General features: G+C 49.1%; 44 protein-coding genes (1 of these 44 only partly in view). 19 read left to right on the top strand and 25 right to left on the bottom strand.

Annotated features, from left to right (window positions below):
• Both GJR95_RS33595 and GJR95_RS33590 read right to left on the bottom strand, forming a co-directional pair.
• On the bottom strand, nt 1-979 hold the beginning of the coding sequence (locus GJR95_RS33595) for a T9SS type A sorting domain-containing protein (protein WP_232540948.1). It extends 1,424 nt beyond the left edge of the window; only the first 979 of its 2,403 coding nucleotides appear in the window; it begins with the start codon at nt 977-979; its stop codon lies off the left edge, out of view.
• A gap of 355 nt (nt 980-1,334) precedes the next feature.
• Nucleotides 1,335-1,829 carry a hypothetical protein gene (locus GJR95_RS33590; RefSeq protein ID WP_077920058.1) on the bottom strand — a complete coding sequence of 165 codons (495 nt, stop codon included), beginning with the start codon at nt 1,827-1,829 and terminating at the stop codon, nt 1,335-1,337.
• Nucleotides 1,830-2,253: 424 nt separating this feature from the next.
• Between GJR95_RS33590 and GJR95_RS33585 the strand changes: the two genes are divergently transcribed.
• The 7 genes from GJR95_RS33585 to GJR95_RS33555 all read left to right on the top strand — a co-directional run bounded on the left by GJR95_RS33585 (nt 2,254) and on the right by GJR95_RS33555 (nt 11,014).
• Complete coding sequence (locus GJR95_RS33585) at nt 2,254-4,857, top strand: CARDB domain-containing protein (protein WP_232540947.1); 2,604 nt, start codon at nt 2,254-2,256, stop codon at nt 4,855-4,857.
• Between the two features lie 107 nt (nt 4,858-4,964).
• Nucleotides 4,965-5,705 (top strand): peptidase, encoded by a 741-nt coding sequence (locus tag GJR95_RS33580; protein ID WP_162390018.1) that lies wholly within the window; start codon nt 4,965-4,967, stop codon nt 5,703-5,705.
• Between the two features lie 87 nt (nt 5,706-5,792).
• Nucleotides 5,793-6,623, top strand: coding sequence for a transglutaminase family protein (locus tag GJR95_RS33575; protein WP_162390017.1), 831 nt, complete (start codon nt 5,793-5,795; stop codon nt 6,621-6,623).
• Nucleotides 6,624-6,748: 125 nt separating this feature from the next.
• A complete protein-coding gene (glmM, locus tag GJR95_RS33570) occupies nt 6,749-8,143 on the top strand; it encodes a phosphoglucosamine mutase (protein ID WP_162390016.1) in 1,395 nt (464 codons plus the stop codon).
• 281 nt (nt 8,144-8,424) lie between these two features.
• A complete protein-coding gene (locus GJR95_RS33565; protein WP_162390015.1) occupies nt 8,425-8,781 on the top strand; it encodes a YtxH domain-containing protein in 357 nt (118 codons plus the stop codon).
• A gap of 224 nt (nt 8,782-9,005) precedes the next feature.
• Entirely contained in the window at nt 9,006-9,371 is a 366-nt protein-coding gene (locus GJR95_RS33560; protein WP_162390014.1) for a hypothetical protein, read from the top strand.
• Between the two features lie 29 nt (nt 9,372-9,400).
• On the top strand, nt 9,401-11,014 hold the full coding sequence (locus tag GJR95_RS33555) for an FAD-binding protein (protein WP_162390013.1): 1,614 nt from the start codon (nt 9,401-9,403) through the stop codon (nt 11,012-11,014).
• A gap of 72 nt (nt 11,015-11,086) precedes the next feature.
• On the opposite strand, the gene GJR95_RS33550 is transcribed toward GJR95_RS33555, so the two are convergent.
• The 5 genes from GJR95_RS33550 to GJR95_RS33530 form a co-directional block, all read right to left on the bottom strand.
• Nucleotides 11,087-11,632, bottom strand: coding sequence for a DUF2911 domain-containing protein (locus tag GJR95_RS33550; protein ID WP_162390012.1), 546 nt, complete (start codon nt 11,630-11,632; stop codon nt 11,087-11,089).
• 137 nt (nt 11,633-11,769) lie between these two features.
• Nucleotides 11,770-12,924 (bottom strand): PepSY-associated TM helix domain-containing protein, encoded by a 1,155-nt coding sequence (locus GJR95_RS33545; protein ID WP_162390011.1) that lies wholly within the window; start codon nt 12,922-12,924, stop codon nt 11,770-11,772.
• Nucleotides 12,925-13,024: 100 nt separating this feature from the next.
• On the bottom strand, nt 13,025-15,382 hold the full coding sequence (locus GJR95_RS33540; RefSeq protein ID WP_162390010.1) for a TonB-dependent receptor: 2,358 nt from the start codon (nt 15,380-15,382) through the stop codon (nt 13,025-13,027).
• 228 nt (nt 15,383-15,610) lie between these two features.
• On the bottom strand, nt 15,611-17,143 hold the full coding sequence (guaA, locus tag GJR95_RS33535; RefSeq protein ID WP_162390009.1) for a glutamine-hydrolyzing GMP synthase: 1,533 nt from the start codon (nt 17,141-17,143) through the stop codon (nt 15,611-15,613).
• Nucleotides 17,144-17,274: 131 nt separating this feature from the next.
• Nucleotides 17,275-18,456 carry an exo-beta-N-acetylmuramidase NamZ family protein gene (locus GJR95_RS33530; RefSeq protein ID WP_162390008.1) on the bottom strand — a complete coding sequence of 394 codons (1,182 nt, stop codon included), beginning with the start codon at nt 18,454-18,456 and terminating at the stop codon, nt 17,275-17,277.
• Between the two features lie 355 nt (nt 18,457-18,811).
• Here GJR95_RS33530 and GJR95_RS33525 point away from each other — a divergent pair, with 355 nt between their 5' ends.
• The 5 genes from GJR95_RS33525 to GJR95_RS33505 all read left to right on the top strand — a co-directional run bounded on the left by GJR95_RS33525 (nt 18,812) and on the right by GJR95_RS33505 (nt 27,800).
• Nucleotides 18,812-20,038: an ABC transporter permease gene (locus tag GJR95_RS33525; RefSeq protein WP_162390007.1), complete on the top strand. Its 1,227-nt coding sequence runs from the start codon at nt 18,812-18,814 to the stop codon at nt 20,036-20,038.
• A gap of 209 nt (nt 20,039-20,247) precedes the next feature.
• Nucleotides 20,248-20,955: an aquaporin Z gene (gene aqpZ, locus GJR95_RS33520; RefSeq protein WP_162390006.1), complete on the top strand. Its 708-nt coding sequence runs from the start codon at nt 20,248-20,250 to the stop codon at nt 20,953-20,955.
• Nucleotides 20,956-21,312: 357 nt separating this feature from the next.
• Nucleotides 21,313-24,657, top strand: coding sequence for a methylmalonyl-CoA mutase family protein (locus tag GJR95_RS33515; protein ID WP_162390005.1), 3,345 nt, complete (start codon nt 21,313-21,315; stop codon nt 24,655-24,657).
• 202 nt (nt 24,658-24,859) lie between these two features.
• The gene (locus GJR95_RS33510) at nt 24,860-26,566 is read left to right on the top strand and encodes a sialate O-acetylesterase (protein WP_162390004.1); all 1,707 of its coding nucleotides are present in this window, start codon (nt 24,860-24,862) and stop codon (nt 26,564-26,566) included.
• Nucleotides 26,567-26,696: 130 nt separating this feature from the next.
• On the top strand, nt 26,697-27,800 hold the full coding sequence (locus GJR95_RS33505) for a glutaminyl-peptide cyclotransferase (protein ID WP_162390003.1): 1,104 nt from the start codon (nt 26,697-26,699) through the stop codon (nt 27,798-27,800).
• Nucleotides 27,801-27,906: 106 nt separating this feature from the next.
• Here the strand turns inward: GJR95_RS33505 and GJR95_RS33500 are convergent, their stop codons facing one another.
• Nucleotides 27,907-30,420 carry a PspC domain-containing protein gene (locus tag GJR95_RS33500; RefSeq protein WP_162390002.1) on the bottom strand — a complete coding sequence of 838 codons (2,514 nt, stop codon included), beginning with the start codon at nt 30,418-30,420 and terminating at the stop codon, nt 27,907-27,909.
• A gap of 21 nt (nt 30,421-30,441) precedes the next feature.
• Nucleotides 30,442-30,852 (bottom strand): PadR family transcriptional regulator, encoded by a 411-nt coding sequence (locus tag GJR95_RS33495; RefSeq protein WP_162390001.1) that lies wholly within the window; start codon nt 30,850-30,852, stop codon nt 30,442-30,444.
• Nucleotides 30,853-31,128: 276 nt separating this feature from the next.
• On the opposite strand from GJR95_RS33495, the gene porU2 reads away from it, so the two are divergent.
• Both porU2 and GJR95_RS33485 read left to right on the top strand, forming a co-directional pair.
• On the top strand, nt 31,129-35,142 hold the full coding sequence (gene porU2, locus GJR95_RS33490) for a putative type IX secretion system sortase PorU2 (protein WP_162390000.1): 4,014 nt from the start codon (nt 31,129-31,131) through the stop codon (nt 35,140-35,142).
• Complete coding sequence (locus GJR95_RS33485; RefSeq protein WP_162389999.1) at nt 35,142-36,224, top strand: acyltransferase family protein; 1,083 nt, start codon at nt 35,142-35,144, stop codon at nt 36,222-36,224. Before porU2 ends, GJR95_RS33485 begins: the two co-directional genes overlap by 1 nt.
• A gap of 9 nt (nt 36,225-36,233) precedes the next feature.
• Here GJR95_RS33485 and GJR95_RS33480 read toward each other — a convergent pair whose 3' ends face one another.
• Nucleotides 36,234-36,896, bottom strand: a complete 663-nt coding sequence (locus GJR95_RS33480) for a thiamine diphosphokinase (protein WP_162389998.1) — start codon at nt 36,894-36,896, stop codon at nt 36,234-36,236.
• Nucleotides 36,897-37,040: 144 nt separating this feature from the next.
• Between GJR95_RS33480 and GJR95_RS33475 the strand changes: the two genes are divergently transcribed.
• Nucleotides 37,041-38,210 carry a glycosyltransferase 87 family protein gene (locus GJR95_RS33475; protein WP_232540946.1) on the top strand — a complete coding sequence of 390 codons (1,170 nt, stop codon included), beginning with the start codon at nt 37,041-37,043 and terminating at the stop codon, nt 38,208-38,210.
• On the opposite strand, the gene kdsB is transcribed toward GJR95_RS33475, so the two are convergent.
• The 11 genes from kdsB to moaC form a co-directional block, all read right to left on the bottom strand.
• Entirely contained in the window at nt 38,193-38,948 is a 756-nt protein-coding gene (kdsB, locus tag GJR95_RS33470) for a 3-deoxy-manno-octulosonate cytidylyltransferase (protein ID WP_162389997.1), read from the bottom strand. The two genes, GJR95_RS33475 and kdsB, sit on opposite strands and share 18 nt — an antisense overlap.
• 86 nt (nt 38,949-39,034) lie before the next feature.
• Nucleotides 39,035-39,742 (bottom strand): phosphatase, encoded by a 708-nt coding sequence (locus GJR95_RS33465; RefSeq protein ID WP_162389996.1) that lies wholly within the window; start codon nt 39,740-39,742, stop codon nt 39,035-39,037.
• Between the two features lie 78 nt (nt 39,743-39,820).
• The gene (gene kdsA, locus GJR95_RS33460) at nt 39,821-40,672 is read right to left on the bottom strand and encodes a 3-deoxy-8-phosphooctulonate synthase (protein WP_162389995.1); all 852 of its coding nucleotides are present in this window, start codon (nt 40,670-40,672) and stop codon (nt 39,821-39,823) included.
• 12 nt (nt 40,673-40,684) lie between these two features.
• Complete coding sequence (gene lspA / locus GJR95_RS33455; protein ID WP_162389994.1) at nt 40,685-41,188, bottom strand: signal peptidase II; 504 nt, start codon at nt 41,186-41,188, stop codon at nt 40,685-40,687.
• A 27-nt stretch (nt 41,189-41,215) separates the two neighbouring features.
• Nucleotides 41,216-42,319 (bottom strand): iron-containing alcohol dehydrogenase family protein, encoded by a 1,104-nt coding sequence (locus GJR95_RS33450; RefSeq protein WP_162389993.1) that lies wholly within the window; start codon nt 42,317-42,319, stop codon nt 41,216-41,218.
• Between the two features lie 29 nt (nt 42,320-42,348).
• On the bottom strand, nt 42,349-43,554 hold the full coding sequence (locus GJR95_RS33445) for a DegT/DnrJ/EryC1/StrS family aminotransferase (protein ID WP_232540945.1): 1,206 nt from the start codon (nt 43,552-43,554) through the stop codon (nt 42,349-42,351).
• 184 nt (nt 43,555-43,738) lie between these two features.
• On the bottom strand, nt 43,739-44,245 hold the full coding sequence (locus tag GJR95_RS33440; RefSeq protein WP_162389992.1) for a nucleoside deaminase: 507 nt from the start codon (nt 44,243-44,245) through the stop codon (nt 43,739-43,741).
• A gap of 3 nt (nt 44,246-44,248) precedes the next feature.
• A complete protein-coding gene (locus GJR95_RS33435; protein WP_162389991.1) occupies nt 44,249-45,034 on the bottom strand; it encodes an aminoglycoside 6-adenylyltransferase in 786 nt (261 codons plus the stop codon).
• A 96-nt stretch (nt 45,035-45,130) separates the two neighbouring features.
• Nucleotides 45,131-45,739, bottom strand: coding sequence for a DUF6992 family protein (locus tag GJR95_RS33430; RefSeq protein ID WP_162389990.1), 609 nt, complete (start codon nt 45,737-45,739; stop codon nt 45,131-45,133).
• A 29-nt stretch (nt 45,740-45,768) separates the two neighbouring features.
• Nucleotides 45,769-46,365: an NTP transferase domain-containing protein gene (locus GJR95_RS33425; RefSeq protein ID WP_232540944.1), complete on the bottom strand. Its 597-nt coding sequence runs from the start codon at nt 46,363-46,365 to the stop codon at nt 45,769-45,771.
• Nucleotides 46,358-46,846 (bottom strand): cyclic pyranopterin monophosphate synthase MoaC, encoded by a 489-nt coding sequence (moaC, locus tag GJR95_RS33420; RefSeq protein ID WP_162389989.1) that lies wholly within the window; start codon nt 46,844-46,846, stop codon nt 46,358-46,360. The genes GJR95_RS33425 and moaC overlap by 8 nt, the downstream gene beginning before the upstream one ends.
• Nucleotides 46,847-47,052: 206 nt before the next feature.
• Between moaC and GJR95_RS33415 the strand changes: the two genes are divergently transcribed.
• From GJR95_RS33415 to GJR95_RS33400, 4 genes are all read left to right on the top strand, one after another.
• Complete coding sequence (locus tag GJR95_RS33415; RefSeq protein WP_162389988.1) at nt 47,053-48,243, top strand: molybdopterin molybdotransferase MoeA; 1,191 nt, start codon at nt 47,053-47,055, stop codon at nt 48,241-48,243.
• A 64-nt stretch (nt 48,244-48,307) separates the two neighbouring features.
• On the top strand, nt 48,308-49,246 hold the full coding sequence (locus tag GJR95_RS33410) for a carbon-nitrogen hydrolase family protein (protein ID WP_162389987.1): 939 nt from the start codon (nt 48,308-48,310) through the stop codon (nt 49,244-49,246).
• Nucleotides 49,247-49,249: 3 nt separating this feature from the next.
• Nucleotides 49,250-50,068 carry an AraC family transcriptional regulator gene (locus GJR95_RS33405; RefSeq protein ID WP_162389986.1) on the top strand — a complete coding sequence of 273 codons (819 nt, stop codon included), beginning with the start codon at nt 49,250-49,252 and terminating at the stop codon, nt 50,066-50,068.
• A gap of 69 nt (nt 50,069-50,137) precedes the next feature.
• Nucleotides 50,138-51,103, top strand: a complete 966-nt coding sequence (locus GJR95_RS33400; protein WP_162389985.1) for a nitrilase family protein — start codon at nt 50,138-50,140, stop codon at nt 51,101-51,103.
• Nucleotides 51,104-51,182: 79 nt separating this feature from the next.
• On the opposite strand, the gene GJR95_RS33395 is transcribed toward GJR95_RS33400, so the two are convergent.
• From GJR95_RS33395 to GJR95_RS33380, 4 genes are all read right to left on the bottom strand, one after another.
• Complete coding sequence (locus tag GJR95_RS33395) at nt 51,183-52,178, bottom strand: glycosyltransferase family 9 protein (protein WP_162389984.1); 996 nt, start codon at nt 52,176-52,178, stop codon at nt 51,183-51,185.
• Between the two features lie 53 nt (nt 52,179-52,231).
• Nucleotides 52,232-53,290: a DUF4249 domain-containing protein gene (locus GJR95_RS33390; protein ID WP_162389983.1), complete on the bottom strand. Its 1,059-nt coding sequence runs from the start codon at nt 53,288-53,290 to the stop codon at nt 52,232-52,234.
• A 2-nt stretch (nt 53,291-53,292) separates the two neighbouring features.
• On the bottom strand, nt 53,293-55,704 hold the full coding sequence (locus tag GJR95_RS33385) for a TonB-dependent receptor (RefSeq protein ID WP_162389982.1): 2,412 nt from the start codon (nt 55,702-55,704) through the stop codon (nt 53,293-53,295).
• 145 nt (nt 55,705-55,849) lie between these two features.
• Complete coding sequence (locus GJR95_RS33380; protein WP_162389981.1) at nt 55,850-57,577, bottom strand: helix-hairpin-helix domain-containing protein; 1,728 nt, start codon at nt 57,575-57,577, stop codon at nt 55,850-55,852.
• Nucleotides 57,578-57,671: the final 94 nt, after the last annotated feature.

Here is a 57,671-nt window from a genome sequence, read left to right as displayed (position 1 = left end):
TGGCTTTGATATCAATTGCCTGAGGGGCGCCAACCACGGCGGTCTGTGATGTGGCACAGCCAGTACCATCGACTGCCGTAACGATGTAGGCTGTCTTGTCTTTCAAATCGAAAAACGATTCCCCGGTCTGTAACGGCCCGCCATTGATCTGAAATTGGTAAGGAGTATTTCCGCCAGTGGCGGCCACAAATACCCCCCCGTCGGATCCCCCCGAACATTTCGCATTGACAACTTTTACCGTCAAAACTACAGGCGTAGGCTCTTTAATCTGTGCGGTAGTTTGGGCGGTACATCCAAGCACATCTTTTACCGATACCTGGTAAGTTCCGGCTTTTAAGTTTGAGAAAATGTTTTCTACCTGAGATCCCTGCCCGTTCAGCTGAAACTGCCTCGGCCCTGTACCACCAGAGGCCGTAATAAAAATCTGGCCCGTACTGGCACCCGTACAATTGGCAGGTGTAACAGCACTGGAAATCGTTAACCCTGGAACAATTGCCAGTTGGGCCGCCGAACTTGACACATTCCCACATTGGTTCGATAAAGTAACAGCATAAGCCCCCGCCTGAGCCATTGTAATGCTGGCCAGCGACAATTGAGGACTATTCGTGCCAGGAATCGGCACACCGTTTCGAGACCACGAATACGCAATACCAGAACCGTTTGCAGTAACCGAAAACGACACCACAGCGCCTTCACAGGCCGACGTAGATGCCGGGTTGCTGGTAAGAACGATTGGCTGGCTGACCACAACCTGGCTAGTTGCCGAAGCAGTGGTTGTACCCTGTGGTCCACTTACCGAGCAGGTGGCAGTGTAGCTTGTTGTTTGAGCAGGACTCACCGTAATGCTTGCTCCTGTCTGATTAGTCGACCACCGAACAGTACCGGCAACCGGACAACCCGTCAGCGCCAGAGCAACACTTCCGCCTGAACATACTGCCGGAGAAGCTGGCGTAAGGGTTAGGGTGATAGGATCCGCCAAGGGGCTTTCGACACCTGAACTAGTTTCATTGACGGCTACATAAGAAGTGGATTTATCTTTAGCCTTGGTTGGTTGGAGGAAAGCAATTAGCAGCAGGAAACCAGAAACAGGTACTAGCCAACATTGTGTAAAAGAAAACCAATAAAATAACGGTAAACGAAATTTCATGAACTAAACAGATTTTTGGATGGGCAAAGTTATCTGATTATAAGCATCAACCCACAGATTTAATAATTAGCATAAATGATATAGTAGAAATTATTCAGGCAGCACATTCTACTTCACCCTGGTTAAGCAATCGAAGGTCCTAAAAAACCAAACCCGGTCTTCTCAGGATCGGGTTTGGTTTGCGTAATCAATAAAACAGCCCCCAGTCATCAGGAGCATCATTATCTTTATCGAAACCATTTACCCATTCAACAAATAACAGGCGAAACTGCTCAATTTCATCGCGCAGAACATTCAAATAGGCAGGAGTTGCCAGTTTTTCTGCTTTGCAATAAGAAGTCTGAGCTAATAACTCCCGGGCATGCATCTTAATAATAACCGCATTTTCCATTCGTAGTGTGTAGAGATCTCCTCCCTCGGCACCAACGATTTTAGGAGCCAGCATCATCGCATTAGCCAGCATCTGCTCATGCATCATCAGCACATCGTCTTCTTTATTGATCGTCTCAACAATGGCCTGGGTTAACTCCATGAGTTCATTGGCCTTGCGTAAGATAGGCAGGTTCTTAATACGCCGGTTCTCGGCCTCCATTTCGGCGCGGGCTTCTTCCGGGTCGTAATCCTCATCGAAACCGTCCCAGTCCATGAAACTGTCGTCGTCGTCCTCGTCGTCAAAGTTCATCGCGAATTGGCGAAGGGGTTCAATACCTTCTCATTGACAAAGTAACACAAACCTTTATCCAAAACAAACCGATTTGGCGGAAAACTAACTGTGTCACAATGCTGATCATCAGCACTCTCGCGATTAATTGATTTCGGCGGTTTATAATCATTTACGAACTCAATACTGGCCTTTCCCCGATTACAGAAAAATAAAAACTGATTACCTCTCACGTTTAATAATCTAGCTTAGATATAGATTAAATTTTCACGTATCAGTGACTCTATAGATAACTTATTAACCCATTAGTACTATATTTGGCTACAAAGTGTTGATAATGGAAATTTCCTTTGCCTTAAATTGTATACAATGTTGCAAATTAAGTATACAAGAATTAAGCAATGTTACATTTCCTACATCTAAAACAAGTACTGCTTTATCCATCATGAACTTATTTTTACGGCCACTCCTGCTAACAGGGTTGACGGCTATGTTATGGGCCATTGGTCTATTACAGGCTGTTGCCCAAATCGATGTTACTTATCCGGTCAGCCGCATGATTGTCCAGCGAGACAATAACAATAACGCGACTGTTCTGATTGCTGGTAGTTATGCCCAACTATTTGATTCGGTAGAAGCTCGTGCCGTTGTTCGAACAAGTGGACAGGGAACCACAACCAACTGGGCTACGCTTCAGACAAATCCACTCAACGGTCAATTCAATGGCACCTTAACCATCACGGGTGGGTGGTATCGAATTGAAGTCCGTGGAAAGCGTAATGGTCAGGTTGTAGCGTCTGATTCGGTCGATCGGTTTGGTGTTGGCGAAGTCTTTGCCATTGTTGGTCATTCAAATGCACAGGGATCAAGTTGCATTATTAATAATACGGACTACTGCCCCACGATGCCGGGAGCCGTTGACGATCGCGTAACTGTAGTTCCTCTCGATCAATCAACTCCAGAGTTTGCACGATACGACACTACAGCCAATACGCGCTACTTACCCGGATTGACATTCAGCCAGTTATCTACATTTAGCGGTATATCTCCTTTCGCCAAAATGTCGTGGTTCTGGGGTCATATGGGCGACTTGCTGGTGCAGCGCATCAATGTGCCGGTTTTAATTTATAATGCTGGTTTTGGGGGAAGCAACATGGAATATAATTACAAAGCAGCCTACGATATTCCCTTTACCCATGGCTTCATCAGGTATGCGATACGAATGCCCTACGTCAATCTGCGAAATCTGATGAATTTATATGTACCCTCAACGGGTATTCGGGCCATTCTTCTCCAGCATGGTGAAAATGATCGCGGTAATCCGACTGACCTTATTGTTACGCATCACTATGGCGTGATCGACAAGGTGCGGCAAGAGTTCGGCAAGCCAAACCTGGCCTGGATCATTGCCCTATCGTCCTTTGCAGGTGCTCCCTTTGATAATGTTCGACAGGCTCAGCTTCAGGTTATCAATCGCCAGAACTACCTGACCTACCAAGGCCCTGATCTGGATAATGTTAATTCGCCAGCTGACCGTCCTGATGGTATTCACTTTTCGCCTTCGGGCCAGACTCAGGTAGGTGCTTTATGGGCCAATGCCATCAGCAATAGCTATCTTCAGTCAATACAGCCTTATCTGGCCGAAAATCAGCTTTTTACCAGTATCGCCTGCGCTCCGGGCAATCAGCTGATGCTAACTCAGCCTGCTGGCTATCAATACATCTGGAACACAGGCGATAGCATTCAGAGTTTAACCGTTGGAGCAGGCACTTATTCGGCCCGTTTACTCAACCCTCAGAACAAAGCTTTCTTCCCACCGGCCGTTACGGTGCCAAGTGTAGTCAGGCCATCAACCCCTACCATTACAGTCAGCGGCTCAATGTCGCTCTGCCAACCAGGGAGTGTCACCTTAACATCCAGTTATGCAGGAACAAACCTCTGGAGCACGTCAGCAGTAACTTCTTCCATTTTGGCTACTCAGGTAGGAGCCTATTCCGTTCAGGCCGTTAATAGTGTTTATGGCTGTCAATCCAACCCGACAAGTATTACGATCAGCAACGCCATGACTGATCTTTCGCTTTCGCTGGGGGTTAGTCGCAGAACGGCTGCAGTAGGAGACACTGTTACCTTTTCGTTAACGGTTAAAAATGAAGGCTCGTGCGACGCTGGTGCGGTGACTATGCAAAATCGATTGCCCGACAATGTGGTCTTTGTCTCTTCGTCAACTTTAACATCTACCAGTGGCGTAGTAAGCGGGTCTCTCGCAAACGTAGCACCAGGGCAATCGATCACCCGGCAGTATGTTGCTCGCCTGACAGCGCCGGGAATGTATCAAAATGCCGGACAATTAACGGCTCAGGCCAGGATCGATCCAGACAGTCAGCCGAATTCAGGTACTGGCGACGGACAGGACGACGCGGCCATGGTTGATTTACGCACCACTTCAACGGCGGGAGCACTTTCGCTGTTTGCTTCGCCCAATCCCAACCAAACCCCTTTACCGCCCATACAGAGTAATCAGCCTACACCTAACCCGAGTAAAGCCGATCTAAGCCTGACCATGGAATTGAGCCAGCGCTATGTCAGGACAGGGGAAAACATTACTGTTACGCTTAAGGTTTTCAATCTGGGCGGTTTGACTGCTACAGGCATCGTCGTGAAAAACGACCTGCCAGCGGGCATGCAGTTTGTTTCATCCCCTTCCGGTATGACTACGTCTGGGTCGTCTGTAACCGGGTCTATCGGCCAGTTGGCAGCCGGGCAAACGGCTAGCCTGTCTTTTACAGCTACCGTTACCGGTCAGGGAAATTTCACAAATGTGGCACAAATTATGGCCTGCAATCAGAGCGACCCGGATAGTACACCCGGTAACGGTACAACCAACGGTGAAGATGATACAGCTCGGGTAGATTTACGGGCCACCAGCGCATCTGGTGCACGAATTGCGGCTACACCAAACTCGGTTGCTCCGCTCAATAAAGAGGCTACAAATACGACGCCGACCAGTACTCAGGGGCATCGATTTTCAGATAATGCTCCAAAGAAATAAGGCAGTTTTTGAGAAAACAGGATCTTAAATCAAACAAAAACGGGGGCAACCCGTATATTTGTTGGGTTTATACCCGGAGTGGATGCTCCTGATTTCCCACTGTAAGAATGACGTATTGTTTAGGAATTAAAGTCGCGTCGGGCTTAGTGGCCATTGCCGACAGACGGTTGACCTCTGGTACCGAAGTATCTTCTAATCGAAAAATTTCGGTTCACGAAGTCGAAAATCACTCGTTGTTTATCATGACGTCGGGCCTGCGGTCAGTACGCGACAAGGCTATTACGTATTTTAAAGAAGTGATTTCGGAGCGAGATCGCTCGTTCAACAAACTGTATAAGGCCGTCAATGCCTTTGGTGAACAGGTCAAACGTGTGGCTCAGGAAGATAAAGAATCCATTACGGCCAGCGGTTTAAATTTCAATTTAAACGCCATTGTTGGCGGTCAATTGGAAGACGACGAAGAACATAAGCTCTTTCTGTTGTATCCTGAGGGGAACTGGGTAGAGGTAGACCAGGGATCTCCGTTTAAGATAATTGGCAATTCCGGCTACGGCAAACCGCTGTTATTCAGAAACTTATCCTACGAAACCAGCCTACCCGAAGCGCTAAAAATTGGCTTTCTCGCCTTCGATGCCACCCGTGTCAGCGCCAACGATGTCGATTATCCATTAGATGTCGTCATTTACCCCAAAGACAGTTTTCACATGACCGAATACCGTCTCGAAAAAGAAGATATGGATGAAGTGTCCCACCAGTGGAGTGCGCTTCTAAGTAACTCTGTCCGCAAATTACCGACCTACTGGATGGACCCAATCTTTGAGAAAGTACGTTCGGTTAAAAATGTATAACCAATTATAAATGATGAAGTGTAAATGATGAATTCTTAATAGAACCAGTCTTATCGATTCATTATTTTTACTTCATCATTCTAAACCATGCTTCTTCACGTCCGGCACGAATCTGAATACAACTATGATATTCCTGTTGCACTCGGCCCCCAAACGCTGTATCTATACCCCCGGACATATCCTTACCAGCAAATGCTGGACTATAGCCTGATCATCGATCCTAAACCGTCGCGGATCGTGCGCAATATCGATGTAGAAGGTAATGTACAGCAATTAGCCTATTTCAACCATCCAACTAAACGCCTGATGGTTACGGCTGAAATGAAACTTCAGTCAGACGAGTTTAACTCGTTCGACTTTGTGCTTTTTCCGTTCGACACCCAGCGTGTGCCGTTTCGCTATCCCAAATATGAGCAGGATTTATTGCAACCCTATTTAGAGCGCGTTGGTGTCACACATCGAATTGAAGACTGGGCCAAACAGATTGCAGCCAAAGCGGGCTGGCAGACAACGGGTTTTCTAATCACTCTGAATCAAACCATTCGGGAGTTTACGTATGAAATTCGCGAAGTAGGATCGCCTTTTCCACCCGAGCAAACGCTTACGCTACGCAAGGGTTCCTGCCGCGATTATACAACTTTATTCATGGCCGCTTGCCGAAGTCTTGGTATCGCGGCTCGTTTTGTGAGTGGTTATTTGTTCGGAAACCCACAACAGGAGCATCAGCTACACGCCTGGGTAGAGGTGTATCTGCCCGGTGCGGGCTGGCGGGGCTTCGACCCAACCGAAGGATCGGTTGTTGTTAACCGGCATATATTTCTGACATCAACGGCCAAACCAGAATTAGCAGCCCCAATTAGTGGAACATTTATAGGGCGGGCTAATTCTACTTTACGATCGGAGTTATTATTTGCATAACCATTTAAGACTCCGTATGGAGCTTACGTCACAAAGTTTTTTTGCGCTTAAGCACTTGCCCCTTGCCCCTTACGCCCTGCAACCTATCTTTGCAGACTTATCAGAATTTTTATCAGACCCTTCACGTGGCATTAATTAAGTCTATTTCCGGGATACGAGGAACGATTGGGGGGCGCAGCGGAGACGGACTGACGCCCTTGGATGTGGTTAAATTTGCGGCTGCTTTTGGGCAGTGGCTTCGGCAACGCAACCCTGAGAAACAAACTGTTGTGATTGGCCGCGATGGACGGCTTTCGGGTGAAATGGTATCGAAGCTGGTAGCGGCTACTTTACAGGGCCTGGGTTTACACGTGGTTGACCTTGGTCTGTCAACAACTCCTACCGTTGAGCTTGCCGTAACGGCCGAAGGGGCAGCGGGTGGCATCATCTTAACGGCCAGCCATAATCCCATACAGTGGAATGCCCTTAAACTTCTGAATGAAGCCGGTGAATTTATTTCAGCAACGGATGGAGCCGAAGTACTTTCTATTGCTGAAACTGAATCATTTGATTTTGCGGAAGCACGTAAATTAGGCAAATATCGCACCGATACGAGCTGGCTTCAAAAACATATTGACCTTATTCTGGCCCTGCCATTAGTTGATCGTGCTGCCATTGCAGCCCGCAATTTCAGAGTTATCGTCGATGCGGTCAACTCAACGGGTGGCCTGGCTGTACCGATGTTGCTGGAGGCCCTGGGTGTAGAAAAAATTGCCAAATTACACTGCGAACCGACGGGTAATTTTGCTCATAACCCCGAACCCTTACCTGAAAATCTACGCGATATAATCAAGGAGATGGAGAAAGGGAATACCGACCTCGGCATTGTGGTCGATCCTGATGTTGACCGGCTTGCCCTGATTTGTGAAGATGGTTCGCCGTTTGGCGAAGAATACACGCTGGTCGCGGTTTCAGATTATGTCCTGAAAAACAAGCCCGGCAATACAGTGTCAAATTTGTCGAGCACGATAGCGCTACGCGACGTGACCCAAAAATACGGCGGACAGCATTTTGCGTCAGCGGTTGGCGAGGTTAACGTGGTTGAGATGATGAAAGCGAAAGATGCGGTCATTGGCGGTGAAGGAAACGGCGGCATTATCTATCCTGACCTTCATTTTGGTCGTGATGCCCTGGTTGGCATTGCGCTGTTTCTGACCCATCTGGCCAAGTCTGGAAAGTCGGCTTCCATGTTGCGACGAACATACCCGAATTATTACATTTCCAAAAACAAAATCGAACTGACACCCGATATCGATGTTGATGCAGTACTGAATCGGATTCAGGCTAAATATGCCAGGAATCCAATCAATACCATCGATGGAGTTAAGATTGAGTTCGACAAAGAGTGGGTTCACCTGCGGAAGTCAAATACGGAACCAATCATCCGTATCTACTCCGAATCAGATACACTTGCTACTGCTGATCATCTGGCCGGTAAAATCATTGACGATATTCGAGAAGTTCTTGCCGAGAAGCGATAAATAGTCACCTATATATTAATAGCCGCCGGTTCCTGCTCGTCTGTAGCGAACCGGCTTTTTTTTGTATGTCAGTACGTAACTCGGCCGCACTTTTGCGCCCATTAACAACTACTATCTTGTGGAATAAACTACTCATTCGTTTTCGTTAAAAGTCTCGTAAATGGCAATAACCTCGCCCATAATACACTGTCTATCAGACCTAAGCTCTTCTTCAAAACACTCTGGCATACTTTTTAACGTATATTAACTATCCCAGAACCAATTTAAACACAACTAAGATTATGAGTTTTCTGAAAGGAGTATTAGCAGGCCTGGCCATCGGTTATCTGACGGCTCCCCGTAGTGGTAAAGAAACCCGCGACAAATTGACTCAGCGTGTCAATGACTTACAGGATCAGTGGGATGAGGGCGTTGCTCAGGTCAAATCACAGATCGATAGTCTGGTTGGAAACGCTGAAAACAAGGTTGATCAGTATGCTAACCGGGCAGAGAAAAAAGTGGACCACTATAAAAACGAAGTCCAGTCGGGTTATAACAAAGAGCGGGCAAAAAATGCCTACAACAACAAAGTAGATGATGTAGCAGATGCAGCAAAATCTGGTATAAATAATGCCGAAGATGCGCTTAAAATCAGCTAATATCAGAATTGATTAGCTGGGTGTATGAGTAGTTACGACTACGGTCCTGGTCTACCTCGTTAGCCCGGTTATTCACTCACTATTACACAGGGAAAGCTCAAGGCCTTCGTCACTAGGACGAGGGCCTTGAGCTTTTTGTATTTACCGTTCCCTCAATGAGTTAACTAATGTGTTATACTATTTTGTTCCTTCCCGACTAATGCATGACATAGCGCTACTTCACCATGAAATCAGACCTACCTTCTATTCTTATTAGTCGAATCCGTGGTCTATTACTGGGGCTGGGTTTGCTGTTCGTTTCTCCGCTCCTGCCTGGTTGCATAACCACCCGTGTGACGACGGAGCCCGACTGCAACACACCAGCTAATGTTACCTATACCCAGCAAACTACCACTGCCTATTTCTGGGGATTAAAGCAACCAACCGACATCACTCCGCCCTGCGACCGCCGGTTCAATCACCTCAATGGCGTAACGGTCAAATCCACGTTTGCGCATTATCTCTTATCGACCGTTACGCTCGGTGTTGTTAATAAACGGCACGTACGATGGTGTTGTGCACCCTACGTACCCCCAACCGATTCGATCTAAATCTTCTCCACCTTTAACCCGTCGGCACAATGAGCTTACCGAATGGCCTTCAGCAATTGGTGGTTTCAGAACTGACCAATCGCCATGAAAACTTTACACAACCCCTTACACCCGACACGTCTTTTAAGTTGACCATTCCCAGTGGTTTACCCGATAGCAAATCAGAATATCGGCAAACGACCGCTAATTTTCAGTGGCTCATCAAACACGCCATCGAGAATAACATTCGATTACGGGCTATTGGCAAAAACTGGTCGTTCGCTAAAGTTGGTGTTACCAATGGTGGCATGATCGACACCGATGCGCTGATGCAAACCTTTGCCATCCGCAATGCATCGGTTGCTCCCGCCTATCTGACTGCGGGCAAATCGGCCGACAACCTGTTTTTTACCGAATGCGGCACCACGATCCACATTTTGGAACAACTCCTTGAAGCTCGTAATAAGTCGATACGAGCATCGGGAGCCAGTAACGGCCAGACCGTTGCCGGAGCCACATCAACCGGCACCCACGGCGCAGCGTTCGACTTTGGGGCTGTGCATGATACCATCGTTGGCCTACATATCGTGTGCGGCCCCGACAAACACATCTGGCTGGAAAGGGCGTCTTATCCGGTGGCGGGTCAACCTTTTATTGACTTGCTGGACGTAACTGAGGTGATACGCGATGATGATCTGTTCAATGCAGCCGTAGTCAGTTTTGGTTCATTTGGCTTCATTCATGGCATTATGCTCGAAATCGAAGCCCTGTTCTGGTTAAAGTCATACAGTGCGAAGAGTGTACCCTATACCAGTGCACTCAAAAAAGCCATGACCGACTGTGATTTTTCGGGTATTACCAGCGTCCTGAACCTCCCACTGCCAACGCCCGACGCCAAACCTTATCATTTCCAGCTCATTGTCAATCCGCATCAGTTCGACCTGACCGGGACTGACCCGTCGCGGGGGCCGTTCGTCAGAGTTTTGTATAAACACCACACAAAACCCGCTGGCGCAACACCTCCCCCACTCAAACCAGGTTTTACATACGGCGATGATACAATGGGCTTAATTCAAACGCTATTGGACAAGCTTACGCCCCGAAAGCTTGTGCCCACACTCGTCAATACGCTTTATCCGCAGGCATTGGAGGATACCGATGGCTGGATTGGCACCATGAGTGATTTTTTCGGGAATACAAATATTCGGGGGAAAGCCTCCAGTGCCGCTATCGGTGTTGACGCGAAAGATAGTCCGCGTGTATTGGAGGAAGTCGTCGCGCTGAATGCAGAATCCGCTTTTCCGGGTATCATGGGTCTGCGATGGGTGAAGAAAACCCCGGCAACCCTGGGCTTTACACGCTTTCCGATCACCTGCGTACTGGAGCTCGACGGTATTGAATCTGAATTAACGCGTCAATTTCTGGAGCGTACCTGGAATCGACTCGATGCGTTAGGCATTCCCTACACCCAGCATTGGGGCAAGGTCAACTTCAATCTTGACGGCTCTCGTATTCGTCGGCAATATGGTGATTCCGCCGTCGATGCGTGGCTAACGGCCCGGAATCAACTCCTTGATTCTCCGACACGGGCCGTGTTCACCAATGACTTTATGGAAAAATGTGGACTGGATCAGGAAATCGTCGTCGATGAACCAATTGCGTAAAGAGCGATCCCTCAGACGCATAGAGTTTTAAAAACTTTATGCGTCTGAGGGATCGCTCTTTACAGGTATCGCTTACTGAATAGCAATGGGTACTTCAACAGTTTCCCACTTCAGAACAACTCCTTTGCCGGTTACGTTATACACCAGCCGTTCCGTCAAGGGTGCAGTGGCTGGCTTTACAGACACGGTCAATACGTCATTGGCTGGGTCGCGATTGGCTTCTCCGCCCCGTTTGATACCCCACTGACCGGTTTGTGAATTGAAGATGATTTTCCATTCTTTTTGATCAGGGATAGCAAATAAGCTATATTTCCCGGCAGGCAATGTTTTTCCTTCGATCTTGATGTCTTTGTCTGTTTCGAAGATAGTCGCTTCATTGGCTCCGGCCCGCCACACTTTTCCATAAGGAGCAAGCGTACCGCTAGGATCCCAAACCTGGCGACCTTTCACCGAAGGGCTACTATAATTGATGGTGATGGTAGCATCTTTAATTTTCCCACTGGCCGTTGCCGGTGGACTAGGCCGGTTCGCCTTGTCTCCTTGAGCCCATGTCATCATTGTCATTAATACGCCGGCTAACGTTAGCGTAATTACCCGGCTAATGTGTGTAGTTCTCATTGTAATAAAAGATGTTAGGATTAATGCCTAAAGTTGAGAAATCTTTCCCCTAAAACCTTATTGATACAACTAGTTTTTTACGCTTCTCACAGAAACAAGTTCAGAATACGCTATTTGCGAAAACAAGAGCAAACCCATTAAGCCATCGATCGGGCAACGGCACGGCTAACAGGTCGCTTTTTGCTACGACGGCCCCACCAGATCAGGCAACCCGTTATGGGTAGGCTGGCGCAGACCAGACTGGCACAAAACGCCAGAATCTTACCGGGTAGCCCCCAAATGGCACCAATGTGAATATCATAATTCATCCGTTTCAGCTTCTTGGCCAGATTCACGTCGGCATAGTTACCACTGTAGGGGCTGTCGACCGATAATTCCTTTAGCGTGTGTTGGTCATAATAATGGTAATCAACCTTGTAGTACGTACCAGGCCGGTAATTGACGTATGAAAAAATTGATTCGCCGGGGGTTTTGGGAAAGGATAGATTAATGCCTTGCTGTGCTGGATTTTCCCGCCGGAGTTTCAGCCAGACTTTGTCCACCGCCGTTGTGGCCGACGATACGCCTGAGGCTATTGTCGAATCAGAAGGAGGAATAATATACTCAGCAGAACCCGTGCCACCAGTAACCCGATACACCAGCGTTGAGAACCACTGAAAACCCCACACCAGGCCGGTTATGGCAAAAATCATTCCGACAGCCAGCATGTAAAAGCCCAGCACATTGTGCAAATCGTAGTTCTTCCGGCGCCAGGCCGCATTCCATTTTATGCTGAATCGCTGTTTAGCCGCACTTTTGTTTTTAGGCCACCAAAGCACCAATCCAGAGATTAGTAACACTAGAAAAATAAGCGTAGCCGATGCCACTACTGGCTGGCCAATTTTTTCGGGCAACCATAAATAATAATGCCCATGCAGAATGAAATGAAAGAAGTCTTCATCTTCGTCCCACACCTTCAGCACTTCCCCCGAAAAGGGATTCAGATAAACAACGTAATAAAATTCCGGGTCAGCATTGTAAAAGCCAACCGTAGCACTCCGTCCTGTTTCTTCGTATAAAACACCATTTGCCACCTTACCGGGTAATGCAGCCTCAGCTTTCGCTTTCAATACAGAGGGTGGCAGTAGTTTCCCGCCCGCTGGTGGCTCAACAAAACGATAGGGCTGGGTAACGTTTTTTATTTCCTGTTCAAAAGCCAGCATACAGCCCGTAAGGCTAATAACAAAGACAATCAGCCCAGACGCAAGCCCAAGCCAAAGGTGAATCGTTCCAACCAGTTTTTTTACTGTCATCGTCGGCTTGTTCAGTCGTTAGAGGTCGTGATTTTTTGGCGCAAACAGCATGGCTTCGCCCCAAGCCTTCCGTTTGCGCCAAATCCGTCACTGAATGGTATTAAAATTTAAAACCCATACTCAGGCGGAAATTGCGCGGAGCCTGCGCCTGCCAGTAATACGATTTGCTCCACGAATAATAAGCGCCCGAATAGATGTATGCATCGAACAGATTGTTCACATTCAGCGCTATGTTAAAGCGGTTGTTCTGCCAGGATATGGCCCCGTCGGCCTGAAACGTGTTTGGCATGGTCGGGTTTTTATCGACAGCATCCGAAAACCAGCCATATCGATCAAGTTGCCACTGGTAACCAAGCGAAACTCCAAGCCCCTGCACAGCTCCCTGGCGTACATGATACGAGAGCCAGGCATTTGTTACATGTCTGCTATAGCCGGGAACGGGCAAACCAACATTTTCGGATTTGGTATCTTTGGTGATTTTCGAATCCGTATAGGCGTAGTTAGCGATCAGGTTCAAGCCCGGCGATAATTCGCCACGCAGGTCGAACTCAACACCACTGGTTTTCGTCGCTCCTAACTGAATGGAGTAATTCGGGTTCGTAGGATCGGTGGTCAGTACATTGTTTTTGGTGATTGTATAGGCCGAAATCGTCGAATTCCAGCGCCCATCGGCCCAATCTTTCTTCAGGCCGATTTCTGTGTTATTGCCCGTTATTGGTTTAAATGCATTCCCCATTCGGTCAACACCCGCCTGTGGCACAAACGCCTGATCGTAAAGTGCATAAACCGACGTTTGTTTGTTCAGCGAAACACTGACTCCTACTCGGGGCGTAAATACGGTTTCGTCGGTACCCTCACCATACTGACTATCGCGGGCAGTTGTCAGACGGCCAGCCAGCGTCAGGCGGATTTTGTCCTGCCAGAAACGCAACTCATCCTGCAAATACAACCCGCTGTATGACTGACTCAGCACATTGGCACCCGCCCGATTTCGCAGGCTTTGCGAACGATCAAACTTAGGCAGCAGTTGTGAGGGCAAATAATAGTTTGGATTATTTCCGTTGAATGCAAACGTGCTGTCGTATAACGGGAACGTTTGATTCCAGTCGGCAATGTATTTTTTATTACCCAGATCCAACCCGGCCAGAATACGGTGCGTAATGGCTCCCGTCGTAACATCACCAGTAACGAAAATCTGCGCAAATTTTCCTTCATTGGCCGCATCCCAAATACTGACATTCCGATAAATATCGCCATTTGCTTTTGTCGAATCGGCCCAGAGCGAGCTACCGACCTGCGAATAATTGAAGTACGCCAATTGACCGGTCAGTTTCCAGTTTGGGCTAAGCTGATGCTCCAGAATCAGGAAAGAGCTATGATCGTGAATCGTTGTCGGATCAAGGTTGGCAGAAGCCGTTGAGAGCGTCCGCGGAAAAGCGGCATAACCATTTGCCGAAAATACATAGGCCGAGCCAATCACCGACATCTGTGAATACTGATAAGTGTATTCAGCGGTGATGGATGTCTGATCGCTCAATTTATATTTAACAACGGGAGCTATGGTATACCGGTTGTTATACTCAAAATCGCGGAACGACCCTTTTGACTGGCCCATTACGTTCAGCCGGTATAGCAAACTACCGTCCTGACTGAGTTTTCCGTCCAGATCAAGCGTAGCACGGTAGGTATCGAAACTGCCCGTTGTCAGGTTCACTTCTCCTTTTGTGACGCCCGTTGGTTTCTTCGTTACGATGTTATAAAAACCACTCGGTTCACCGTTGGCCATCATAAAACCAGCTGGTCCTTTCACAAATTCAATCCGTTCTACCATCGACATATCTTCGGCCAGCGGTCCCCAGGTCGATGAAACATTCATGCCATTCCGGAACGGCGAAACCCGCGAACCGCGCATGTTTAGCCGGGCGTAGTTATCCCAGTGCTCCTGACGTGTAACGCCACTTACATTGCGGGAAACACCTTCGAGCATGTCGAATATCTGCTGATCGGCAATCAACTGGCGATTTACGACCTGAACATTCTGAGGCAATTCGAGCAGGGGTGTTTTTACCCGAAGACTATTGGACGGAATATCAGTCTTGTACGAGTTTTTACCATCTACCGTCACTTCCTGCAATGTTTCGGCTGTTTCAGGAAGTATGAAGTCGGTTAGCCGCGTAGTTTCGCCTGCCGACACCGTCACTGTCTGGCGGCTGCGTGTATGGCCAACCCGGCTTATAACGATCGTCTGCGCACCTGTGGGCACATTATTGAGCGTAAACTCACCCTGCTCGTTTGTTGTCGTTCCTATTCGTGAATTCGACAAACGGACAGTAACCTGACTAAGCGGCTGGGCTGTTGCCGACACAATGCGTCCGGCAATATTACCCGTAGTTGATTGTGCAAAAAGAGGGAGATTTAACAGACTCAGCCACAATGACCACAATATCATTGAGGGCATTCGTGATTTATATAGGTTGCAATTCATACTTTATTTAGACTAATTCTTAATTGCAAACCTAAATACGGATTCGATACGAGGGCTAATTTTGACCATTAAATCAATAAAATACTTTATAGAGTACCATTTTTTCGGTTTTCGCTTAGTTAATAGGTCCTAAAAATGAAAATGCCCGACGTACCAACGTCGGGCATTTTCATTTTTGCAAATCGCAATTCGTGAGCTTTATTACTCCCACTCGATCGTTGCGGGTGGTTTCGAGGAGATGTCATAAACAACACGATTTACCCCTTTGACCCGGTTGATAATTTCGTTGGAGACATCAGCCAGAAACTCGTAAGGTAAATGTGCCCAGTCTGCCGTCATCCCGTCTACGCTCGTTACGGCACGGAGAGCCACAACGCGTTCGTAAGTGCGTTCGTCGCCCATAACCCCAACCGACTGAACTGGCAGCAACATAGCGCCTGCCTGCCAAACTTTGTCATATAAGCCTTCACGCTTCAGACCGTCGATAAACAGCGCATCGACCTGCTGTAAGATGTCTACTTTCTCGGGGGTGATATCGCCCAGGATGCGAATAGCTAGTCCGGGGCCGGGGAATGGATGACGTCCCAGAATAGCTTCGGGAAGGCCAAGCGTCCGGCCGACCGACCGCACTTCGTCTTTAAACAATGTATTGAGTGGTTCAACCACTTTCAACTTCATAAATTCGGGTAAACCACCCACATTATGGTGCGATTTGATCGTTGCCGAAGGGCCTTTCACCGATACCGATTCAATGACATCGGGGTAGATTGTTCCCTGACCCAACCACGACACGCCCTCGATGAGGTGTGCTTCGTGGTCGAATACGTCGATAAATGTTTTGCCGATGGCTTTCCGCTTTGCTTCAGGATCAGTCAATCCAGTGAGTGCCGTATAGAATTGCTCTTTTGCATCAACACCTTTCACGTTCAGTCCCAGCGTTTTGTAGGACTCCAATACGCCGGAGAACTCATCTTTGCGCAGAACACCGTTATCAACAAAAATGCAATACAAATTCTTGCCGATAGCCTGGTGAATGAGTACGGCTGCCACCGACGAATCGACGCCACCCGACAGCCCCAGCACGACTTTGTCGTCACCGATTTTCTGTTTCAACTGGGCAACCGTCGATTCAACGAAGGACTCCGATGTCCAGTCCTGCGCACAGCCGCAAATATCGACAACGAAGTTGTGGAGGACCGTTTTTCCCTGAAGCGAATGCGTCACTTCGGGGTGAAACTGAATACCGTACGTTGGTTCGCCTTCCACCTGAAAAGCGGCAACCCGAACGGTATCGGTCGATGCAATGATCTTGAAATTATCGGGAACACTCGTGATCGTGTCGGCATGCGACATCCAGACCTGTGAGTGCTGGTCGATACCTTTGAGCAATGGACTATCATTGTTGACAGTACCAAGTTTAGCCCGGCCATATTCCCGAATGGCCGATGCTTTCACCTCACCACCGCTCGTATGAGCCAGCAATTGAGCTCCGTAGCATACGCCCAGAATGGGTAGTTTATGCCGAAAAGCTGCCAGGTGAACTTCGGGTGCATCAGCGTCGCGGACGGATGATGGACTCCCCGAAAGAATGATGCCCTTAACGTCAGAGGTAATCGTTGGAATGTGATTGTACGGATGGATTTCGCAATAAACGTTCAGTTCGCGCACCCGGCGGGCAATAAGTTGGGTGTACTGTGAACCAAAATCCAGAATCAGAATCTGCTCAGTGGCCATGGATGGGTCTCTAAAATGCAAAGTTAGAGCATTTTGCCTGCACCACAAACAAATGTGAACGAGTGACGGGTGAAAGAACGAAAAGTTGGTAGCCGTTTTCCGCTCATTCACCCGTCACTCGTTCGCTCTTTTCAGGGGTATAGCACATATTTCTTCCGCATGACTTTATACCCATCCAGCGCTGGTTGCCAGCTTTGCCGGATTTTATCTTCCGATACGCCAGCGATCATCTGCAACCGAAGTTGATCGGTGCCAGCCAGTCGGTCAATACCGCCGTTGGCCAGGAAAAACTTACCTTTATCGCTGGCTTTTTTATAAAAGTCGAAGAAATAATTCAGCATCATTTCCTGCTTCGAGATAGAAATTGCCGATAAATCCAACCCATAGCAAAGCAGTCCTTCCAGCGGTGGGTTTATTGCCCCAGGTTTGTCTACCGGCGTAAATGTGTATGGACCATATTTTGTGTAGGGAGAGCCAATAACCTGAAACTGTTTGTCAGTACCACGCCCAACACTGACGACCGTTCCTTCAAAAAAGCAGAGTGACGGATACAGCAATACAGCCTGTTGGTTCGGCAGGTTCGGAGAAGGTCGTACCGGCAACACATAGGGCGTCTGATGCGTGTAATTTTTGACAGGCACTACGGTCAGTTTACAGGTTTTACTGCCAGACAACCAGCCTTCGCCGTTGATCATCCGGGCCAGTTCGCCAACCGTCAATCCGTGAACGACCGGAATTGGGTGCATGCCTACAAATGATTTAAATTTCGGGTCCAGCACGGGCCCATCGATGAAGTGACCATTGGGATTCGGACGGTCCAATACAATGAGTGGTTTATTCGTCTCGGCACAAGCCTCCATAACGTAATGCATCGTACTGATGTAGGTATAAAATCGCGTTCCTACATCCTGAATGTCGAAAATGACTACATCCAGCGAGTCCATCTGGGCGGGCGATGGCTTCCGGTTCTGGCCATATAACGAGGTGATGAAAACACCCGTGCGTGGATCACGGCCATTGCTGATTTTCTCGCCATCGGTAGCTTCCCCACGAAATCCATGCTCCGGCGCAAAAATGGTCTTAATCGTCACACCACGTGCAATCAAACTATCGACCAAATGCGTCGTACCAATTCGCGACGTATGATTGACGACCATGCCAACGCGTTTTCCCTGTAAGGCGGGCAGATATAGCGTCATTTGATCAGCTCCGGTCTGGAGGGGCCCTGTCTGACTAGACTGGCTATAGGCGTTTGAGAGCAGACTACAGGCGGCAATGAGCAGATAGGCAAAAATCAGGGTAAGGTGTTTCATAAGTTGCGAAAATGAGTTTCAGGGTTTTATGGCTGAAGTAGCAAAATAAGTGGGTTAATCCATCGGCAGGCAGGCTATCGATTCGAACCTTGGATTGGGCATATAGGAAACTAGTAAATAAGAGCGACAAACCCAGGACCAGACAAAGGCCAGTTAGGGATGATTTGAACCAACAAGCAGACAAATCTCCCCGTTGCGAGAGCGATAAAGCCATTATTGACAAATTGCGTTCCGTAAAACTCTTACTTTTACACACTAGAACAAAACAGTTGTTGGTCAGGCGTCGTTAGTGATCAGTCACTAGTTGCCCAGGCTTTTCCGTTTACGCACTTGACTAACGACTAACCACTCCGTTTTGAACGTACCTATATTTCTGGCTCGTAAGGTCCGTCACGCACCTGAGGGCAGTTTTTCAGCTACCGTTACCCGCGTCGGGATAATCAGTATAGCACTTGGTCTATCCATTCTGATCGTGGCATTTGCCGTATTGTTTGGATTCAAAAATACCATCCAGCAGAAGATATTTCTGTTCGGCGCTCATTTGCAGGCGAGTAAATTTACCAATAACAGCTCCTATCAGGAAACGCCCATTGCGCTCAACACCAAACTTTATCGCGATAGCACCCAGATTCCGGGCGTTCAGCATATTCAGGCAGTTGCCCTGAAAGCAGGTATTCTGAAAACCAGCGACGAGTTGACAGGCGTGGTTCTGAAAGGCGTAGGCAAAGATTATGACTGGAATCTGTTTCATGGTTCAATCGTAGCCGGCACCGTGCCAACCGTGGGAGCCGATACCGGAACGGGATCGACACAATTACTGATCAGTCAATACATGGCCAATCAGCTACAGGTAAAAGTAGGTCAGAACGTACCACTCTATTTTCTGGGAAACCCACCCCGCGCCCGTAAAATGACGGTGGTGGGCATCTACGAAACGGGACTGGAAGAGGTTGATAAAACCATTGCGCTGGGCGATATACGGCTCATTCAACGCCTGAACAAGTGGGGCCCGGATTCGGTCGGTAGTTATGAGATCTTTGTAAAGGATTTTAACAAACTGGATGCCACGGCCAACAACATTTTTGACGAAATGACGCCCGATATGCGCCTGACACGGGTAACGGATCAGTACCGTCCGCTCTTCGACTGGATGGTACTGCTCGACCGTAACATGGTGATCTTACTGGCCCTGATCACGTTTGTTGCCTCCTTCAATATGGTGTCGGTGTTATTGGTTCTGATGATGGAGCGAACACCAATGATTGGTCTATTAAAGGCCCTGGGCGGTTCAGATCCACTTATCCGGCGTATGTTTTTGTTCGTTGGGCTGAACATGGTCGGCTGGGGATTGCTCATTGGCAATGTTGTTGGACTGGGAATCTGCTTTATTCAGGATCGCTTCAAACTGATTCCCCTCGACCCCAAAAACTACTTCATGAATTATGTCCCGATCGTCTGGGACTGGCCAACGATTCTTGCTCTGAATGGCGCAACGATTTTGCTGATTGCCTTTGCCCTCTGGCTACCGACGTTCATCATTAATCGGATTCAACCGGTAAAAGCCCTGGCGTTTAAGAAATAAATCAAATCAGGATTTTCGCCAATCCCCGTGCTATGCTTGACCGTAGCATGGGGGTTTACGCAGGTGTGAGCAATCGTGTTCATTCCTGCTGATAGACTATGCTTATATCCTATAATTTATATATACTTTTCCTTTAATTGTTACTTTGCCAAATTCTCTCGTCCCAAAAGCCATGTATTGTTTTTATTCAACTATTTACCGTTAATCTTATGAAAAAATATCTGGCTGAACTAATTGGCACCTTTTCACTTGTGTTTTTGGGATGTGGTGCTGCCGTTATTTCCGGCATTTCATCTACGGGCCCTATGGGAATTGGCTTGTTGGGAATCTCGTTTGCATTTGGCTTAACGGTCGTTGTCATGGCCTATGCCATTGGCCCTATTTCGGGTTGCCATATCAATCCGGCAATCACTATCGCCATGTTGGTGGCGGGTAAAATAAAGATCAACGATGCCGTGGGCTACATCGTCGCCCAGTTGATCGGCGCTACATTGGCCTCTTCAGTCTTATATATTGTTCAAAGTGGTGCGCCTGTGTTCATGATGAACGAATGGGCGCTGGGTTCCAATGGCTGGGGGCAAGGGTATCTGGGTGCCTACAATACTGAATCAGCGTTCATAACGGAAGCTGTAATGACGTTCCTGTTCCTGTTAGTCATTTTCCACACGACCTCTAAATGGGGAAACAGCACGATGGCAGGGTTAGCCATTGGATTGACCCTGGTACTTATTCATTTAGTAGCGATTCCTGTTACCGGTACGTCGGTCAATCCGGCGCGTAGTTTTGGACCAGCTATTCTGGCAGGTGGTAAGGCCTTACAACAATTATGGCTATTCATCCTGGCTCCTATCGTTGGCGGGGTTCTGGCCGCACTTACCTGGAAAAGTATATTTGAAGACGCTGTTCCAGCACGATAAAGCACTTTTTTTTGATCTAAAGTTATTCCACCGCTGGATGGCAGACCGTGATTTTATCTGACAAAACAGTTAATCACGGTCTGCCATCCAGCGGTGGAATAACTTTGCGCTATGGCCTGATTTTTATAAAACCAGGACTTCCGCTGCTAAGCGTGCCACGATTACTGTTGATGTTCCTAATAACCGGGGCACGCTTAGCAGCGAAAGTCCTAAAAACAGGAAAACCTCTTATCCTTACGAGTAAGTATGCAAAAGCCTGGTACATGGCAAAGTTCACTTAAAAAGGATTCCTATTTGCTTCGTAACTTTGGTACAATTTCACGAAGTAACAGTAATAAATAAATTCTTGCCTGTGCTATGATAGCTCAACGATCGGAAACCAAGCAGCCTGCATCATCACCCTTCACGCATAAAATTCGTATTGTAACGGCGGCTTCACTATTCGATGGTCACGATGCTGCCATTAATCTGATGCGTCGGTTAATGCAGGCATCGGGTGCTGAAGTTATTCATCTGGGGCATAATCGTTCGGTTGCCGAAATTGTCGATTGTGCTATTCAGGAAGATGTGCAGGGAATTGCTGTAACGAGTTATCAGGGCGGTCATCTGGAGTTTTTCAAATACATGTATGACCTGCTGAATGAACGCGGGGCCGGGCACATAAAAATTTTTGGCGGTGGTGGTGGCACAATCCTGCCATCCGAAATTGCCGAACTACAGGCTTATGGCATCGCCCGTATCTACTCCCCGGACGACGGACGAACAATGGGGCTTCAGGGTATGATCGATCACCTGCTGAAGCAGTGCGATTTTGAATTACCAACCCCGGAGAACCTTGCGTCTCCAGGTTCACCCAATCAAATTGCCCGGCTCATCACTACCGCCGAGAATACACCCGACCAATTTCCGCATTCACTCATTCAGCCATTCACTCAATCAATAAAAGTTCTTGGCGTTACCGGTACCGGAGGAGCCGGAAAGTCGTCGCTGGTGGATGAGCTGGTGCTCCGTTTCCTGCGTACATTTCCGGATAAAACACTGTCAATCATTTCGGTAGATCCTTCCAAGCGCAAAACAGGCGGAGCTTTACTGGGCGACCGCATCCGAATGAATGCCATTAGCCTACCTGCCGGGTCGGCGGCCCGGGTATATATGCGTTCGCTGGCAACGCGTCAATCGAATCTCGCCCTAAGCCGACACGTGCAGGACGCTATCGATATTTGTAAGGCCGCCCAATTCGATCTGATTATTGTTGAGACATCGGGCATTGGGCAATCAGATACCGAAATTACCGAACACGCCGATAAAACGCTGTATGTAATGACAGCCGAATATGGTGCAGCCACCCAGTTGGAGAAAATTGATATGCTCGATTTCGCCGATGTCATTGCCATCAATAAGTTCGATAAACGCGGATCATTGGATGCACTTCGGGATGTTCGCAAACAGTACCGCAGAAATCACAACCGCTGGGACGTACCGGATCATGAACTTCCCATTCTCGGTACAATTGCGTCTCAGTTCAATGATCCGGGCATGAACGCCCTGTTCGACCGTTTGATGGGTTTATTAGGTATGGAGTTCGGCGCAGGGAGCGTGGAGTCGGGCACTAATTCGAGCCAGATTCCTCAGCCGATCATTCCGCCCGACCGGGTGCGGTATTTAGCCGAGATTGTGGAAGAAAGCAGACGCTACAACGCCTTTGTCAACGATCAGACGAAGCTGGCGCGACAGCTCTATCAAATTGATGGAACACTTAAGCTTTTACCTGAAAATCCGCTTAAGGTCCAATTACAGAACCTATATGCCGATTTAGAAAGTCGGCTTAGCGCAGACTGCCGCAACTTGCTTCATCAGTGGCCCGATGTACAGAAACGCTATTCGGCCGAGTTCTACGAGTTCACGGTTCGGGATAAAGTCATTCGGCAACCGCTCTATTCAGAAACACTGTCTCATTTAAAAATACCGAAAGTTAGTTTACCCAAATACCACGATTGGGGCGATGTGTTAAGATGGTTACTGACCGAAAATGTACCGGGCGAGTTTCCGTATGCGGCCGGGGTTTTCCCACTCAAGCGCGAAGGCGAAGATCCTACGCGGATGTTTGCGGGCGAAGGTGGCCCCGAGCGCACGAACCGACGATTCCATTATGTGTCGAAAGACCTGCCCGCAAAACGTCTCTCAACGGCGTTTGACTCCGTTACGCTTTATGGCGAAGATCCGGCCATGCGGCCTGATATTTTCGGTAAAGTCGGCAACTCAGGTGTCAGCGTTTGCACGCTCGATGATGCCAAGAAACTCTACTCTGGTTTCGATCTTTGCGATCCGGCTACATCGGTCTCCATGACGATCAATGGGCCCGCACCCATGCTACTGGCTTTTTTCCTGAACGCAGCCATTGATCAGCAATGTGAGAAGTGGCTAAAAGAGCAGGGAACCACAAATGGTGCACCAGACATTCAGACTGAGATTGTTCGATACCGGGGCGAATTGCCGGATGGGAATGATGGGCTGGGACTGCTGTTACTCGGCACAACCGGCGATAAAGTGTTACCGCCTGAGGTGTACGAAAAAATCAAAGCCGAAACGCTCCGAAAAGTGCGCGGCACAGTACAGGCCGATATTCTGAAAGAAGATCAGGCACAAAACACCTGCATTTTTTCGACGGAGTTTGCGCTCCGGATGATGGGCGACATTCAGCAATACTTCACGGACAACCGTGTTCAGAATTTCTACTCCGTTTCAATCTCGGGCTACCACATTGCGGAAGCGGGTGCGAATCCGGTCTCACAGTTAGCGTTTACGCTATCCAATGGCTTTACGTTTGTTGAATACTACCTCAGCCGAGGTATGAACGTAGATGATTTTGCCCCAAACCTATCGTTTTTTTTCTCGAACGGTATGGACCCGGAATACACCGTACTGGGCCGTGTTGCGCGCCGGATCTGGGCGAAAGCGATGCGCAATAAATACAAAGCCAGCGAACGCTCCCAGAAACTCAAATACCACATTCAAACATCGGGGCGGAGTCTGCACGCACAGGAAATTGCCTTCAACGACATTCGTACCACCCTTCAGGCGCTACTCGCTATTTACGATAACTGCAATTCACTCCATACCAATGCCTACGACGAAGCCATAACAACCCCAACTGAGGAGTCGGTGCGTCGCGCCATGGCTATCCAACTGATTATCAACCGCGAATTTGGGTTAACCAAAAATGAAAATCCGTTGCAGGGCTCGTTCGTCGTTGACGAATTAACTGATCTGGTCGAGGAGGCTGTTTATCAGGAATTTCTGGCGATCAACGAACGGGGCGGAGTATTGGGCGCTATGGAACGAATGTACCAACGCAGTAAGATACAGGAAGAGTCGATGTATTACGAAACGCTGAAACACAACGGCCAGCTACCTATTGTAGGTGTCAATACATTTCTGGCTTCCAGTGGCTCGCCAACCCTCGTTCCGAATGAGGTGATCCGGTCGACAGATGACGAAAAACGGTACGCAGTAGAATCGTGTCGGGCATTTCAGGAACGCCACCACGCTGAGTCGATCACTGCTCTGGCCAATTTACAGGCAACGGCCTTAGCAAATGGCAATATTTTTGACAGCCTCATGGAAGCATCTAAAGTATGCTCGCTAGGCCAGTTATCAACTGCTCTTTATGCGGTAGGCGGACAGTATCGCCGGAATATGTAGCAGGTCAATTCCTGGGGAGGAAAAAACCATATCCCACACATAATCAGCCCATTACCAAATAAATATCTTCTAATTTTAACTAGTTTTTAATATAACGAGCCAGAATAGCCGTATTCGTAGACAATACACGGCTATTCTGGCTCGTTTTTTGTGCATTAAATGTACAGCCTCTGGCATTAAGTATCCATACTGTTCATTAATCATGGATTTCCTGCGACGTTTACTAAAAACGGCTATACCCCTATTATTCTTTTTACCTCATACTCTTTTAGCCCAATTGCAGGTAACTTTTCCTACCAGCCGATTGGTCATTCAACGAAATAATAACAATCAGGCCAATGTACCTATTGTTGGGCAGTGCCCCACAAATGCCACCCAGATACAGGCACGGCTAACCGTACGACAGGGAGGCTCTTCTACGGGATGGATAACGCTGGACAACGCACCGGCAAATGGTGTTTTTCAGGGTTCATTGACGGGTATAACAGGCGGCTGGTATGATCTTCAGGTAAAGGCGTTTGCCGGGAATACCGAAATTGCGTCTACCTCAATGGATCGGATCGGAGTTGGCGAAGTATTCGTTACGGCTGGGCAATCAAACTCATGGGGTGTAAACTGCTACACGGGCCAGGCCAACGATGACCGGGTCTCAATCATTAATTACTGGACGGGGCAGGCTGGTCAGTTCTCCGAAAACTCGTTACCCTTTAACGTCAGTCACGCCGATTTATCAAGCGGCATTGCCAATACAGGCATGTTTCCGGGGGCTTATCTGTATGTCTGGGGCGCCCTGGGCGACAGACTGGTCACTCAACTTGGTGTGCCGGTTATGTTTTATGGAGCCTCTTATTCGGCAACCAACTCCAAGCACTGGGTACACTCGGCCAATGGGGAGGAAACTTATTCAAACCTATCCCAAAATATGCCGTATCGGGTTTTGGGCGTAACCATTCTGCATTACCTGAAACGCACAGGTGCCCGGGCTGTTTTGTGGCATCAGGGCGAGGGCGATAACTATTATCAGACTTATAATGATTACCTGAACAACATCAACACCGTTATCGATAAATCGCGCACCCAGCTGGGTTTTGGCAATCTGAGCTGGGTTGTTTCGCGGGTTAGTTACATTCCGGCGGCTTTGGGTAATGAATATGTCAACCACGAAACCGACCCAAATATCATTGCAGCCCAAAACACACTGGCCAGCCAGGTTAATAACTGGCAGGGACCGGCAACTGACGGCATGATTTACCCAACTTATCGCAAAGGAGATAGTTTTCACCTTCACTTTGATTCAGACGACTGCCCTGCTCTGATCGATGTGTGGAGCCAGGCCCTGCCAGCAAGTTATTTCAACAACACCCAGCCTTCGCTGCCGAATCGGACAGTTCTGCTCACAACTGGCTACGTTTTTCCGTTCACGACCAATCCAGGTCAGAACGTTCAGGTACCCTATTTTTCGCGCGTCCCGGTACGAGTCGATAACCAGTACCAGGTAGAGATGCTAAGCGAAACCGGTTGTACGCTGGCTACATTGACTTCAGGAATGGGCAATCCATTGTCGATTACGCTGCCCAGTTGGGCTAATGGTCGATACCGTTTCCGGGTTAATTCGACGTCGCCAGCAATCGTGGGTGAACTTAGCGAACCGATAACGATCAATGGTTCGGGAAGTGGTTTGCCCCCTGGCCTTCCAGCGCATGTGTTAAGCACGGTTCGGAATGGAAACTGGAATGACCCGCAGGTATGGTCCTGTGGCTGGCTCCCATCGTCAATCGATACCACCGAGCTAAAACATGTCATTACGTTGCCAACAGGCTATCAGGCTCATACGGGTCTGCTACGGTACAACAACGGCGCGCAATTAATTTACCAGAACGGAGGTATGTTGCGAATTGGCCAAAATTGACGTGTAGCATGCCTATATTCAGGAAATAGCATTAATTTGTCTGCGCAGGTAAGCATCTAAATTACTTGTAAGTCATGCCTGGATTCGACGGTTTTGGGCATTCTAACACAAAATACCCTTAAAAAAACTAATGTTGAATTGGCAAATTCGGTATCACGTTCGTTACTCTCTATTTATTATCCTCGTCTGTTTAGCAGGCTTCTCCTGCCAGAACACGAAGAAAGAAGCTACAACACCCGATGATCTGGAGAAACCATCAATAACAGCCCTCGTTAACACTACCTATAAGCTTGGCGATACCATTTCCATTCAATTGAACCAGCCACTGAGCCAGGCAACCGTCATGATCGACGATAGAGCAGCCGACATCATTCAACGGACTACAAATGCGCTGCGGGTGAGATCTACCGACCAAAAATTAGGCTTACATCAGTTGGTAATCAGTGGTACTACAGCGACTAAAATCTCTTTTTCTGACACGCTAGGAATCGAGTTATGGTCTGATGTTACTCCGCCTACTCTTCTCTATTCTGTCATAAAAACTTATCCCCATCAGGCCAGCAGTTTCACCCAGGGCCTGGAGTTCAATAACGGTGTTTTATATGAAAGTACGGGCTTAAATGGCCAGTCTAACCTGATGCAGGTTGATCTGCCTACGGGATCGATCATTAAATCTGTCCCTTTAGCTACCCAGTATTTCGGAGAAGGAATCACAATAATGGACGATAAAATTTATCAGCTAACGTGGACATCCGGGGTGTGCTTCCGCTATTCGATGAATTTTACGCTGGAAAAGACGTTTACGTATCCTACCCAGGGGTGGGGATTGACCCACAACGATTCGTCGCTTATTTTGAGTGATGGCTCAAACCGGCTTTATTTTCTCACTCCTGATTTTCAGCGGAAAGGCGAACTGGCTATATACGATCATCAGGGTCCAGTTATGAATCTCAATGAGCTGGAATATGTAAATGGGTACGTATTCGCCAATGTCTGGCAAACCAATCGAATTGTCCAGATCGATCTGAAATCCGGAAAAGTTGTCGGGTATCTCGACATGGAGCCTATTCTACCAGCCGGGATCGACACAAAAGCCAATGTACTTAATGGTATTGCTTTCCAGTCAAGGGAAAATGCGTTTTACCTAACGGGTAAAAATTGGCCTGCCTTGTACAAAATACAGCTACAGAAAGCACTAAAAAACAAGACGCTCAATAGGGTGGCGCGTCGCTAACGGCGTTTCTACAATCCTGAACAGAAAAGCGACAAAAGCCAACAGGTACCTGATTGCCCGGCAATCAGGTACCTGTTGACTTAATGACTCAGTTACCAATCCAAAACTATTGCCGTGTTACTTTACTGGCTCCTGATGTTTCGGAATCGAGCGAACCGACCTGGCCCATGGTTGCATGACTGGCTCCGCTGGCATCAACCGACGCTTTGTCGATATGCATGCTCGTTGCTTCAACCTTACTGGCTCCATTTAGCTCGGCATCAAGTTGGTTTGCATGACCACGTAAAACGGCATTTGAGGCTCCTGACAGATTTATTGTAAGCTTCTCAACCGAGCCATCGAACACGGTACGGCAGGCACCACTCATTTCGATGTTCAGATCATTATACTTGTCGAACCCAGTCAGACTGGCCTTTGATGCACCCGACAATTTGAGTTCGTCAATCGACGGAACCGTAATCGTCAGACCGATGCGTTTGCGGTTACTCCAGTCAAATATTCCGTTGCGATCGATCGACACCTTCAGGGTATTGCCATCAACTTTTACACTTACATCGTCCAGATCTTTCTCACGCCCATCGGCCACCACTTTGTAGGTTGTGCCTTTGCGGAAACGAACAACAAACGCACCACCAACGTCTACTTTCGAAAAATTATTGACATTAAACTGCCGGGTATGATCCCCGATATGGTCGAAGTCGTCACCCAGTTCGCTGGATACCGCGTTCTGCACATCGTCCGTAAGATCAGTCACGTCGTTGTCTTCATCGTCGTAGCTGCGGTCTTTCTCCCGTGGGTAGTTCAGACAAACCAGTCCTTCATCTTTCGTGAACTTCCAGACACTGGATGGCATCCGGTCGATCTCCTTCCCGCCGAATTCGTTTCGAATAAACCGGGCGAAATCTTTAGTCATGCGGAAAGGCTTTTCGTACGGAATCATGAGATCCATATCCAGATCCTGCGCCCGGAAATGAGCTCCTGGCTGCAACTCTAATGTATTGTCGAAACGAACCGTCGAATCTTTGATCATGTAAGCGTATTTGATCTGGCGAGCATTGGCCTGTGCTTGGGCCCGGCTCGATCCTTGCGCTTTAAAATGCTGGACCAGATTCAGAGCAGACCCATCGTAGCCCTGAAGTTCGATAGACACATGCCAGTTATCGCTATCCAGTTCGTTGAGGTCGAAGGCCGGAATAGCCGCTGGCACAGCCAGCACTTTCGTTTCTTCGACCGTTCCCCGGCGCTGGAAGCTGTTGATCAGCGGTGCGGCTGTACCGGCAAAGATAATCAGGCTTACCAACCATACCCCGGCAATTGTTAAGGCTGTCCGGCTGCTCAATACATTACGGGTTGTGATGAGCATGACACCTAAAATGGCTAATCCAAAAGCGGGAAGAAAACCAACCAGAAAAGCAGACAGAACCATTGGGGCGGTTATATCAGCCCGGAATAACTCAAAAGGAAAATCGCTGTTTCCGAAATTGCCACCCGATCCGATACCGATCGATGCACCCAGCACGGCCAGACAGGCAACCATCAAGGCGAACGCCACTACCAGCATTAACAATCCGGCAAAGACCCGGATAATGGTCAGCGTTCCGTTCAGAAGCGGCCCAAGCGCACTACCAAGTCCGCCGATTATCGTGGCAATGGCCCGAAACGGAAAGAGCAACACCCGCGTCAGCGTACTTTCATTATTGGGTGATTCATTAATATTCAGATTCTGCTTGATGCTGTTTTCGATGTTCGATAGTGTGATCGGTTGCCCCTGCATTTCCATTTTCTCGGTCAGCGTATTCGCCTGTGGCGCAATGATCCACAGAACGAGGTAGAGCAGGAAGCCAACGCCAAAGAACACGATACCCAGCACAAACAACAACCGGATTATACCCGTATCGACGCCAAAGTAGGCTGCAATCCCCGAGGCAACCCCGCCCAGGACTTTATCTTCGGGATTTCGGAAGAATTTCTTGACGGTTTTATCTTCTTCAATACCCATTGTGCCGGGCAGGGCAATCCACATAGCAATGTAGACGATGAACGTGAAACCCGAGACACCAGCCCCAAACCCTTCGCCAATAGGCGGCAGAGCCAGGAATAAAACCAGGAATATCAGGCGTACCCATACGACATCCATGTTGAAATAATGGGCCAGACCAGCCGCAACGCCACCGAGCGTTTTCCGGCGCAGGTCACGAACGAGTCGGCGTGGACCCGTATAGGCACCTCCCGTTGGTTGCGAATAAGCGCTGGCTCCCTGAGCAGACGACTGTTGTCCACTGCCAGAAGTTGGCTGTCCGCTGTTAACCGCCGAATTGCGACCTCCGCTGGTAACGAGGACTTCCTCCTCTTCCACGGCTTCGAAATCAGCAACAGTACCCATTGCCGCAACGAGTTCATTTACGTCTTCTACAGAAACGGCCTGTTTATCGGCAGCTTTCAGCTTAGCCAGCAGTTTCTCGGCGATCCGGTTCTCGATGTCGGTTACAATTTCCTGACTGTCTTCGTAGGTCGAAAAGTACTGTTGTACCGACGTCAGGTAGCTCTTCAATTTGTCGTAGCCGTCCTCTTCTATATGGAAGATGACCCCACTTATATTAATGCTTATGGTCTTTTTCATGGCGCTAGAGAAGAGAATAGGTTAAGCGGTGGTTGAAGGATTGGTTGGATCAGCAGAACTCGTCATGGGAGCAGCATTGCCGTTCGTCGGTTTTTTATGCTGCGCGGTTTTACCAATAATTGAGTTGACGGATTCGGCAAGCTCCTGCCAGGTTTCGTTTAGCGATTCTAAGGAATTTCGTCCCAGATCGGTCAATATATAATATTTGCGTGGTGGCCCTGATGTCGATTCCACCCATTTATAATCGAGCAACCCTGCGTTTTTGAGCCGGGTTAGCAAGGGGTAAAGTGTACCTTCCACCACCATTATTCGGGCAGAAGTCAGTTCATCGAGCATATCGGAGGCATAAACCTCGCCCCTCGATATGATGTGCAGAATGCAGAATTCCAAAATTCCCTTTCGCATCTGCACCTGAGCATTTTCAATATTCATCGGTGTATTGATTTAAGTATAGGCCCGGTCCGGTGCTCCGGTTGTAACGGCTATGAATTTCAGATGGCAACGATTAATGCGGGCTAATCCACCGACGGATAATCATCATCCAAAATCCTTACAACAAAGGTAGTATAAGGTACTATGCGATGCAAGGTACCTTTTTAAAAATTTTAGCTCTGTAGTATAAACGGCAAAAAAAAACGGGTGAATGGCTCACCTAATGTATAGTTGGAGCCGACAAATTTGTAACTTTATTTCTTATTATGATTCTATATGCTCCGTAACACCCTATTTGCTCTTTTCGCCCTCATTTTCGCCCATTATTCCTGGGCCCAAACTCCGCTTCCGGGGAATGAATGGATTAATTATCAGCAGGCTTATTATAAAATTCCGATTGTCCAAAACGGCTTATATCGAATTACTGCTGCTGAATTACAAAAAGCGGGAATACCCATAAATTCAATCGATCCGGCAACAGTTCAGCTCTTTCACCGGGGTCTTGAACTGGCAATCTATATGGAAGGTGCAGCCGACAATAAGCTCGATGCCAGCGATTTTCTGGAATTCTATGGTCGCAGAAACGATGGCGCCCAGGATTCCTTACTTTATCGGCCCATCAATGCCCAGCCACATCAGTATTATAACCTCTTCAGCGACACGACAGCCTACTTTCTGACCTGGCGGCTCGATGGCAAACCGGGTAAACGAATGGCTTCCTATACGGACACCGACTTCACCAACCTGACGCCCGAAGCCTATCATTGGGAAGAAGAATTGCGCCTATTTACCGATACCTATCCGGGATGGGCAGCTGGGATTCCGCCAAAAATCGAATACAGTCATTTCGAAGCGGGAGAAGGTTATACGGGTGTTATTCAGCAAAAAGGTAAATTTTACGATAATCTATTTTCGACCAGCAATGACTTCCGGGATGGTCCCGCACCACAGCTCGATCTGCTGCTGGTAGGTCGCGATTACATTAATCATAAAGTAGAATGCCATGTTGGCGCTGTAGCCAGCGCCCGGCGGATAGTCGATTCGCTGCGTTTCCAGTTCTATACTAATGCCCGTCTTGCTACCGATTTGCTCTGGTCTGACGTAGGCTCAGATGGCCGGGTTCTGGTTTCGACGGTTTCAACGGGCGAAAACTACACGGCCGACCCCTATTCAGTATCCTATATCAGACTGCGTTACCCCCAACGATTTGTGGGCAATAGCCAACCACTGCGTACCTATCGACTCATTCCCAATCCAAGCGGGCGTTCGTTGATTGCCCTCGACAATGGACCGGCGAATTCCCGGTTCTGGGACATTTCCGATCCAGCGGCCCCCATCCGGGTTGGCCCTACACGTTCAGGCACCTCGGTAAAACTGGTTGTACAAAATACCGAAACCAGCCGGACCCTTCTAAGTTGTAGTCAGCCTAAAGCCGTTTCCGCCATTTTACCCGTTACGTTTAAAAATTGGTCTGGCCGCAAGCCTACTTACCTCATCATCAGCCACGAATCGCTCATGAAACCAGCTGCGGGGCAACCCGACGCGGTGAAAGCCTATGCCACTTATCGGGCCTCCGTAGCAGGTGGCCAGTATGACACGTTGACAACAACTGTTCAGCAGCTATTCGATCAGTTTAGTTATGGCGAACGGCATCCGCTGGCCATTCGTCGTTTTGCCGACCAGATGCTCCGGCAAAGCAACGGGGAAGCCAACCGCCCACGTTATCTGCTGCTGATCGGTCATAGCCGTGGCACGCCGGGCGTTCGGCGTGATCCGAATCAGGCCACGATCGATCTGGTACTTACAGCTGGTTTTCCGGGTTCTGACATCGTATTCACGGCTGGTCTGGATGGCCAGCCTCAGGATGTCCCCGCTATTCCGACCGGTCGAATTAATGCCACAAGTCCTCAGCAGGTTATCGACTACCTCAACAAAGTAAAAGAATTTGAGTCTACGCCTGTTGCCCAGTCCTGGCGTAAAAAATTGCTTCATTTGAGCGGTGGTAACAATCCGAGCGAAGCCACTATGTTCGAGGAGTTGCTGGAAGGCTACGGCAAACGGGCAATGGCCGAATCGCTCGGGGCGACCATAACGGCAATTACGAAGAAAACCGACAATCCGGTTGAAACGATTAATGTGGCGAAGCAGGTAAACGAAGGTGTCGGCCTTATGACCTTCTTTGGCCATTCGAGCCTTGATGTGACCGATCTGGATATTGGTTTTTGTTCCAATAATGCCTTAGGCTACGTCAATAAGGGCAAATATCCGTTGATGCTGATCAATGGCTGTGCCAGCGGCAACATATTTTATAGTCGCCCAACATTCAGCTCTGATTGGGTTCTCACTCCCGATCGGGGTGCCATTGCCGTTATCGCGAACAGTCATCTGGGGTATGTAGACGTGCTGGACCGGTACAGCAGGCACTTCTACGACCTGTTGGCCGACAGTATTCAACTCAACAGATCGATTGGGCAAATTCAGCAGGAAACAATCAGGCGTACATTGGCGCAGGTACCCGGCGGATGGGATTTATCGAATTCGCAGCAGATGGTGTTGCAGGGCGATCCGGCCATTCGGCTCTTTCCGTTTGATACACCCGACTATGCCATTGCTGCGGGTGGGCTCGCCATTCGGGGCCAGGGCAATCAGAATCTGACAACCTTGAGTGATTCGGTACGATTAACTGTTGTGGTAGAAAATTACGGTCAATATCGGCAAGAGCCATTGCCAATCCGAATACGCCGATTAGTCGATGGCCATGAATCAGGGATCTATAACCTGTCGCTCCCCCACTCGGTTGCTTTCCGCGACACAGTTACCCTAAGCTTGCCTAATGACCGCAATGCTGTTGGTCTGAATCAAGTCGAGGTAATTCTTAATCCGGTCGGGGCAGTGCATGAGCTTAACCGGGATAATAATCGGGCTTTGGCCGAATTTACGGTTATTGGACAAGGACCTGTCCTGATCTACCCACCCCTATCTGGCACCGTAAGCACCCGCACCATACGACTAACCGCCCAGTATCTGACCAGCGGAATTCATACGTTCGATCTGGAACTTGATACAACCGCCCGGTTCGATACTCCAAATAGGCTCAGCCAGCGAATCAGGGCCGAAACGACCATTAGCTATCCGGCAACGCTGGCAGCCCAACCACAAACTATGTATTACTGGCGGGTTCGGGAAGCCGATTCGACCCCGAAAGAATGGGTAACCGGTTCGTTTCTAATTGATCCAGCCAGTACGGTTCAGGGGTTACCCGAAGGGCAGATCCGGCTTACCAATACACTCCCGAATGACATTCGGCAAGGCGATGTTGTTACCCTGCCAATCGAGTTTACGAACCTCGCGCCCTATGTTTTTACGGATTCTCTGACTGTACTACAAACAATCTACGCTGCAAATCTGGCGCAACCGCTCGTAACCCAATGGCGGATAGAAGCACCGACACCCACCGATACGGTGCGTCTTACTGTGCGTATTCCAACCGAAAAACTGCCGGGCGTAAACCGGTTGATTCTGACAATTAATCCCCTCATTCTCCCGGAGTCTTCATTTATCAATAACACACTTGATTTGCCGATAGCCGTTCAACCCGACCTGTTTGCTCCTGTGCTCGAAGTAGCCCTCGATGGAACCCGTATCGAAGACGGCGCGCCCATTTCGGCTCAACCGATCATCGATGTAGTCGTTGCCGACGAGAACCGATCATTAATCCGGCGCGATACAGTTGGTATCGGCCTATTTTTACAACGACCCGGCAGCAATACCTCGTTTGAACGGCTTAGCTGGCGCAACGCCATTGTTCGGCCAACGAATACCGATAATATCTTTCGAATACAGTATAGATCTCCAATACTGGCCGAAGGGCTCTATCACGTACTGGTTACGGCCCACGATGCGGTAGGTAACGCGGCTGCCCCCTATCAGGTAAGCTTTCGTATTATCAATGATCGGAGACTTACCGATCTGACGGTTTATCCAAACCCGTTTCGCGACCAGATAAAGTTTTCGTTTCAACTGACAGGCGATAAAGCGCCCGATTCAATCGAACTGACCATCTCCGATCTGCATGGGCGTGTAGTTCGTAGATTAAAAACATCTCAGGGAAGCGTTATTGGCCACATTGGGCTAAATGAATGGCTATGGGATGGACACGCCGATTCGGGAGAGTTGCTCCCCGCCGGATTGTATCTGTATCAGTTAACTGTTCGCGCAGCCGGACAGAACTGGCCTATTGCCGATGGGTTGAGTGAAAAATTGCGCGGCCGGATCATCCTGACACGCTGATGTTTGCCACGAGTACGCATCCATCAACCAGCGTTGGTCTATATGTACCCGCTTTGACGGGGTTGCGGGCGGTAGCGGCCTATCTGGTTTTTCTGCATCATTATAATCCTGTCGCAACCGACGGGTGGACACACCAGCTGATAGCCCAGGGTTACATTGGTGTTACTGTGTTTTTCGTGCTCAGTGGTTTCCTGATTTATCACCGATACGCCGAGTCGTATTTCAGCAGGACACACTGGTCATGGCGCCTGTATTACCAGAATCGATTCGCCCGAATTGTTCCGCTCTACACCCTGCTTCTGGTGTTGACAAGTGGCATTTCGATTGTCCAGGGTAAGCCAGCACATTGGTTCGACTTTGTTCTCAACCTAACCTTGGCTAAAGGCTTATTCGAGCCATATAAATTTAGCGGAATTGCCCAAAGCTGGAGTCTGACGGTTGAGGAATGTTTCTATCTGGTAGTGCCCTGGCTATTCGTTCTCCTTCGGCGCTGGGGGCCATTTCTGCTTACAATCACTTTGGTAAGTCTGGGCCTGTTTTTATGGCTGACTATTGGTGCATTGAACTGGCACGGTCTTTTCGGCAGTTTCCCGTTCGTGCTCTTTTACACGTTTTTCGGGCGGTCGTTTGAGTTCGTAACGGGTATGTGGCTCGCTCATCGATGGGATCAGGACAAACTCCCAGGTATTCGTCATGTCACGAGCAAGGGTTTGTTGCTGATCTGTAGCTGCATGGGTTGGCAGACATACATAGCTCGTATAATAACAAATTCAGAAATGCAGCTATGGAGTGAGGTCGTCGTTTACAATTTTATCCTCCCTGTTGGTATTGGCCTTTTGTTACTTGGGCTGGTTCAGGAGCCATCTGGTCTACAGCGATTTTTAGCCCATCCGATCATGCAGGCATTGGGTCGAAGTTCTTACGCGTTTTATCTGATTCACATCGGCGTTATTGCCAGACTAGTGCAACACATGATAGGTGGTTCGAATTCCGGAGTATTGTTTGCGTTGCTGGTGCTTATTGCTCTCAGCTTATACACCTGGATTGAAAAGCCCTTGCAGCGAAAACTACGGTCAGGGTAATTGCTGAAATCAATCCCAGCACTCCATAATCAGCAAATCGCCGGTTTGGGCCTCGATACGCACGAACCCATCTTCGGCCGCTTCGTTGCTGCTACTGGTTCGGTAGCCGAGCGTCAGGGTAGCATCCTGAAGATTGTATTTTAAGCCTTCAGACGTAAAACCGGTTACGGTTCCAACCGGAATCAGTGATAGCGGTGTTCCGGCTTCATACCATTTTTCAAATCGACCAACGAGCGGGAATATTTTAGAGTGATCATCGATCATCATAATCCGAATCTGGTCTTTATAACGAACAATATTGGTCATGTTCGTCAGGCTGTGGTCGGCCCGGCGACCGGTAGCCCACACAATATTGACGGCTGGAAAACCGCGTTCGATCAGGTATTCGATCCCTTTGTCAAGATCCGTTTTTTCCTGATCGGGCGTATGAACAATGTCGAGGGGATACTGCTGGGCCCGAATCAAATCCAGGTCTATGTTATGGTCGAAATCGCCAAGTAGCACGTCTACTTTTATACCCAGATCGAGCACCCGCCAGATGGCACTATCGAGCACAACTACGGTTGGGCTCCATTCCAGAAGTTGCCCCAGGAGTTCAGGCTGGCAGGCTTCGCCGTTGGCAATCAATAAGGCAGGCTCCTGCTTTTCGCGGACAATGTGATGAGAGGACATAATCAGACAAAGATAAACCAGCCAGTTGTATCAATTCGGCACTTTCGCAAAAAGCCGTACCACAGTTTATAACCATGCACGGCTTTTTGCGAAAGTGCTACAATAACTGATTAATTTTACGGAAAGTAACGAACCTTCCTGACTTTGCAGCGCGTCCTCCGTTTTTTGACCTTACCCCGTACTATTGGGCTTTATATCTTTCTTTTCTGCCTGGTGGCAGTTCAGAACTATCTCCTGGGATTCGGCAATTACAACAACTACCTGATGTTTGCCAAGCCGTTCCATAACCTGCTTCTGGACAAAAGTATTTACGGTCTGCATCCTAACCTGTATTTCGACAATTACAAATACAGCCCGACCTTTGCCTGGCTGATGGGCCCATTCTATTACCTTCCCGATTGGCTGGGCATCATCCTGTGGAACCTGCTAAATACACTCGTGCTTCTTGTGGGAGTCTGGTTCTATCTATCCGACGAAAAGGACCCCGCCAAACAACGGCGTACGGCTCTGTTGATTATTATTCTCGAAGCGTTGATTACCGCTCAGAATCTGCAAAGCAACAACCTCATTGTGGGCGCTATGCTGCTTGGCCTGTATGATCTCCGCAACGAGCGCGTCTGGCAGGCAGCCTTCTTTTTTGTCCTGTGCGGATTTATAAAATTTTATGGCATGGCGGCTGCGGGCTTCTTCCTCTTTTACCCCAAAAAGCCACAATTCATTCTGGCTATGATTGCCTGGACAATCCTGCTTGGCAGCGTTCCCCTCACCATGATCCCGCTCGACCATTTGCTGGCCGAATACCGCGAATGGTTCGATGTTATCGTTGTCAGCAAGTTAGGTTTGCAGGTGTCAGTGATGGGTATTGCACAAGCCTGGTTCGGTATGGAAAAAACCGACGGCAATTACCGCATCATCGAAACGATTGGTGCCATCCTGTTTCTGTTACCCTTTCTGCGGTTCGGACTTTGGCAGGATCGGCTGTTTCAACGGCGGATGGTCGCGTACTTTCTGCTGTTTATGATCGTCTTCAATAAAATGGCCGAGTCGCCTACCTACGTGCTGGCCGTAACGGGGGTGGCGTTATGGTGGATAACGCTTGACGCACCCACGCAACTGGATCAAATGCTGCTGGCGCTGGTCGTTATCTTTACATCGCTCTCCCCCACCGACATTTTCCCGGCGGTGGTTCAGCGGGAGTTATTCCAACCCTATAGCGCTAAAGCGGTGCCGTGCCTGTTGGTGTGGGCACGGGTGCAGTATCAAATCTGGACGCAGCCCCAAACAACCAGCCCTCAACTACTGCACGCTTCGTAAAGCCTTTTCTATATCTGCCGGATCATCGACACTCGGGGTCTGAAACTGCGTTTCAACCAGTTTGATGCGATATCCGGCTTCGAGCCAGCGTAATTGTTCCAGCGATTCGGCCTGTTCGAGCGGAGAAGGGGGGAGTTCTGTGATTTTCTCCAGAACATCAGCCCGGTAGGCATACAAGCCAACATGACGATGGTAAGCGTGATGCTGATGCCAGACTGCTGGGTCCAGACCCCATAAATAAGGAATGGCCGCCCGGCTGAAATACAGCGCTTCATTTCGTGCGTTGATAATGATCTTGGCCTCCTTCGGATTATGCAACAGCTCAGCCGAATCCACGGATGACATCTGCGTAGCCAGTTCGACAGTGCCGTCCAGAATAGCAGCCAGTTCATTGATCTGTTCGGGATCGATAAATGGCTCATCGCCCTGAATATTGATGATGTAATCCGATACACTTGCCTTTACTTCTTTTTCGGCAATGAGTCGGCTGTATGCTTCCCAGCAACGATCAGTTCCACTCGGATGATCGGTTCGCGTCATGATGGCTTCGCCCCCGAGCCGAAGAACGGCTTCAGCAATACGCTCATCATCCGTTGCGACAACAACTTTGTCCAATGACTGTGCTTGCCATGCCTGCTCCAGAACACGCTGAATCATAGACTTACCGCCAATATCGGCCAGGGGTTTTCCCGGAAACCGTGTTGAGCCGTAGCGGGCTGGAATGATACCGATTATCATGTTAGTAATAGATGTTGGATACTGGCTTTTAGATAAAGGGCCTGTCGATGTAAAAACGAATCGATACAATCAACTCCATCAGCCAATTAACTATTTTTTCGCTCCGGTCCATCCACGCCAACCGTCCAGTAGTCGGGTTCGATGGCCTGCCGTTGCTGATAGTATTGATCGTAAACGGGTCGGTAGCGAAGCCGTTCACCCATAACCGTATCGAATTGCCCGAGCAAACCCAGCATGAGTTCGCAGCCCTCGCGCACCGCAAACTGCCCGCTTTGGCAACCCGTTATATAGTCGACATACCCATTTTGAATAACGTACTTGGTAAACAATGGGTTAGCCTTCCGGCGAACCATGATCCGAACACCAGCTACCTCGGCAACGGATAGATCGAGCGCATCATCGAAGAAAAAGGCAACGTCTTTTGGCTGAAGATTATGCTGATCCAGAAAATGCGCCAGTACCTCAACCTTATTTTTTGCCTGCGAATAACAGGCGTGGAAGTGCTCTCTGCGAACAAGCGCATCGGCCAGGTTGTTGGTTACGCCCGTCACGATAGCCACGGCAGGCAGTTGACCGCCATGATGCAGCCAGAAACCGAATCGCAGCAGGTTCGTTCCCATCGAGTCGACTTCGCTGAACGAGCTGCTACCCGCTTCGGTTTTAATACCGTCGTTAAAAACGCCGTCCCAGTCGAAAACGATTGCCCGAATGGCTTTAAGTTTTTCCGTCAACGCATCGGCGGGCGTTACAAATTGACCGCCAAGCGCGGTGAAAGTCTGTTCTAGTTCAGTCATTTAGCAGACTGAAGCATTAAGCGTACAACATGAAGATACAGTTCTATTCTTCACGTTGTACGCTTAATGCTTCACTAGTTAGGCCAATTCTGGCAGGGTATTGCGGTATTTTACTTCAACCGCATGCAGTTCGAGCAACGGTTTCAAAAATTCTTCCAGATAACGAATATCCAGCTGACTGGCGGCATCACAAAGAGCTTCCGATGGGCAGGTATGCGTTTCAACGAACAATCCGTCGACACCAGCCGCCACACCTGCACGGGCCAGTACGGGTAGGTATTCACGGGCTCCTCCCTTCGCATCAGCTGAAGGAATACCGTACTTCCGGATGGCATGCGTTACGTCGAACACAACCGGATAGTTGGTACGGGCCATGTGGTAGAAGCTACGTGGATCGACCACGAGGTCGTTATACCCGAATGTGTAGCCGCGCTCGGTCAGAATGATTTGGTCGTTACCCGAATCTTCGATCTTTTTGACCGGGTGTTTCATGTTTTCCGGTGCCAGAAACTGGCCGTGTTTCACATTGACAACACGCCCTGTTTTAGCAGCAGCCACCACCAGCATCGTTTGCATACAGAGGTAAGCCGGAATTTGCAGCACATCGACCACTTCTGCAACGGGCGCACATTGATCCGGATAATGCACATCGGTCAGCAATGGGAAGCCGAACTGCTCCTTTACCTTCGCCAGAATCTTCATCCCTTTTTCGATACCGGGGCCATTGTAGTAGTTCAGGCTTGACCGGTTATCTTTCTGGAATGATGATTTATAAATGATCTTGATGCCGACCCGCTCCTGGATTTCCCGGAGTTGTTCGGCCACCGTCATCATGATTTTTTCGTCTTCGATAACGCAGGGCCCTGAAATGAGAAATAACTCATCCGACCCGCATTCGATGTCGCCAACGCGAACGATTTTTTGAGACATTGGTTTGTCGTTTTAAATTAGCTGGTTCTCATCCTTCCGGGTTTTCAGGAACGACGAGAGCAAAATAAATCCGGCTCCCAGCATGACCGACACATCAGCCATGTTGAAGATCCCGGTTTGAAAAATACCAAAGCTGATGTGCAGAAAATCTGTCACTGAGCCGTAAGCCATCCGGTCGATCATATTGCCGATGCCACCGCCAATCACAAAACACGCTCCGATTACAAACAACCGGGGTGTTTTGAATTTAACCAACAGATAAGCAAAACCCAGGCTTATTGCGATCAGAGGCAAGATCAGCAGCAATAGTTGTTTAAGAAATGGCGGTAACGATTCGCCCAAGCTCAGGAAAGCGCCAGTATTTTCAACCTTGGTTACTGTTAAATGGCTATCCAGAAGTCGAATGCTTTCCCCATAGCTAATCTTCTCTCTCACTACCTTTTTTGACACCTGGTCGCACCCGATATTTACCAATACGGTGAGTACAATAAGGAGGATTCTCAGTGAGCGTTTCATCAGTAGCCAGGGACTATAGTCTTTCTCTTACAACCGCCGGAACAGGTCTTTCAGCAGATCGATTGTAATCACTTCCTGCCAGTTGTCGCCGATGGCGTGCAGCCACATATGTGGCAGGTTGTACGATACATGCGCCATTTGTGTAATCGTATCATCGCTCCAGTCTTTCGATAAGTCCTGCGGCAAATCAATCTGATGATACGCCACCATTTGCTTAAATTCGGCTACACCCTGCGGATAGTAGTCTTCCAGGTGATTCATGATCAGACAATTGGCATAACAATGGCGAGTTCCCAGAATTTTCGACAAGCCGTAACTGAGTGCGTGGCATACCCCAACTTCAGAATAGGTCAGGCTTAAACCGCCCATCATCGAAGCAACCATCAGCTTATCGTCATTTTCCGGTGTCTGGCCTGAGTTTTCACCCAGATAGACCTCCCGGCAAAGTTTCATAGACTGCTCGGCGTAGGCATGTGAGTAGGCATTATTCATCCGCCCATTCTCCGACTCCACGCAGTGAATGTAGGTATCCATACCGGTATAGAACCACCAGTTACGCGGTACACTAGCAATCAGTTCAGGATCAAGAACGATCTGATTGAATACCGTCCATTCGCATTTCAGGCCCAGTTTTTTTTCGGGGCCAGTCAATACAGCGGTCATCGAAACTTCGGCGCCCGTTCCTGAAATAGTTGGCACACCAACATGATAAATGCCCGGTACTTTGATCAGATCCAAACCCTGGTAGAGCGTTGACGATCCTTCGTTGGTGAGCATCAGCGACAGCGCTTTGGCAATGTCCATAATGCTCCCACCGCCAATGCCAACTACCCCTGACGGCAATCCTTTTTTGGCCAGAATTTCGTCACGGAGCTGGTCGATCTGGTCCGTGGTTGGTTCGTGTTCTTCAACACTGAGGTAATAGGTCAGGTCTTCGTCATGAGCCGGAACGCGCCCTTCGAGCGGTTTGCCTTTGAAGTAGTTATCGACCAGAAAGACAAAATAACCCTCGTTGTCGGCCCGGCGCGGAGCCAGAATAGCATCAAGCTGATCGAAGCTACCCCGCCCGTAAACGGTTTTCTCGACCCCTTTGAAATTCTTATGTATGGTTTGTGTTGGTGCTGCTACCATTGTGTTGTTAAGCCATATTTACTGAACAATTACGCTTCTACCAAAGTGGCTTTCCGAACGGCGGCCTCGATGTTTGCTGCCAGTGCATCGACTTCGTCAGTGGTCCACGTTGCCCGAATGCCGAACGAAATCAACCGCCCAACCACCGCCTGCGCATTCGGTATGTCGAGGTTGTTATAATCTTGCGGAGCGCCGAATTTTTCTATGGGCAATGCGGCAGCCGTACGCATATCTTTCAGGTGGGTCCACTGGTTAATGAAATGATACATATTCGTGAACCAGTAGTTGAAGCCTCCCACGCCAGCAGCATTCAATTCGGCAATCACCCGCCCGGCGGTTTCAGTATCGGGCAGCAGCAGATTCAGGAACGTTGCCGAATCACCATTGGTATCGGGAATACGAGCGAACGATAGGCCCGGAACCTGACCCAATGCCGACATGAACTGGGTTTTGTGAATATTATTCCGTTGAATTATTTCCGGAACCCGGCGCGTCTGTACTACGCCAACAGCAGCATGGAGTTCGCTGATCCGATAATTGAACCCCATAATGGGATGCTGTTCCATACCCCGATTCGTACCAATGTGGTCGTGACCATGATCAGAATAGGAGTCCGCGTGTTTATAGGCCGTTTCATCGTTCGTGACCATAATTCCGCCTTCGCCAGCCGTCGCGATCTTAAAAAAGTCGAACGAATAGGCGCCAGTCTTACCCCACAAACCCGTCGAAACACCTTTATAGCTCGCACCCATGGCCTGCCCGGCGTCTTCAACCAATACCAGGTTGTTTTCCTGAATAACCGCCATGATTGCATCCATATCAGCCATCTGGCCACACATATGAACAAGACAAACCGCTTTCGTTTTCGGGGTAATCGCCTTGCGAATACCATCGGCACTTAAACAAAGTGTGTCGTCGATGTCAGCGAAAACAGGCAATGCGCCCGCCATCAGAACAGCTTCGACCGTAGCGATGTAGGTGAACGGCGGTACAATGACCTCATCGCCAGCACCAATTCCGGCAGCAGCTAATGCACACAGAACGGCGGTTGATCCGCTCGAAACCGCATGAGCGTAGTTGGCACCTACCAGTTTAGCAACCTCAGCCTCAAACTCACGGGCTTTATAAATATTGTTGCGTTGTGCTTCGTGATTGTAGCGAAACAGGATACCGGTCTCAAGCACATCATTGATTTCCTTGCGCTCGGCCGCTCCAAAAAATTCCATTCCTGGCATAACGAAAACCGTTTAGAAAGCCGCTTCGGAAAATTTTCTCTGTAAGCGACCCGTTTTTTTTGCAAAAGTACGGCTTTTGTAGAGATGTAATACGTTACGTCTCCCGAGTGGATGGTTTTTGCCGATACGAACTTACATGAATGTCTATGAGAAACCGGCGGACCGGCCAAATAGTGCAGTTGACTTAATACAACGTTCGCACATCCATAGCGATCCATTCATCGAAAACAGCATTCGCTTCGTCGCGCAGGGCCTGTTGCATGGGTATCCGGCGTTCTTCACGGGGTTTCTCTAATTCACCGTAAATAAAATGGTCGTCGAAGCCCGCCCGTGCGGCATCATAATGAAAAGCACCATACACAATTCGACTCGGGCGCGCCCAGTAAATAGCACCCAGACACATTGGGCAGGGCTCGCAGGAGGCATAGAGTGTACAGCCGTCCAGCTGAAATGTTCCCAGATTCCGGCAGGCATCGCGAATGGCAACCACTTCGGCATGGGCCGTTGGGTCGTTGGTGGAGGTTACCTGGTTGCAGCCTTGCCCAACAATTTCGCCGTTACGAACAATGACTGAGCCAAATGGACCGCCCTGTCCGGATGCCATTCCTTCCCGTGCCAGCCGGATGGCCTCCCGTAAAAAGTCATCATCGGTGACCAATGGCTGATTCGGCGGTATTTCCTGATTTTGCATGAGTTAAAGTGTCGTCAAATAATTCTGAACGGCCATCTGTGCCGCGTCGTGTCTGTGTACTGTATCTGGAGCAAGCAAATCGCGCAACTCACTGTATAAACGAATGCACGCCTTTAAACTGTCAAGCAATGAGTCCCGGTCGGGTCTGGCGATTGTGCTACGCAAGGTTTCCAGATCAGCCGGATCGGCCATTGTTTCAATCCGCCTTACTCCTCTGGGCAGTCCACCTTTTTTCAAGTGTAGCATCGGGCCAAGTACGACATTTCGCACAAAAGAAAGAAAATCCATTGCTTCAAAATACTCCCCCCTGCCAATTTTCAATGCCGCATAATGAACCCAAATCCAGAAACGGTCTTCCGTCCATTGGAAATCGAAAGGAGGATATTGAGCTTCTGATTGCTGAATAACCGACGTCAGCAGGCCATCACGCTCCCAAACAATTACTGGATCTTCAACGCGCTGATAAAATTCAGGAAGAGTCAGAAATTTAATGTCAACGTGCAGCAACGGTGACTCATACAAGGCAATCAGTAAACGGAGTTCACCAACATGATCACCCCGAAACGACGACAGCATTGTGCCAAAGCGGGACGCATAAGATCGCATCTGGTTCAGATCATGGGCAATTGGCTGGTTGGTCACCAACACCAGGTCAAGATCGGAATACGTGTCGATAGTCTTCGTAATCCAGGAACCCCCAATGGCTAACCCGATGGTTTCGGGGTCATTCTGGATACGCTCAATGGCTTTGTCGATAAACGTCTGGAAAGGTTGTAAAATCGTTTGCATGATGCCTTGCGACTAGTGAATTATCGCAAAACCGAACCCTACACAGATAAGTTCAGGCATCCACCGGAATTACCGGCGAACCAGACAAAAAGCCATCTACCTGATCGGGATAACCAGCCCCACGCCCATTGGCCCGGCCGAAATGAGCTTAATTTCCTGTTTATCACCACGACTTTTAAACACAAAATAATTGACCAGATCGAACGCCAGCAAAAATCCACCCTGAAGCATGATCGACTTACCATAGCCCTGCAACTGATCGCTTTTGTCGGGATGCGAATGACTGCGTTCGCGCAAATAGGCTCCGCCCACCACGTAGGCAACATCCAAACCGGCATTCAGGAGTAAGACCTGCTTCATCGTTTCATGCCGCTTTATGGCCTGCGCTAACGTTTCGTTTTTGGCATTGGCTTTCCGTGAGCCCAGCAAACCAATTCCGGCAATGCCCAAATTGAACAGGTTCCAATACACATTCATCTGGTGAACATATTTCGTCTCGCCCGAGGTTTGTCCGGCTGCAATACTTCCAGCCGCGATGTTAGCCAGCGCGTAGCCACCCAGCGCAAAGCCAAGCGTTTTCTGATGCCGAATACGCTGTTCGCTGAAGTCGCGTAATGCTGGCGATGGTGAAGCGCGCTGAGCCTGTGCCGCTGCGCAAAAAAATACAGTGGTTGCCGTAAACAACCAGTCTCTGAGCAGGTTCATGGTGAACTGTTTCTACCTAAACCGGCTGTTCACTGCTGATGTTTCAGGGCTTCTTTCGCGGCCGGGTCATTGATGTTCACTAACTCACGATTGTTGGGGGCAGTTAATAGATGGACATCATTCATCATCAAAATTCGGCGGGGTGAATACGCTCCCTCACCAATGGCCTTTTGCAAAATCGGCCAGATAGAAGGTTCCCAAATACTCAGCAACGGTTCAGGAAACCGACCGTCGGAGTCATAGAAAGCGGTAGCATGTTTCGCGGGATCACGCCCTGCCACCAACGCATGAATCGACTGAGCCGTCAGCAGTGGCATATCGCAGGCAACAACCAGCCAGGCCGCATCGGGCATCACCTGAAACGCCGACAGAATGCCATTGAGCGGCCCGACAATGTTGTCGAACGTATCGACAATCAAGGGTTGCTCCACATCGGCCAGTTCTGCGGCCTGATGGCGATTGACCGACCAGAAGACCGTGCTGCAATAATCCTGAAGCAAATCGGTCAGGTGTTCGCGCTGGGGTTTATCGTGATAGGCCAGCACCGATTTATCCTGCCCCATCCGTATACTTTTCCCACCAATCAGCACAAGGCCGTTGATAGAATCCGCCCCAGACTTATTCACGTTTGAAATCCCGTTTCCCACCCGTTTTTTCCATCAATTTGGTTTCTCTGATGATAATGTCATGCGAGAGGGCCTTACACATATCGTAGATCGTTAAAGCCGCTACCGATGCGCCAACCAGCGCTTCCATTTCAACACCGGTTTTGCCTTCCGTCGAGACAAGACAGTCCACAATAGCGTCTGGCCCATCGGTCGTAATCGTGATCTGACAGTTATCCAGCCCCAGTGAATGGCAGAGAGGAATCAGGTCATCGGTGCGTTTGGCGGCCATGGTTCCGGCAATTATGGCCGTCTGGAATACGGGGCCTTTCCGCGTTTGAATATCGGCCCCGGTCGATCCAGACTGGGTCAGATGCTGCATGATTTCAAGCCCTAAAACAACGACACTTTGGGCGCGGGCCGTGCGACGACTTATTGCCTTCGCGCCAACGTCAACCATCGCCGGATTTCCACTGGCGTTGAGGTGAGAAAGAGAATCCATAATCGAATGAATAATGGAGAATGAAAAGTAATAGGATTTTTGCTTGGAGCCGCGGACGGTGGTTTATTAATCGTCATCAAGAACCGTGGCACGGCTCCAAGCAAAATCCTGCTAGAGTATGGAAATACAAAGGTAGAGGACGGTTAACTGTATTCTATTTTTTCCTTGTACATTGTCCATTATTCATTCGTCATTATTTATTGCCCATGCTTTCCGTTGCCGACGCGTTTGCCATTACTCAACAGCACCTATTGACGCTGCCCGCAGAGTCTATTCCAGTCACCGAAGCCACTGGCCGCGTACTGCGCGAAGCCGTTCGTGCCGACCGTGATTTCCCGCCATTCGACCGAATTGCGATGGATGGCATTGGGATTTCGTTTGCGGCCTATGCATCGGGCCAGCGCACATTTCCAATTATTGGCAGACAGTTTGCCGGGCAACCACCACAAACGCTGCCCGACCCAACGGCCTGCCTGGAGGTGATGACCGGAGCCATGCTTCCCCTGGAAGTCGATACGGTTATTCGGTACGAGGACGTAACAATTGCCGACGGTCGGGCAACGATTACACTCAATGACATTGAACAGGGGCAACATATTCATCGACGCGCTACGGACCGACAGGCTGGAGATGAATTAGTACGCGTGGGTATGTTACTTGGCCCGTCGGCCATTGCCGTAGCGACTTCAGTAGGTCAGGCAATGCTATCGGTTACGGCCCTTCCCCGCGTAGCGTTGATTTCAACCGGCGATGAATTAGTCGATGTGGATGAAGCGCCTTTACCCTATCAGATTCGGCGCTCGAACACCTATATGCTTCGAGCCGCTTTGCTATCGTTGGGCATCAAGGCAACACTACACCATATAATTGATGACGAACAGGTGCTAGCCGATAACTTAGCGAAGCTGCTGGCAGAAAACGACCTATTGATTTTAAGTGGAGGTGTGTCGGCGGGAAAAGCTGATTTTGTACCCGCAGTACTGGCACAACTGGGCATTCAGAAACAATTCCATCAAATAGCCCAGCGTCCCGGAAAACCCCTGTGGTTTGGAACAACGTCGCAAAAAACCGTCTTTGCCTTACCCGGCAATCCGGTTTCAACGGTGCTCTGTGCCTATCGTTATGTGATGCCTTACCTGCGAGCGTCGCTCGGTTTGGTCAGTGCCGCTCCTCAGTATGCTCAACTGGCGAAACCCATCACGTTCCGTCCCGATATCACTTATTTTTTGCCGGTTCGACTAACCTCTGAACCGGATGGCCGGACACTGGCGCACCCACTCCCCGGCTCCGGCTCCGCCGATTTTGCCAATTTATTAGACGCCGATGCGTTTATGGAATTACCTGCCGACCGGTCAGAGTTTGGCGTCGGAGAAGCGTTTCCGGTATGGGGCAAATGAGACTTTCCTGCTAATAATCGCAGTTGGTAAACTGCGCACATCTGCCAGAAACAAAACTGTATCAATGACAACGTTTAAAACCGTAAAAGTAGGCGTCGTGCAAGCCACTCCGGCTTTGTTTGACCTGGCAGCCAGCGTCGATCTGGTTATCTCCTGGATTGAGCGAGCTGCCCAGGAAGGCTGCCAGCTACTACTTTTTCCGGAATCATTTATTCCCTGTTACCCTCGCGGGTTGACGTTCGACGCCATTTTGGGTAGACGGACAGATAAAAGCCGAACCATATGGCTGGACTATTGGGCAAACAGCATTGAGGTGCCTTCTTTGTCGGTTAGTCGAATTAGTGAAGCCATCAAAAAAGCCGGACTCTTCACCGCACTCGGCGTAACTGAACGAGATCCGATTGGCGGTACGTTACATTGCTCGTTACTCTATTTTGGCAGCGACGGCACATTCCTGGGCCAACATCGTAAGCTCAAACCCACCGGCCTTGAGCGGTATATCTGGGGAGAAAGTGATGGTAGTACACTAGTCAGTTTTGACACGGGTCTGGGACGAATCGGCGGACTTATCTGCTGGGAAAATTACATGCCCTTAGCCCGCATGGCGATGTATCAGAAAGGCATTGAGATCTATCTGGCTCCCACCGCCGATTCCCGCGATAGCTGGCAGGCTACGATGCAACACATTGCGATGGAAGGCCGTTGTTTTGTTCTGGCCAGTAATCAGTTTGTCCGAAAAGCCGACTATCCGGATCGTTACCAGCCCGATCTGGTCGACGAGCCGGAGATCATGAGCAGTGGCGGTAGTGTGATCATTTCACCACTGGGCGAAATTCTGGCCGGACCGCTCTGGAATCAGGAGGGTCTACTTACGGCTGATCTTGATTTTTCGATCCTGGCAAAGAGTAAATTAGATTTTGATTGTATAGGCCATTATTCGCGAAACGACGTTTTTAAGTTAGAGGTAGTGAATCAACCACCCAGTATGAAAATTGAAGGCTAATCGATGCAGCTAGTACCGTCTCCTGAGCTTTCTGGCCTCGTTAAGCATTACCTGATCATCGAAAACCAGGTAGACCATACGCCTATTTACCGTTTTTTTCCAGACGGGCACACTGGCTTTGTTTTCACGTATGCTGACCCGCTCACTCAATACTACGTTACTGACCAGCCGTTAACACTACCAAACAGCTTCGTTTACGGGCAGGCCAATCGCTACCATACCTTGCTTTCAGGCAAGAAAATAGGCATGCTGATCGTCGTTTTACAGCCCTGGGGATTACATGTACTTTCGGGTATACCCGGAAACGAAACGACGAATAACCAGATTAGCCTTTCCAGTGTGTTTGGCAATGACGGCAGCCGTTTGCAGGAGCAAATTCTAAATGACGCGGACAACGCAAGCCGAATTAAACGAATTGAGCTCTTTTTGCTCAAGCACTGGCAAGGGTTGTCTTACGAATCCGTTTCTGTTCAGGCGGCCATTCAACGCATTCATCAAACAAAAGGGTCAACGACTGTTCAGGAATTGACCAGGCACCTGAGTGTAACGGAACGAAGCCTCGAACGCCGATTCGACAAGGTTATGGGCATTCGTCCAAAGCAGTTTGCCCGAATCATTCGCTTACAGCATTGCCTTAAAATTCACCGAGAAAACCCTGCCCTCACGTTAACCGAATTGGCCTATAGCACCGGCTATTATGATCAGGCTCATTTCATTCGGGAGTTTACCAACCTTGTCGGCATCACCCCTACGCAATATGACGCCAATGCGCAGCGTCTGGCGGTCAATCTAATGCCTTTAGACCCTTCTATCGGCACTTAATCGATTTGTCGGTTTTATACAATCGCTGCCTTTCTGGGTTTTCTACTTTTGAGCCAAATTCAAACAGACATGGAAAATCTTCGTATTGCAACAGCCCAGTTCGAGAACGCCAGTGGCGACAAAGCGTATAATTTGGCCATGATTCGGAAGCTGTCAGAAAAGGCGGCCCAGCAGGGCGCTCAGGTCGTGGCGTTTCACGAATGCTCCGTTACTGGCTATACATTTGCCCGGCATTTATCCAAAGAACAAATGCTGGCTCTGGCTGAATACATACCCAGTGGCGACAGTATTCAGGCCCTGACGCAGATTGCGCGCGATTACGATATTGTTGTACTAGCCGGTTTATTTGAAAAAGATCAACAGGATCGACTATTCAAGGCTTATGTCTGCGTGGGAAAAGATGGACTGATTGCCAAATACCGAAAACTTCATCCGTTTATCAATCCTCACCTGCTCCCCGGCGATCAGTATGTGGTCTTTGAGTTATTCGGCTGGACATGCGGTATCCTGATCTGCTATGACAACAACGTCATCGAAAATGTACGAGCTACGGCTTTATTGGGAGCCGATGTCATTTTTATGCCCCATGTAACAATGGGAACACCTTCGCCCCGACCGGGTGCCGGATTCGTAGATCCAGTCCTGTGGGAAAACCGGGAAACAGATCCGACCTCTGTTCGGCTGGAGTTCGATGGGATGAAAGGCCGGGCCTGGTTATTGAAATGGCTCCCGGCCCGTGCCTATGACAATGGCGTGTATGTCGTTTTCTCGAATCCGATCGGTATGGACGATGATCAGTTAAAGAACGGTTGTTCGATGATCATCGATCCGTTTGGCGATAGTATAGCTGAGTGTCGGCAATTGGGTAATGAGGTGATAACGGCCACCTGCAATCCCGAAAAACTCCAACTGGCTGGTGGCCATCGGTATCGCAATGCACGGCGGCCCGAACTCTACCGCGACATACTTGGCCAGGCCCATACGGCCGAACAGAAAGTAGTCTGGTTGAAACCAGATGACACCTTTACCAGCTAATGGCCTGGGATTTCTACCACGATCATGCCTGCCCTGGCAGGAGGATCAGGCATGGGAACGATGAACGAAAAGAGATTGCCTACTCCAGATTCTTTTTTTTCCGCAGCTCTTTTACTTCGAAATCAAACTGAAGTTCGTTCATGCATTTAAAGTGCTTCAACGGGCATTGGTCAAACCCGATTTTGGAACAGGGGCGGCACTCCAGTCCCGTTTTTTCGATCACCACATAAGGCGTCTTGTAGGGATACATGCCCAGTTGCGGAGTGGTGTTTCCCCAGATTGAATAGACCTTCTTTTTGAGAGCAGCTGCAATGTGCATCAGCCCGGTATCGTGGCTAAACACGACCCGTGCACCCTGCAATAACGACGCAGACTGATTGAGGTTATACTGCCCGCAGGCATTATAAATCATTCGCGGACCAACGGCCCGGACAATTTCATCACCAACCTCACGGTCTTCTTTACCGCCCAGCAAAATAATTGGATGATCGATTTTCCAGCAAAGCTCAATCATGCGTAGCAACGGCAACTTTTTGGTTGCGTGCTGCCCGCCGATGGCGTATGCCACATAATCGTGTCGATGCGTATCGGGCAACCACTCGGTTTCGACCTGATCTTTGTAGGGGATGAAAAAGTCGAGTCCCCGCCCATCATTCTGAACGCCCAGCGCCTGCACGGTTGCCATATACCGATCCACAATATGCACATTGGGCATGGCATTGACTTTCCACCGGACATAGAACCACTTACGCAGGTTCAACTTGTCGAAACTATATGATTTCGCTCCCAGGCCAAGTTTGATCAGCCTCGTACGCAGATTGTTATGCAAGTCAATGACATAGTCGTACCGTTCGGCCCGTAACTCTCGAATAAGGTCACTGAGGCTATCCTCCAGAAAATACCGTTTGTCGATATAGGGGTTATGATCAACAATGGATTGGTAGGCCCGTTTCGTGCAAAAATGCACTTCGGCACCCGGCAGTTGCTGCTTCAGGCACCGTACAACAGGCGTCGTCAATACAATATCGCCGATGGATGAGAAGCGTAAAACGAGAATTTTTACCGGGGGAGCCATGATACGACTTATTTCCGCAAAAATATCATTTTTTAGGTAGGTAACCAAACCATTCAGTAGGCCCACCAACGAGGTTTATTACGCGTTCTGTACAGATTATTTTCGCAGATCACACAAGCTGACGGCTGTGGCACACTTACTGGTGGATCGAGATCAGGAACGCCCTGACCTGTGCTTCGATCTATATAAATAAATTGCTCTGAAACCCCAGCCGCACCGAAGTAGCCAAACGCCATTGTGGCCGGGTCGCTCACGCAACGAACGTTACCCTGAACAATGGCAGGAGCCGCATCGAACAGCCCGCCCGTGTTGGTTGTTAGCTGCCGGACACTCTTCCAGAACGTATAAGCTCCTTTGCTGATAGCCTGTTGCTGCACCTCAAGGTAATAGCGACTGGTCGACTTAAAAGGCGCCCGCATAATAAACTGACGACTGATGGCCTGCCCGTTGATATTGACGTCGGAGTTTACACTTATACAGCTATAACAACGAACAATATCCCAGCAGGGTGTACAGCAGTCTAAGCCAACAAGCGTACCTTCTCTCGTTTCCTGCTTAAAGCAAATATCAATCGGTTCATAGTGTTGCCAGTCCCATTTATAATAATCACCCGTCGTTTCAGGATCTTTGGTATCCAGATAAACATTCCATCCCTGATTTTTGGCATTCACAACCGATTCACCTTCTACGCTGTATTCATAGTATAGTTTCTGAATTGGAGGGGCCGCTCGCAGCACTTCAGCATCTGACTCATAGCGTTTACCAGCCTGAGTCACAACCGTTACTTTATAACTGCGTCCTACAACGCCCTGAATGCCCCCCACCCGCGTCTGATACACACCGCCGGGTGCCTGTTCGGTCAGCGTTTCCCGGTTTCCCTGATTGTCTTCAATGGTTACGGTTGCTCCCGTTTCCAGCAAATTCAGGCTTTTGTAGGAATAGTCGGCTGTACGGGTCAATCTGACCGTATAAGGTCCCGCCTGGTCCGTAATCTGCCCTTCAATAATTAGCGAAGGAGGAATACTGACTGTGCCAGGCTGAAATTCTGTCACGCAGGAGAGAACGGCCAGCAAAACCCCAAGTCCATATATGAGCAGTCTGAAATAATTCATGATCAGAACTTGAAATTATAGGTTAATGATGGAAAGGCCGTTCCGAAAATTGACAGCTTATAGGCATCGGTGGAAGACGCCGAACTTAGCTTATAGAAAATCGAGTAGGCATTCTTATGCGCATAAACATTATAGATCGAAAAAACCCAGTTGCTTTGGTTGCGTTTTTTCTTGAGCGGATTCTGCTCAAACGTCATCGAGAAATCAAGCCGGTGATAGTCAGGAACGCGCTGTTGATTTCTGTCGAGGTAAATTGGAACGAGTATTCCCCCCACTTTAGCAAGGGCCGATGGCTGGGTTGTCGGGCGGCCTGTGCTATACGTAAAATTCAACGACAGGCTGAACCAGGTCGTTGGCCGATAAATGGCCAATACGTTCAAGGTATGGGGCTTATCGTAATTAGCGGCATAAGCCCGGCCATTGTTAACCCGTTCTTCGGCATAGGGACTGTTCATCGTCAGGAACGTACGCGCATAGGTGTAGCTGATAAAACCACTCCAGAGTCCCTTGTTTTTGCGCAGTAATCCTTCAAACCCATACGCTTGTCCACTGCCCTGAACAATCTGCGTTTCGACCGCTTCGGCCAGTTGCAGTTCGGCCCCATCCCGATAATCAATAGCGTTGGTCAAGGTTTTATAATATACCTCACCCGAGGCTTCAATATCGTTGTCGGATGTATTACGGAAATACCCGAGTGCCCATTGATCAGCAATCTGCGGTTTAGTGTAACTGTCGCTCAAGTGCCAGCGCGAGGTTGGCAGGGCAGCCGTTGTGTTCGTAATCTGTTGAATATATTGCCGCAATCGGCTATAGCCCGCCTTGATCGCCTTTCCTTCCCCTACCGACCAGCGAACGGCCAGACGGGGTTCCAGGCCACCCGCCGAATGGTAAATTCGGCCCGCCCCATACGTTTTCGTCGATGCCACGGTTTCGTCCTGACGAGGCCCGTTTTCCTGATACGTCCGTACTGTCTCTGGCCCCCGATTCAGCAAGGTAGAGTAGCGTAACCCTACCACAACAGACACATCGGTATTCAGTTTCCACTCATCCTGTACATAAGCCGCGAGTTCGTAGGCCCGTTCGCGGGCAAGATCGACAGGCAATACGTTCGAGAAAGGGCCGGGAATTCTGGTATTGGGCTGAATCAGATAATCAATGGCACTGATGCCTGCCTGCCATTGGTGCGTCTCATTGGGCGTATAGGTGAAATCAGATTTGATCTGCCGATGCCAGATCCCTGATTTTAGTTGAAAGGCATTTGCTGAATCTGGCGACGACAGATCAGCCTGGTAGCGACTAAAAATGGCCGATGTCGCCAGATTCAGTTGTTTGCTAATGAAATAATTCCAGCGTAGTGAACCCGTCAACGTCTGGTAATTAAACTGGGTTGATGATGCGTTGATTTCCTGTCCCGACAGCGAGTCTGACGCCAGCTTGAATACATCGGTGCTTACATACCCTGTCAACGTAATGGTATGCTGTTCGTTGGGCTGGTATTTAAGCTTGCTTGTCAGATCATAGAAATTGGCTTTTGTGTCTTTAAGGTTTGGGGGAGCCAGCTTGAATAGAAAATCATTGAACGAAGCGCGGGCGGCCGCCAGAAAGGAGAGTTTGTTTTTAACGATTGGCCCTTCGATGCCTAATCGGCTCGAAATGATACCAATACCACCATTAATTCCCCATTTTTCGGCACTTGGTTCCCGAATTTTCACGTCCAGCACCGATGAAGCCCGTCCTCCATACATGGCTGCCACGCCCCCTCTGTTCAGGGTTACATCACGCACAACATCAGGATTAAAGACCGAGAAAAATCCCATCAGGTGGCTCGAATTAAAGACTGGCGCATCATCGAACAAAATCAGATTCTGATCAGCACTACCACCCCGAACATTGAAACCGGGTGCGCCTTCACCAACTGTCGTTACACCGGGCAGTAAGAGTAAGCTTCGAACAATGTCTACTTCACCCATCAGCGGGGGGATGCGCCGAATGCTCCGAATAGATAGTTGAGAAACCCCTATTTCAACTTTGCGCACATTTCGGTCGGGGGTTTCGCTCGTTACAACAACTTCTTCCAGGTCTTTGGCATCATCTTCCATGGTAATCTCCCGGAAGAGTGTTTTTTGCAGCGAGATGGTATCCTCTTTGGTTCGATAGCCAACATGAGAGAAGCGCAGGATGTAATTACCCGGCGGTAACTGTACAATATAAAATCCATCTTTGGCCGTCACGTAGCCTTTCGATACGTTCAGAACCACAATGTTGACTCCCTGAATAGGCTTCCCGGTTTTGACATCCCGGACATAGCCTGTAGCCGGAAACGTAGTGGCGTGGCCATTCGACGAGGTTCGTTGCTGGGCCAATGCCCCGTTGAGCAAACAAACGGACACGAACAGTAGATGTAAAAAGCGCATAGAACCGGGGTTAGGAAACGCAGAGTTGGCAGCCTGGCATCAACAATGGTATGACATGTCAAGGATATAAAGAGATAAAATCCATGATTTACCCTATTATGCCTATCATTAATCCATTGTTAATGCGTTCAGAGGCTGCGCTACCCTATGTACGTGTCCTTTCCCGTCGTCGTTGCAGATAGTCGCTCATTTCGGTCAGCGTCAGGGCATTGAAGGTCATGGCGCGGGTTAATCCACCTTTCCGGCCGATGGCTACGCCGTAGTGCATGTCGAGCAACCCGACCAGATCGTGCGCATCGGGGTTAATGCTCAGCATTACTCCTTTTTGCATGGCATAATCGATCCAGTGCCAATCGATATCGAGCCGATAGGGACTGGCGTTGATTTCGATCACAACCTGATGCTCTGCACAGGCGTCGATGATAGCCCGGTGATCGATAGGATAGCCTTCGCGGGCCAGTAGCAGTCGGCCGGTCGGATGTCCCAGAATCGTTGTATAGGGATTTTCGATTGCCCGCAGTAATCGCGTGGTCGCTTTTTCGAGCGACATGGTCAGGGTCTGGTGTACCGACGCGACAACATAATCGAAGGTCGCCAGCGTAGCGTCGTCGTAATCCAGGGAGCCATCGCCCAGAATGTCGGATTCGATCCCCTTAAAAATGCGAAAGTCCTGACCAAGACCAGCATTGAGCTGATCGATTTCAAGTTGTTGCTGTCGAACCCGGTCACTGTCGAGGCCGTTGGCATAAGAAGCCGTTTTTGAGTGGTCGGCAATACCAAAGTAGGTCAGGCCCAGTTCGCGGCAATAAGCCGCCATATCAGCAACCGACTGTTTTCCGTCCGACCAGGTACTGTGGTTATGAAGGGTTCCGCGCAGATCTTCCCAGGTCACAAGCTCGTCGTTGCGATGACGGCTGGCCCAGCGAAACGCGAAATCATCTTCCCGCATTTCGGGTACAATGTAGGGCAGACCCGCCCGTGCATAAATGGCCGCTTCAACCTCGGCCGTTTCTGCTTCAACCTCGGCCATTGTACTGGTTTGGGCGATCTGCAATAACGGGAATCCGCCATTACCGACTTGTTGCAGATGCGAATCGGTTGCCGTTTGAATAAACAACTGGCGGTTTATCTGTTCGGCCGGATACAACAGTAATTCAACCAGTACGTCGAATCCCTCCAGTTTTCCCCGCCACACAAACGGCGACGACTCGGGCTCGTTCTGCTCCAGATTGGCCAGATTAGCCAGCGTCTTCATCGCAGAAATTGGATCACTGGTCTGTACCAGCAATTGTACCGTATCGACCTCTTGTGCCTTCCGGCGGACCTGACCGCTGATCTCGACCCGCTCGAAGTGTTTTATCAGTTCATCGTGCAGCACATTGGCAATCATGGCTGCTTTGTCCATACGAACCTTACCCTGTTGCTCCTGTAAAAACTCCAGGGCCGTCAGAATTTTCTCCTGCGTATTGGCCCCAAACCCCTTAGTTTTAGCAATCTGGCCGTTTTCGCCTGCTACTTTCAGATCTTGAAGATTGTCGATACCCAACTCCTGCCAGAGGGTCCGTACCTTCTTGACGCCCAATCCTTTGATTCGAAACATATCCAGAACACCCGACGGCGTCTGAGCCAATAGCTCCTCGAGGTCGGTCAGGTGTCCGGTTTCTACGATTTCACGGATTTTACCAGCCACTGACTTGCCCACACCGGGCAGTTTGGTTAGCTCATCGATCGATAGCTGGGCCAGATCAGCGGTGGTTTTGTCCAGATTGAACGCGGCCGTCTGAAAAGTCCGTGTGCGGAAGGCATCACGGTCATGGAGTTCCATTAGTCGGCCCGTTAGTTCGAGTAAATCAACGATTTCGGAATTGGTCATAGCAATAAAGAGATTCACTCCGCAAGTTAGGCAATTGGTCAGATTTGACTGATAACGCAGAAAAGGGTCAGTCTATCTTTACTACATAAACTTA

The sequence above is a fragment of the Spirosoma endbachense genome (genome assembly GCF_010233585.1).
Lineage (GTDB): Bacteria > Bacteroidota > Bacteroidia > Cytophagales > Spirosomataceae > Spirosoma > Spirosoma endbachense.
This window is presented reverse-complemented; position numbering and strand designations above follow the sequence as displayed.

Bases quoted from the DNA above. Each gene is read 5' to 3' on its own strand.
- GJR95_RS33590 (WP_077920058.1), bottom strand. From the start codon at position 1,829: ATGAACTTTGACGACGAGGACGACGACGACAGTTTCATGGACTGGGAC.
- GJR95_RS33585 (WP_232540947.1), top strand. From the start codon at position 2,254: ATGAACTTATTTTTACGGCCACTCCTGCTAACAGGGTTGACGGCTATG.
- GJR95_RS33580 (WP_162390018.1), top strand. From the start codon at position 4,965: ATGACGTATTGTTTAGGAATTAAAGTCGCGTCGGGCTTAGTGGCCATT.
- GJR95_RS33575 (WP_162390017.1), top strand. From the start codon at position 5,793: ATGCTTCTTCACGTCCGGCACGAATCTGAATACAACTATGATATTCCT.
- GJR95_RS33565 (WP_162390015.1), top strand. From the start codon at position 8,425: ATGAGTTTTCTGAAAGGAGTATTAGCAGGCCTGGCCATCGGTTATCTG.
- GJR95_RS33560 (WP_162390014.1), top strand. From the start codon at position 9,006: ATGAAATCAGACCTACCTTCTATTCTTATTAGTCGAATCCGTGGTCTA.
- GJR95_RS33555 (WP_162390013.1), top strand. From the start codon at position 9,401: ATGAGCTTACCGAATGGCCTTCAGCAATTGGTGGTTTCAGAACTGACC.
- GJR95_RS33550 (WP_162390012.1), bottom strand. From the start codon at position 11,632: ATGAGAACTACACACATTAGCCGGGTAATTACGCTAACGTTAGCCGGC.
- GJR95_RS33545 (WP_162390011.1), bottom strand. From the start codon at position 12,924: ATGACAGTAAAAAAACTGGTTGGAACGATTCACCTTTGGCTTGGGCTT.
- GJR95_RS33540 (WP_162390010.1), bottom strand. From the start codon at position 15,382: ATGCCCTCAATGATATTGTGGTCATTGTGGCTGAGTCTGTTAAATCTC.
- guaA (WP_162390009.1), bottom strand. From the start codon at position 17,143: ATGGCCACTGAGCAGATTCTGATTCTGGATTTTGGTTCACAGTACACC.
- GJR95_RS33530 (WP_162390008.1), bottom strand. From the start codon at position 18,456: ATGAAACACCTTACCCTGATTTTTGCCTATCTGCTCATTGCCGCCTGT.
- aqpZ (WP_162390006.1), top strand. From the start codon at position 20,248: ATGAAAAAATATCTGGCTGAACTAATTGGCACCTTTTCACTTGTGTTT.
- GJR95_RS33515 (WP_162390005.1), top strand. From the start codon at position 21,313: ATGATAGCTCAACGATCGGAAACCAAGCAGCCTGCATCATCACCCTTC.
- GJR95_RS33510 (WP_162390004.1), top strand. From the start codon at position 24,860: ATGGATTTCCTGCGACGTTTACTAAAAACGGCTATACCCCTATTATTC.
- GJR95_RS33505 (WP_162390003.1), top strand. From the start codon at position 26,697: ATGTTGAATTGGCAAATTCGGTATCACGTTCGTTACTCTCTATTTATT.
- GJR95_RS33500 (WP_162390002.1), bottom strand. From the start codon at position 30,420: ATGAAAAAGACCATAAGCATTAATATAAGTGGGGTCATCTTCCATATA.
- GJR95_RS33495 (WP_162390001.1), bottom strand. From the start codon at position 30,852: ATGAATATTGAAAATGCTCAGGTGCAGATGCGAAAGGGAATTTTGGAA.
- porU2 (WP_162390000.1), top strand. From the start codon at position 31,129: ATGCTCCGTAACACCCTATTTGCTCTTTTCGCCCTCATTTTCGCCCAT.
- GJR95_RS33485 (WP_162389999.1), top strand. From the start codon at position 35,142: ATGTTTGCCACGAGTACGCATCCATCAACCAGCGTTGGTCTATATGTA.
- GJR95_RS33480 (WP_162389998.1), bottom strand. From the start codon at position 36,896: ATGTCCTCTCATCACATTGTCCGCGAAAAGCAGGAGCCTGCCTTATTG.
- kdsB (WP_162389997.1), bottom strand. From the start codon at position 38,948: ATGATAATCGGTATCATTCCAGCCCGCTACGGCTCAACACGGTTTCCG.
- GJR95_RS33465 (WP_162389996.1), bottom strand. From the start codon at position 39,742: ATGACTGAACTAGAACAGACTTTCACCGCGCTTGGCGGTCAATTTGTA.
- kdsA (WP_162389995.1), bottom strand. From the start codon at position 40,672: ATGTCTCAAAAAATCGTTCGCGTTGGCGACATCGAATGCGGGTCGGAT.
- lspA (WP_162389994.1), bottom strand. From the start codon at position 41,188: ATGAAACGCTCACTGAGAATCCTCCTTATTGTACTCACCGTATTGGTA.
- GJR95_RS33450 (WP_162389993.1), bottom strand. From the start codon at position 42,319: ATGGTAGCAGCACCAACACAAACCATACATAAGAATTTCAAAGGGGTC.
- GJR95_RS33445 (WP_232540945.1), bottom strand. From the start codon at position 43,554: ATGCCAGGAATGGAATTTTTTGGAGCGGCCGAGCGCAAGGAAATCAAT.
- GJR95_RS33440 (WP_162389992.1), bottom strand. From the start codon at position 44,245: ATGCAAAATCAGGAAATACCGCCGAATCAGCCATTGGTCACCGATGAT.
- GJR95_RS33435 (WP_162389991.1), bottom strand. From the start codon at position 45,034: ATGCAAACGATTTTACAACCTTTCCAGACGTTTATCGACAAAGCCATT.
- GJR95_RS33430 (WP_162389990.1), bottom strand. From the start codon at position 45,739: ATGAACCTGCTCAGAGACTGGTTGTTTACGGCAACCACTGTATTTTTT.
- moaC (WP_162389989.1), bottom strand. From the start codon at position 46,846: ATGGATTCTCTTTCTCACCTCAACGCCAGTGGAAATCCGGCGATGGTT.
- GJR95_RS33415 (WP_162389988.1), top strand. From the start codon at position 47,053: ATGCTTTCCGTTGCCGACGCGTTTGCCATTACTCAACAGCACCTATTG.
- GJR95_RS33410 (WP_162389987.1), top strand. From the start codon at position 48,308: ATGACAACGTTTAAAACCGTAAAAGTAGGCGTCGTGCAAGCCACTCCG.
- GJR95_RS33405 (WP_162389986.1), top strand. From the start codon at position 49,250: ATGCAGCTAGTACCGTCTCCTGAGCTTTCTGGCCTCGTTAAGCATTAC.
- GJR95_RS33400 (WP_162389985.1), top strand. From the start codon at position 50,138: ATGGAAAATCTTCGTATTGCAACAGCCCAGTTCGAGAACGCCAGTGGC.
- GJR95_RS33395 (WP_162389984.1), bottom strand. From the start codon at position 52,178: ATGGCTCCCCCGGTAAAAATTCTCGTTTTACGCTTCTCATCCATCGGC.
- GJR95_RS33390 (WP_162389983.1), bottom strand. From the start codon at position 53,290: ATGAATTATTTCAGACTGCTCATATATGGACTTGGGGTTTTGCTGGCC.
- GJR95_RS33385 (WP_162389982.1), bottom strand. From the start codon at position 55,704: ATGCGCTTTTTACATCTACTGTTCGTGTCCGTTTGTTTGCTCAACGGG.
- GJR95_RS33380 (WP_162389981.1), bottom strand. From the start codon at position 57,577: ATGACCAATTCCGAAATCGTTGATTTACTCGAACTAACGGGCCGACTA.